This window comes from Ruegeria sp. AH7, assembly GCF_056541325.1.
Window position 1 is genome coordinate 55978 of record NZ_JBQFYF010000009.1, and the last position, 55228, is coordinate 111205.

Below are 55228 nucleotides of genomic sequence, written 5' to 3' on the forward strand. Positions count from 1 at the left end.
GGCGACGCAGAAGCCTTGAGCCACCGTGCCAACCTGCTTTACACCAGTGTGACCCCATGCCGGAGATCTCATGGATCAGATTGACCGCCGCATCATCGCGGCCCTTCAACACAACGCCCGTGACACAACCACGACCATCGCAGCAAAGCTGGGCTTAGCCCGCACCACAGTGCACGAGCGGATTAAACGCATGGAAGAACGCGGCGTGATTGCGGGCTATTCCGTTGTTCTGAACACTGCCGATGACGCGCCTCGGGTGCAGGTGATTGTACTGCTTGAGGTGCAGCAAAAGGAAACCACCCGTATCATCAAACGGCTGGAAACCTATCCTGAGGTCAAGCGCTGCCTATCCATCAATGGCGAGTTTGACTTGCTGCTCTCTGCCGAGGCCCCCCGGATCGAAGATCTAGATATTCTGGTTGATGATCTGGCCAAAATCCCCGGCGTATTGCGCACCAATACCAGCGTGGTGTTCGGTCGGCGCATCGACCGGAAATGAGCGCTCGATAACCGGCTGTAAACCAATGCTTGGCTAGCTTGGCCGGGACAGATCAGAATCCCGGACCGGCAGAATGCCAACGCGCTTGTTTTTGTTTTCCCTTCTATTCTCGCAGGTGCTGACCGCACAGGCGGGTTTTGCCCTGCCCGATGCGCGCACCGGCGATATCTGCGATCAGGCGGCACGTAGGGCGTCAGTGACTGAAGATGTGCCGCTGGAGGTGCTGCGCGCGATCACGCGAGTTGAAACCGGTCGCAGCTTTGGCGGCCACTACACCCCTTGGCCCTGGACCATCAATGTCGAGGGGCAAGGGGTTTGGTTCGACACTGAGATCGAAGCCAAATCTTATGTGTTTAGCGTATTCAAAGCGGGCACGCGCAGCTTTGACGTCGGGTGTTTCCAGCTCAATTATCGTTGGCACGGCACGGCTTTCCGCTCCATCGACGCGATGTTCAACCCGGATGAAAACGCCCTTTATGCCGCACGGTTTCTGAAGGACCTGTATGCCGAGCTGGGCTCCTGGCCCGCCGCTGCAGGGGCCTATCATTCGCGCACACCCGAACTGGCACGCGCCTACAAAGGCCGGTTCCAAACTGTGTTGGCCCAGTTGGATACTGCGGCAGCGGCACGAGCTACGGGGATGTCGCGTGATCCATTCACGGGCACTGCCACCCCGCTGATCCCGCTTCAACCCGCACAATCCGGGCAGGGCATGCTGGGATCACTGGTTCCCAGCGGCACATCCGCCACAGCCTTCATCGCCTTCAACTAGGAGTTCAGCTTGCCCAAGATCGACGCCCGATCCCTGTTCTCGCCCACCGTTTTGCTGGCGCTGGCGCTGATGACCATCATCGTGATGATGATCCTGCCCATGCCCGCCTGGGTGCTGGATGTGGGGCTGGCTGCCTCTTTCGCGCTGGCCATTCTGATCTTTACGCTGACCCTGTTCATTGAACGCCCGCTGGATTTTTCGTCCTTCCCGACGATCCTGCTAGCCTCATTGATGCTGCGACTGTCGTTGAACGTGTCCTCGACTAAGCTGATCATCGGTCAGGGCCATACCGGGCCCAACGCCGCCGGGGGCGTGATAGAAGGCTTTGCCAATTTCGTGATGGGCGGTAGCATCTTTCTGGGCCTCGTGGTGTTCGGCGTCCTGCTGATCGTGAATTTCATGGTCATCACCAAGGGCGCCGCCCGCATGGCCGAGGTTGGGGCCCGCTTTGCGCTGGATGGGATGCCCGGCAAACAGCTGGCCATCGACAGCGATATGTCCGCTGGGGCCATCGATCACCAGCAAGCCAAAGAAAGGCGTGAGCGCGAGCAGCAGGAAACCACCTTTTTCGGCTCGCTTGATGGGGCCTCAAAATTCGTCAAAGGGGATGCGGTTGCCGGGCTTCTGATCACGCTTCTGAACCTTGTCATGGGCCTGGTGATGGGCGTTATCGTGCATGGAATGCCAGTGACGTCCGCGTTCGAGACCTATGCCATCCTGACCGTTGGCGACGGGCTGGTCTCGCAAATCCCAGCCGTGATCATCTCAATCGCCTCTGCCCTTTTGTTAGCGCGCGGGGGCACCCAAGGTGCCACCGACAACGCGATTTTCTCACAACTGGGCAAGCATCCCGCAGCACTCGCTACCGTGGCAGTGCTGATGGTTCTGTTTGCCCTGGTGCCGGGCCTGCCGTTTTTGCCGTTTATCCTGGGCGCGGGCGTGCTGGGCTATACTGCGTATCATGTGCATCGCAGCCAGAAGGCAGCGGCACTTGTGCCAGAACCTCAATCAAACGAGGCAGACGCACCGGTATCGCAAGCCATCGGGGATATTCTGGACCTCGACGATGTCCATCTGGAATTTGCGCCCGATCTTGTCAGCATGGTGCTGAACCAAGGCACTGGGTTGGATGCACGGATCGCCAATATGCGAACCTATGTTGCCTCGACCTTTGGCTTGATCCTACCCGAAATTCGCCTGACCGACCGCGCCGAGTTGCCTAAGGGTACTTATGTGATCAAGGTGCAGGGCGTAGAACAGGCCCGTGGCGTGTTGAACCCCGATCTGGTTATGGCGCTGGTACAGGACGGGTTTGACCTGCTGCCCGACGGCAATGACGTGACCGAACCTGTCTATGGCGCACCTGCGCGTTGGATTCTGCCCAAAGATCAGGAGGACGCCGTGCTAAGTGGCGCCACCATCGTCTCACCGCCCGAGATTCTGGCGACCCATCTGCTGGAGATCATCAAACAGAACTTCTCGCGCCTGTTGACGCTGAAATCGCTGCGGCGCCTTCTCTCGGAAATGACCCGGCTGAGCGATCCGGTTCGGGCCGAGGCCAATAAGAAACTGCTGGACGAACTGATTCCGGACAAAGTGCCGATCGACACGCTGCACGCGGTGCTGCGCCTGTTGCTGGACGAGCGTGTCTCGATCCGCAACATGGCCCTGATCCTGGAAAGCGTGGCCGAGGCACGGCTGACCACCACCCAACCCGAGGGGATTTGCGAGATTGTCCGCCAGCGGCTTGGCTTCCAGCTGGTCGCCGAAATGAAGCGCGAAGACGGATCGATCCCCCTGATCCAGCTTGCGCCGGAGTGGGAGGATACGTTCGCCAGCTATCAGATCGACGCACCCAATGCCGCGCTAGACGTGGCGCTACCCCCCAATCTGTTCAACAAACTGGCCGATGGCGTGGTCAGCAGCGTAGCAAAATCCGCAGATAGCGGGCTGTTTCCGGCTGTCGTAACCTCGACCCGGCGCCGCCGGTTACTGCGCACGATCGTGCAGGCGCGGGGCATCGCAAACCCGGTTCTGTCGTTTGAAGAGATCGGGCTGGAGGCACGCCCGTCCCTGGTCGGAACCATTCCTGCATGATCGCCTTACCACCAGAGCTGTTAGGGCAGATCGGCCAAAATCTATGGCATTTGTTTGCAGTCTTTCTGCGGGTTTCTGCCTTTGTATCTCTGCTGCCCGCTTTCGGAGAACGCAGCATTCCAGTGCGTGTGAAGCTGGGCATTTCGATTGCCTTCACACTGATCATCTTACCCGCCGTTCAGCCACCAGACCTTGCACCCGGCTTTCTGCCCATGGTGCGCCTTGTGGGGACGGAGGTTCTAGTCGGAATGGTCCTTGGTATCGGGCTACGCCTGTTTGTTCTGGCCCTGCAAACCGCCGGAGCCATCGCCGCGCAATGCACATCGCTGTCGCAATTGCTGGGTGGCGCGGCTGCCGACCCGCTTCCAGCGATGGGGTACTTTCTGATGCTGGCCGGGCTGACACTGGCGGTCATTCTGGGGCTGCATGTCCGCGCTGCCCAGTTCTTGATCCAAAGCTACGCCATGTTCCCGATGGGCAGCCTTCCCGCCCCTTCGGACCTGTCGCGATGGGGGGTCGCTCAGATTTCGTCCAGTTTTAAACTCGCCTTTGCATTGGCGGCCCCGTTCGTGATCGCCTCGCTGATCTACAATCTTGCTCTGGGTGTCATCAACCGCGCGATGCCGCAGCTTATGGTCGCCTTTGTCGGTGCCCCTGCGATCACATTCGCAGGCCTGTTTCTGCTCTTTGCTGGTGCGCCGCTGATCTTGTCAGTCTGGTCTGACGCCCTGAACGGTTTTCTGATCAACCCAGCCGGGGGTACACCATGAGCGCATCGGATGATGACAGCGATAAGTCATTCGAACCCACCCCGCAGAAGCTTCAGAAAGCGCGTGAAAAAGGTGAGGTGGCAAAATCCAGCGACCTATCAGTGGTTGCCGGCTATACCGGCCTGATCATCGCGCTGCTGGCCGCCGGTCAGTATACGGCTCAGCATCTGGGCACGTTGTTTATGGTCATGATTGATCAATCGGACAAATTGGCTCAGTTGCTGACAACCGGACCCGCCACGGCTCCAGTTGCCGGATTGTTGCGAGGTGCCCTGATACCAGTATCTCTGCTTTTTGCGATCCCTGCGGCAGCGGTCCTGCTAAGCCTGATCGCCCAGCGCGCACTGATCTTTGCGCCAACCAAACTGAAACCCAAGTTATCGCGCATTTCAATCGTGTCGAATGCAAAGAACAAGTTCGGGCGCGGCGGGTTGTTCGAGTTTGCCAAGAGCTTTTCGAAACTGCTGATCTACGGCACCTGCTTGGCCTTGTTCCTGAAGGCGAACCTGACCGAGATTGTTTCAGCAAGCGCGGCCCCCTCGAAATCGTCGATCCTGTTGATGATGAACCTTCTGTTTCGGTTTCTATTCATCGTGATCACCATCGCGCTGGCCATCGGCGTCATCGATTACATCTGGCAATATGCCGAGCATATGCGCAAAAACCGTATGTCCCGGAAAGAGATACAGGATGAAACCAAAGACGCGGAGGGCGATCCGCATGTAAAACAGCAGAGACGCCAGCGCGCGCAGGATATCGCAACCAACCAGATGATGTCTGACGTACCCTCGGCGGATGTCATAATCGTCAACCCGACCCATTTTGCCGTAGCCCTCAAATGGTCGCGCGCACCGGGTTCCGCACCCGTTTGCGTGGCCAAAGGCGTGGATGAGGTTGCAGCCGCAATCAGATCCGCCGCCAGTGAGGCAGGCGTTCCCATCCATTCAGACCCACCGACAGCCCGTGCCCTGCATGCGACGGTGGAGATCGGCCAGGAAGTTCCAGAGGAACACTACCGCCCCGTCGCGGCTGCGATCCGATTTGCCGAAGCAATGCGCAAACGGGCGAAAGGTCAGATCCGATGAACCTGAAAAAACTCTCGGCCCTGCAAATGGCAACCGATGCGATGTTCCAGAAGCAACATCAGGCGCTGCGCCCGGTGATCGAAGCAGAAGCACTGGTGCAAAAGCAGTTGGTGCGGTTGGATCATCAGGTGACACTGGCACGACAGGACAGTGCAGGAGCCGAAGGCTACCGTGTATCGGGAACAGATATCCTTTGGAACGCCTGGGAATCTGCGACACGACGCCAGTTAAACATGGAGCTGGCCCGTGTGCGTGCACAGAAACTGGCCGCTATGGAACAGCTTCGAACTGCCTTTGGGCGCCAGCAGGCCATCGCATCTGTATCCAAGACCATGCGGTATGCGAAGCAAAAGACAAAAGACAAGACGCGCTCGAACCTTTGAAGGCCTGACTGCAACCGGTCAGGCCGGAGCGAGTTCAACCATCTTGCCGGTTCACGCTCATGATCAACACCTGAGAGACATCCGATCCCAAATCCTTGCGCGCGACCTCGAGCAGCGCTTTCCGCAAAACGGTCAGATTGTCTGACTCGGTGAATATCCCATCAAAGCCGCCGGTATTGGCATGATCAAAAAGCACCTGCAAAAACCTGTCCCTCAGCTTGGGCTCCATGGCATAAAATGTTTCGGTGATAGCCGGATCAGCCTCAATGCTGAGAGACATTGTTACCATCGCTGTGATCTGATCATCTTTGACCACAGGAACAACAAACTGTTTGGGTAGCTTTAGATACTCAAAACCACCCGGTTCATCGTCTTTCGATGGTTTTTTCGAAGCCTTTTTCTTATCATTTTTGTCTTTCTTGTCGCCTTTAACTGGCTTTTCCTTGGTCTCTTTATCCTCGGAAACCGCCTCGGGTGCTTTTTCAGGCATTAGGAACGCCCCGGCGCCGATTCCGGCGCCCAGACCCAGCACAAGAAACACGACTGGAAGCAAGATTTTCATCATCTGCAGTCCTCAGAAGGGCAAAAGCGAGTCGAGCACTTGCTGACCCAGGCGCGGTTGTTGAACATCGGTGATCTGGCCACGCCCACCGTAAGACACGCGCGCGGACGCGATTTTGTCATATGTGATCTCGTTCTTGCGCGAGATATCCTGAGGGCGCACATAGCCAGCAACCAAAAGCTCTCGCAATTCAAAGTTGACGCGCAATTCCTGCGATCCCGATATCGACAAAACACCGTTTGGCAACACATCCAGCACGGTCGCGGCGACCCGCAAGGTCAGCTTCTCGTTTCGCCGGACCGATCCGCGGCCGGAACTGGCGGAATCGGATTCAATCCCAACCGCGTCTTCCAACGTTACCCCTTCGGGCAAGTGGTCTTCTGCGCGCTGAGGCAGGCCGAACAGGTTAGGAACCTCAAGGGATTCCGAACCCGAACGCGAGCGGCTGGTATTGTTCGAGAATTCCGCCTCTTCGTCCAGCTCAATGACGACCGTCAGAATATCACCTTTCTTGATCGCCCTTTGATCACCCAGAAGGGATTGCTGACCACCACTCCAGAGCGACGACCTATCCACCGCGCGCTGGGTTTGAGTGTGCAAAGGCAATCCAGGCCACAGCATCGCCACCTGCTCGGGTGAGTCGTCTTTGGGTGTAAAGCTGGGCGGTTTGCCCAAGTGATCAAAACGGCTACAGGCCGAAAGCGCGAAAATCGTCAGCAGAAGGGGTTTAGACAGTCCAGACATTACTTCACCTCGATTTGACCATCGGGCCGGATCAGACCAGTGACCGTTGTGCGGGACGACAGGTTCATGACCCGGATACGCTCACCCACGGCGCCGCGCCCAAGGGCCCGCCCCTCAGTGCTGATCGACAGGGGTTGCCGATTAAAGACCAAGACCACCAGATCATTCCGATCCACGATGGCCGGTGGGCCGACATCTGCTGCGCGCACCGGTCGGCCCGGATACAGGGCGACCCGTGCTTCAAACCCGATCAGCTCCGCAGGGTCGCTTACAGCGCCGGGCATGTCAGTGTGTTTCAACTCCAGATCGGCGGCCGAGATGATCTCTTTCGCGCGTATTGTGCGGGTCGGAACCACGATATCCGCAAGTGCAGTTATCGGCGCCGCGATCAGGAAGATCAGACCAAGACCCCTCATCAGCGCACCTGTGTTGTGGCGCTCATCATCTGATCGACGGCGGTGATGACCTTGGCGTTCATCTCATACCCGCGTTGCGCTTCGATCAGTTCAGTGACCTCACGCACAGCATCGACCGAGCTGTCTTCCAGATAACCCTGTCGCAAGGTCCCAAGCCCATCCTCGCCAGGCACACCCTGGATTGGTGCGCCCGAGGCTTCGGTTTCCTTGAACAGGTTGCTTCCGATTGCCTCAAGACCTTTGGCATTGGAGAAACTGGCGAGTGAAAACTCGCCCAGCAGCTGCCCTTCGGGCGTGTCGTCGAAATAGGCGTAGACTTCACCAGATACGTTGATCGAGATCGACCGTGCGTCATCAGGAATCGTGATCTCAGGCGCCACGGCAAACCCGTCCGAGGTAACAATCAACCCTTCTGCGGATCGCTTCAGGCTGCCATCGCGCGTGAAAGCGGACTGCCCATTCGGCAAAGCCACCTCCAGATAACCGCGCCCTTCGATGGCGACGTCCAGATCGCTGCCTGTGGCCGAAATCGCACCTTGTGCCAATTGCACCGTGACGGCAGCAGGTCGGACGCCCAGACCCAACTGAATGCCAGTCGGCAGAACCGTTCCGTCCGAAGCATTGACCGCGCCGGCACGCGCCATCTGCTGATAGTGCAAATCGGCAAATTCTGCGCGGCGGGCGTTGTAACCGGTGGTGTTCATGTTGGCGAGGTTGTTCGAGATCGTTTCTACCCGCATCTGCTGCGCCGTCATGCCTGTGGCTGCGATTTTCAAAGCACGCATATCAATTTCTCCTTGTTCAGGTCAGCGCATCAGCGCGTCGAGGGCCCCGCGCACGCGCGCATCCTCGGTTTCCAGAAAGCTTTGGCCCAGCTCATAGGCGCGCTGAATCTCGATCATGCGCGTGACCTGTTCGATCGCATTCACGTTGGACCCTTCCAGAAAGCGATTCAGGACAACGGGCTCATCGACGGGGTCGACATCGCCCTGAGGCCGAAAACGCGTGTTGCCCTCACGAACCAAAGTCGTGGGATCGGCCACCCGATAGATACCGATCTGCCCCAGCAACTGCCCATTCACGCTGAGCGTTCCATCCGCGCCGACATCGATGGTCGCCGCATCCGGCGGGACGAAAACTGGTGATCCATTGCTGTCCAAAACGGCTGAACCATCCGCGGCCACCAGATCACCTTGGGCATTTGGTGTGAAACTGCCCGCCCGCGTCAGGCGATTGCCTTCAGGCGTTTCGAGCATGAAGAATCCCTCACCCTCGATGGCGAAATCAAACTGCCCTCCGGTTTCGGTCAACACCCCTTGCTGCAAGGAGGTATTGCGCGCCTCGGCCCGGCTCATGGACAGGGATGGCGCGTTGGGCATATCGCGGATGAATTCCGAGAACACCAGCCCCTGCTGGCGGTAGCCGGTGGTATTCGCATTGGCGATGTTGTTCGCCACCAACCGCATTTCATTCATCAGCCCGGATTGACGGGATAAGGTGACATAGGCGGTATCCATCAGCGACCTCCGGCGATCAGCGGCACCAGAGTGCCCGTAAAAAAGGTGACAAGTGTCTGGGTCATGAAGCCCATGGAAATCCAGAACACGACGACAATGGCGATCAGTTTGGGCACAAAGGTCAGGGTCATTTCCTGAACCGAGGTAAGCGCTTGGAACAGACCAATGACCAGACCCGACACCAGCGCCACGGCCAAAATGGGGATTGAGGTGATCACCGCGATCCACAACGCCTGACGCACGATGTCATAGAACAGACCTTCGCTTAGCATCGCTCAGACCGGCATCCGCAGGATTTCCTGATAGGCTTCAACCACCTTGTTGCGCACGATAACGGCGGTTTCGACGGCCAGTTCGGTTTGCGCCAGTGCCTGCACCAGCGCATGTGGGTCCGCTTGTCCTGTCATTGCGGCCTGAGACATCTGCTCACTATGTTTCAGCGTGGCCGCAAAGTCCTGAAAGGACGAGCGCATCCCCTGCGCCATCGCGCCGTGATCGGGGTCTGCCTGCGTGGCGGGGCGTGCAACGGCATAGTTCTGCGCGGCGGTCAGGGATCGGATATCCATTCTGGCGTTCCTTTATTTCCGGAGTAATTCCATTAGCGACGACGACATTTTGCGCGTCTGATCGAACATCTTGAGGTTGGCCTCATAGCTGCGCTGCGCTTCGCGCGCGTCAGCGATCTCGATCATCAGATCGACATTCGAGCCCAGATAATGACCGCTTTCATCCGCCATCGGATGGCTTGGGTCGTGCACACGTTGCAGATCTCGGCGATCCAGTTGCACGCGTCCGGCCTGCACCATGGCTTTGCCGTCCTGCTGTATGGTTTCAAACGGCACCGTCTTGCGCCGGTACCCAGGCGTATCCGCGTTCGAGATATTTTCGGAGACATGACGCAGTCGGGCCGCCTGTGCTCGTAAAGCACTGGCCGAGGCGGTGAGGGAGTGGGAAAAATCGCTCATCTCGCCCTCCGCTTACCCGCGGCCCAAACTGGTGCGCAGAATGTCCAACGAGGACTTATAGATTGCCAGCGCGCGATCGTGCTGCCGCTTGACGTCGACGGCTTTCAACATCTCTTCTTCCAGTGACACGCCGTTACCGTTCGGATCACCACTTGGGTCGGCTGCGAACTCGGCCCAGCTGTGTCCAGCCATGCCGCCGCCATTCAGATGCCCCTGCCGGGTGGCCATCATCTGAGTTTGCGGACCGGTCTTTTCGAAGGCTGTTTTGAAGGCCTCGATATCGCGGGGCTGGTATCCCGGCGTATCTGCATTGGCCATGTTGCGCGCAATGACAGCCTGCCGTTGCCCGGCATGGGTTGCCATAGCGTGCGCTGTCTTAAAGACGTTCAGGTCATAGAACATCGGGGCTTCTCCCTCGATCGATTTCAATCAAGGCTTAACCCCGATTCCTTTAGAAACAGTTTTCAGAACTCAGTTGGAGAACCCACGATGTCAGACCTCGACCCGATGCTTCTGAAATACGAATTCGACCGGATGACCACGGTACGTCATGTCGGACTGGTATCTGGTGTGGCGAAAGGCACCATAGAAATCAGTGGGTTGAACCATCAGGCCCGCATCGGAGACTTGCTGACCTTGCACCGCCGATCCGGGCCCGATTTGAGTGGCGAGGTACTGCACGTGGGCGCGGACCACATTCATATGCTGCCCGGTGGTGCAGCCGATGGGGTGAGCCTGGGGGACAGGGTGATTCTGAACCCATCGCCGAGTTTTGCGCCCGGGATGCATTGGCTGGGTCGTGTGATCGACCCGTTCGGTAAACCGCTGGATGGCAAACCGCTTTTGGGTGGTACGCAGGAACGCGACATCATGCACCCCCCGCCCCCCGCTGTTGACCGCAAGCCATTGGGGGAACGGATGGCGACCGGTCTTGCCGCGCTCAACACCATGCTGCCCATCGTGCGCGGGCAGCGCATTGGTCTGTTCGCGGGTTCAGGCGTCGGGAAATCGACCCTGCTGGCCACCTTGGCCCGGTCGATGCAAGCCGATGTGGTCGTGGTTGCTTTGGTGGGTGAGCGCGGGCGCGAGGTGAATGAGTTTGTCACCCATGCCCTTGGCCCTGAGGCGATGAAACGGTCGGTTGTAATTGCAGCTACGTCAGATCAATCTGCCTTGGCGCGGCGGCGGTGCGCCTGGTCGGCCATGTCGGTGGCCGAATATTTGCGCGATCAGGGGTTGAGCGTATTGTTGCTGGCCGATTCGGTCACTCGCTTTGCCGAGGCCCATCGTGAGATTGCCGTCGCGATGGGTGAAGCTCCTTCGCTGCGCGGTTTCCCTCCTTCGGTTACACCCCTGATCTCAAAACTCTGCGAACGCGCCGGGCCCGGCACGCCCGAGCAAGGCGACATCACCGCCGTTTTCAGCGTTCTAGTCGCCGGATCAGACATGGACGAACCCGTCGCCGACATTCTGCGCGGGGTGTTGGACGGACACATCGTGCTCAGTCGTGACATCGCTGAACGCGGCCGTTTTCCGGCGATTGATGTGAGTCGGTCGGTATCTCGATCCCTTCCAGCGGCGGCGTCTGTGGCTGAAAATCAGATGATCACCGAAACCCGCAAGCTGATCGGCAGCTACGAACAATCCGAAGTGATGATCAAAGCAGGGCTATATACCGAAGGCGCCGACCCAATACTGGATCAGGCCGTCAAAGTGCATCAGGAGTTGGATGACTTCCTGGGGAAAGCCGATCCTGAAGGGATCGAAAACAGCTTCAATCGCCTATCTCTGATTCTGCGCCGCGCCTCAACCAGCTTGCCGAAGTAAGGCGAAATCCAAACAGTTTTAAGTATTAAACGGGCATTAAGACCTGCGCTGCTAAGCCTTTATTCGGGTGATAAAAAAGGTGGTGGAGATGGGTGCGCAGACCAATGCGGCGCCAATCATCATCAAGAAGAAGCGTGTGTCGGGTGGCGATGGCCATCACGGTGGCGCGTGGAAGGTCGCGTATGCTGACTTCGTCACGGCCATGATGGCCTTCTTCATGTTGATGTGGCTGCTGAACGCAACGACCGAAACACAACGCAAGGGGCTGGCGGATTACTTTTCGCCTGCTATCCCGATCAGCCCCGATTCAGGCGGGGGTGACGGGGCGTTTGGCGGCAACAGTGTATTTTCAGAAGAAACTCTGGTGATGGATGGCAAAGGGGCCACCGCGCGGTTTCCGACCGATGCGCGCAAAGCCCGCGGGACCACCGGTTTGGACGCCGATGGCAAGGGGGCTAAACAGGATTTCTCGACGCTAGAGGCGCAGCTCTTGGGTCGCACGGGCGAAAGCGTGGTGTCGGACAAGCTGCTGAAACACATCGTCACGCGTGTGACGGATCAGGGCCTGATCGTCGAGCTGTTCGATACCGAAGATCAGCCCTTGTTCGAATCGGGTACCAACAAGCCCACACCGGTGATGCGGGCGCTGGCCTTGCTGATCGCACGCGCATCCGATCTGGTCACCAACCCCATTGCGGTAGAAGGCCACGTCAGCGCCTCTCCGGTGGTTCTGGCCCATGACCCAGCCTGGGATGTGTCGACATCGCGCGCCCAGTCCATGCGCCAAATGCTGCAGGATAAGGGCGTTTCGCCACCCCGGCTGGATCGGGTGACGGGCCATGCCGACCGCAAATTGCACAGCGATGACCCGATGGCCCCTCGTAACAACAGGATCGAGGTGATTTTTCTGCGTGACCCCTAAAGGATAGAACGCATTTTACCTGTTAGCGCGCTGTTAAGGGGCAGTGCATTAGCTGTTGCATCACTGATTGACGCAACAGAAGGGCGTGCCGATGACAATTTCCTCTTCGCTAAATGCCGGTGTCGCCGCGCTGAAGGCAAATGCCAACAGGCTGGCGACGATTTCCGACAACATCGCGAACTCGTCGACCTTCGGCTATAAACGGGTCGAGACGGATTTTCATTCCATGGTCACCTCGGGCCAGGGCGGCAGCTATTCCGCCGGCGGGGTCAGGACCACCAGCCAACGTATGATCGACCAGCGCGGTTCACTGGTAACAACGAACAACTCAACCGATTTGGCAGTACGTGGCCGTGGGATGTTGCCGGTACGCTCTAGCTCGCAAATCGTGGGCGGCTCGAATGAGATGCTGCTGACCACGACTGGCTCGTTTCGCACCAATGACCAAGGCTATCTGGTCACCGAATCCGGGCTGGTTCTGCTGGGGTGGCGCGCAAACTCCGACGGTACAATTCCCCCGGTTCCACGCGATACGCCCGCCGCGTTGGAACCCGTCCAGCTAAGCGTCAATCAACTATCAGGCGCACCGACAACGCAAATGAACCTTAGGATGAACCTGCCCGCCACAGCAACCGACGCTGGCGCCCCCGGCGACACGCAGCCTCTATCGGTCGAATACTTTGATAATCTGGGCAAATCCGAGAGTATTGATATCGAACTGGTCCCAACCGTCCCGGCAACAAGCTCCAGCAACGAATGGACAATGATCTTGCGCGACTCGGCATCGGGCGGCGCCGTGATCGGAGAATATACACTCACCTTTACCGACAGCCGCACCGCCGGTGGGACATTGGCAAGTGTGACTGCCGTTTCGGGTGGCGCTTACGATCCAGCCACCGGCAGTGTTGTCGTCAGCGTGGCGGGCGGCCCGATGGAGGTAAACATCGGTCTGATCGGCGACGCGGATGGCATCACGCAATTGTCCGACACCTTCGCCCCGGTTTCCATCACGCGCGATGGCGCTGCGGTTGGCACCATGACCAGCGTTCAAGTGGACGAAAACGGTTATGTATATGCACTCTATGATACCGGCGTCAGCCGCCGTATGTTCCAGATCCCGCTGGCGGATGTCCCCAATCCCAACGGCCTTACAGCACTGGACAGTCAGACCTACGCGCCCTCACGCGATAGCGGGACCTTCTTCCTGTGGAATGCGGGTGAGGGCCCAACTGGTTCGCTGATCTCATTCGCGCGCGAGGAATCAACAACCGATGTCGCGACCGAGCTGACATCGCTGATCCAAACCCAGCGCGCGTATTCCTCGAACGCGACGGTGATCCAGACCGTGGATGAGATGTTGCAGGAAACAACGAACCTCAAACGGTAAACCGAGTTTCGGACATAGATAAGGAGCAGCGCCATGAACATGTCGACAGCTTTACACAACGCCTTGGGCGGTCTGACAGCGGCCAGCCGCGGCGCTGCCGTCGTGTCCGGCAACGTCGCCAATGCGCTCACGCCTGGTTACGCGCGCCGGTCACTGGAACTGACTACCAGCCCGATCTCGGGCAATGGTGTGCGCACTGTCGGCGTGATCCGTCATCAAGACCCGGTCCTGGTTGCCAATCGGCGCGCCACCGACGCGGATCTGGCGCAGCAATCTTCCTTGGCAGCGTTTCAGTCGCAATTCGCAAACCTTGTCGGTCCCGCGGATGATGCAACGTCACTGGCCGCGCGACTTGCGGCCTTTGATGGCAGCCTGATCACTGCATCCAGCCTGCCGGATTCGGCCCAACGGCTCGATCAAGCAGCCCGCGCGGGCCGCGATCTGACCAATGAACTGAATGCAGCATCCGAAGGGGTCCGTCAGGCGCGCTCTGATGCAGATCGGCGGATCGGGGCACAGGTGGAAAGCCTAAACCAGACGCTGAAGGATATCGAAGACCTCAACGCAAAGATCCCCGCCATTCGCAATTCAGGCGGTGATATCGGCGCCTTACAGGATCAGCGTCAGATCCTGATTGATCAGGTGAACACGCTGATCCCGGTCAATGTAATCCCGCGCGACAACGATCAGGTTTCGCTCTATTCCGATGGCGGGCTGATCCTGCTCGAAGGCAAAGCATCAGAGTTTGCCTTCACCACCACCGGCGAAACAAAACCCCATATGACAGTCGGCAATGGGCTGTTGTCGGGCCTGGAAATGAACGGAGACCCTATTCGTACCGGCGGCGATACCGCACAAATACGGGGCGGGGCGTTAGCCGCTGAATTTACCATCCGGGATGAACTGGCGGTTGAAGCCCAGCTGCAATTGGATACCGTCGCGCGGGATCTCATCGAGCGCTTTGAAACGCCAGGTCTCGACCCAACGGCAGCCGCAACGGATCCGGGGCTGTTCACCGATGATGGCAGCCGGTTCGATCCTGCCATGGTCACCGGGCTGGCCGCACGCCTGTCGCTGAATACGATCGTTGACCCGGATGCCGGAGGCGACAGTTGGCGGCTACGCGCTGGACTTGGCGCAGCCACGCTGGGAGACCCAGGCGATTCAACACAGCTGCAAGCTTTTGGCGCAATCCTGAACGATGCAAGACCTGTTCCAGGTTCCCTGTTTGGCACCGGCAACCTGCGCGCAGCCGAAGTGACTGAGGCGTTGCTGTCTGACGCAGGCGCGCAGGCACACCGGGCCGAACAGCGCAAGACCTTCGCAACCGGTGCGCAGCAGCAGATGGCCCAGATCGAAGCTGAACAAGGCGTGGATACGGATCAGGAACTGCAGCGACTGATGCAGATCGAACAGGCCTATTCCGCCAATGCGCGGGTGATGACGGTTGTCGATGAACTTATGGAAACACTGCTGAGGTTGTAAGAATGACACTGACCGCAATTGGTGATCTGGCGCGCGGCATGACGTTGCGCACACGTGCCTCTGAGATCAAAGCCCAGATCGAAACACTGTCTTATGAGATGTCGAGCGGTAAGGTTCAGGATGTCTCGGGGCATCTTGGCGGCGATCTTTCGCATCTTCTGGATCTCGATCGCAATCTTGCCCGACTGGACGCCTACAAGATCGCAACGTCCGAGGCCGGATTGTTCACCGATGTGATGCAGCAAAGCCTGACCACAATTGACGAGTCTTTGGGTGAGATGTCGGCCAGTTTGCTGGCCTTCGGTACCGCAAACCAGACTTTGACGCACGAACAAGCCTCGGTTCAGGCCCGGAATGAGCTGGACACGATGATCGCGGCCCTGAACACACGGGTCGGCGGGCGCAGCCTGTATTCTGGCGTGGCAACCGATGTCTCTCCGTTGGCCTCGGCCGAAACCCTTTTGACGGCGCTTGAAACCGAGCTTGCTGGCCTAACCACGATGACCGACATCCGCACAGCAGCCGAGGATTGGTTCAACGATCCGACCGGTTTTGACGCGGTGATCTACCAAGGTTCAGATACACCTTTGGCGCCGATGCAGATTGCAGAAAATGAACGAATTTCCATCCCCATCACGGCAACCGATCCGGCATTCAAGGCGGCTTTGCGCGACACGGCCTTGGCCGCGTTAGCATCGGAAGACGCGCTGGCATGGTCCCCAACGCTGCGAACAAGCCTGTTCACGCAGCTGGGTGTCGATCTGGCCAACGCAAAAGATGAAACGGTCAAGTTAAGGGCCGAGGTGGGCGCGGCCGAGGCTCGAGTCGAACAAGCCGCTACCCGAAACGCGGCATCGCGCGTGGGCTTTGAGTACAGCCGGAATTCCCTGATCGCAGCCGACCCGTATCAAACGGCGGCACAGCTGCAAACCGTGCAGTTTCAACTGGAGAGCCTTTATTCGGTTACGGTCCGCAATGCCAACCTGTCGCTGGTGAATTTCCTGAGATGAGAGTTCTTGCTATCCTCTTGATCCTTCTTCTTCCCGGCCTTGCCTCAGCGGGGGCAATCCGGCTGAAAGACCTTGTGGATTTCGATGGTGTCCGTGGCAACGACCTGGTCGGATATGGTTTAGTCGTTGGCCTGAATGGTACGGGCGACGGCCTGCGCAATTCGCCGTTTACCGAAGAGATCATGTCAAACATCCTTGAACGTTTGGGTGTGAACGTTACTGGCGAAGACTTTCGGCCCAAGAACGTCGCGGCCGTTCTGGTGACAGCCAGCCTGCCCCCATTCGCGCGCGTTGGCGGCCAGATTGACGTAACCGTTTCTGCGATCGGCGATTCCGGCAGCCTGCTTGGTGGGACCCTTATTATGACCCCACTAAATGCGGCGGATGGTCAGATTTACGCTGTGGCGCAAGGCACGGTTTTGGCAGGTGGGGCGGTTGCCGAAGGCGATGCCGCCTCGGTCGTACAAGGAGTTCCAACCTCTGGCGTGATCCCCTCGGGCGCGCGGGTCGAACGAGAAATTGACTTCGACCTTTCGGCCCTTACGCAAATGCGTCTTGCCTTGCGTGAGCCGGACTTCACCACCGCCGGGCGGATCGAAACTGCGATCAATACAGAGTTCAACCGCGCGGTGGCCATAATGCGGGATTCCGGTACGGTCGAGCTGAATATTGCGGCCACGCAATCGGTATCAACCGCCCATGCGATTGGGCGGATTGAAAATATCCTTGTTGAACCGGAAACCAAAGCACGCGTGGTGGTTGATCAAAGATCGGGCACCATCGTAATGGGGCAGGAAGTCCGTATCTCACGGGTCGCGGTTTCACAAGGAAACCTAACATTGACCGTGGAAGAGGCGCCCATTGCCGTTCAACCCAACCCGTTTGCCCGAGGCGAGACCGTAGTGGTGCCTCGCACCGTCGCCGGGATCGAGGAAGAAGAAGGCACAGGCTTGGCTGAAATCCCCGAGGCCACGACCTTGTCCGAGGTTGTCGCCGGGCTGAATGCCCTTGGCGTGTCGCCCCGCGACATGATCGACATCCTGAAGACGATCAAAGCCGCCGGCGCGCTTCACGCAGAGTTCATTGTACGCTGAGGCAAGAAACGACGCTCACTTGGATTTCCAACTGTCCAGCCAGCGACGGAATCCATTTTGCCGTTCCTCAATCGCATCACCCGCCGCATAGATACTGTCCTCGACACTCTCAAGCATCGGATCGATGCGGCGCTGCCGGAACCTGCGCCAGCGCACCCAGATCGCCCAGACAATGGCAAAGAAAACGGTCAGGAAGATGATATTGAACCATGGGATCAGGCGCACATCCGGGCCATCTACATGTTTTAGAGAAACCGCATTGGGAAAAATCGACATAAATTCGTTGCGCCAGCCATAATGAGTCACCGCAACCCAGTCAGGGTCATCCTTATCCGAAATCGCATCATTGGCCTCTGTGTAAAGATTAGCAGTATCGAACTTAAAATAAGGCGGCCAACCCCAGCTAGTGTCTTCGTTTCTGTAAACGATCGGCTTGCCATTTGCGCGCACCGCCTGGATGAACTGAACATCGCGGTTCGACAGGCTGGTCGATTGATCATCCGGCTCGGACCAGAAGATCCGGGTCCAGTCGTTCAGATCTTGCCGCTCTTCGTAAGTGTTCACGATCCGCACGATATCGCGCTGTGGCAGGGAGTACTGCAGAACGACCGCAATCGTGCCCCAGAAGATGATGATCAATGCCCATTTCAAATAGGCCATGCCAGAACCCTCACATATAATTCACAATATATATCAACGCGCCAATCGCCACCCACGGCACGATATAGACACCCAAGATCAGTTTGCGTCGGAACGAGTTGTCATACACGTGCAGACCGCGTTCGACAAAGGCTTGCTTGTTGCCTTGCTTGCCCTTCTCATCCCACCAGGTTTCCAGCTTGCGGCGGCGTGCGCTGCGTGAGTAGAGCGACAGTGCAAAATAGGCAACCGTCTGGATCACCAGCAGGATCAGAAACAGGCGCATCGCTCCGAACATCTTACCCTTTCCTTATCGAGCCCCAAGGCCCTACCCGCGCTATCACATCCTCACTGACCCGATCCTCACCGGACATATCCGGCTCATGCCCGAACAAGGCTGCGCGCGCGCCGGCTTTGTCCACCTGATACTCACGCTCAAGGAAATCAGCAACATAGGCTTTCTTGGGTTCCGACCAGCCTTTGTAGGTTTTGTAGAACAGCTCTTTATGACAAATAAACATCTGGCGCGGGTCCAGCGGGGCCAGGTCGGCCAGTAGCATGTTGACCAGATCGCGCTGTGACGTATCCGCCGCGCGCAATGTGTAGAAATAGGCCGGATGGTCCGAGGTGATCCGCGGCCAAGGTCCTCCATCAGTTGCCCAGCGCAACAGCTGGGCCAGGCCGTGATAAGCCTCAGGCAAGCGATCAGCATGGGTGCGCGCCAGGCGCCGCATATCGCTGCGATCCAAACCCGTAAGGTCAACATCAGCATCGGCGGCTGCGGCAACGGTCAGAAAATCCATTTTTTGCTGAAGGATCGCCGCCGCATCCACCCCGCGCGCCTTAACGATGGGTTCGACCAGATCGTTATAGTTGAGGAATTTGGCAATCTGGTTCCGTTGAGACGAGTCAAACGTGTACTTGATTTTCAGATCGTCGGGCTTTTCGCCCATGCAAATCGCCGCCGGATGATCCATATCCGGGAACAGGTACAGCCCGCCGAAATGCGCTGTCCAGAAGTTGCGCTGCTCAAACGCCGTGTGACGCAAGCGGACCGGATTGCGGGTGACGTCGCCGGTTTCCTTGGCCGTTTCGATCATCGTGGCGATCAGCACGTCATCGAACCAGGCGTCTTCTTCGGTTTTGAAGCGTTCGACCATGCCCGCTAGCTGCTGGGCCTTGCGCAGGGTGCCGCCTGCGGTATCAGCCTCAATCTCGATCTTGCTTAAGTTCAACAGGTCGCGCGGAGTGGTGAGTTTGATGACCGAGTTCACAAGCTCTCCGGCCACCGCATCGGTGGCGGTCAGGGCGAACAGCTGCGCCTCGTTCATCTCGATGAATTCGCGCAGGATATCGCGTGAGGTCGAGAATTTGACGTTCAGCAACGGCGCGCGTTTCTGCTCGGTCGTCAGCAGGATGAACTGCCGGTTGACTCCGTTGGGGTTGAGGTAGAGCTCGTCCTCCAGCTCAATCCCCACCTCCGGCGAATAGCCCGAGATATCCACATGGAAGTCCGTCAGCGCCGTGGTCTTGCCTGCCAGATGTCGCAGCGCGCGGTTATACCGCTCGACTAGAGCCGGACTGGAGATGTGGACGAGGTTGCCGAACATCAGGCCTTTTTCGATGAGGCGGATCATGATCCTTCTGCGCCCCAGAACTCATCTCGACTATTTATGTCTCTTAAGGACGCATAAAACTCGTCTATTCGTAGCTCCGTGTATCTAATCTGTTGGGCGCGGGAAAGATCCATTTTTAGCAACACGATTGCTTCAAGTGTATCGAGCAAGTCTAACAATCTTTGCGGATATTCAGCCCTTTGAAAAAAGGTTCCTTCATACGAGATTTCATCAAGTATATGGTAGGTTTTTTTAACTTCGTTGGCGATGTATCTGATATCATCGTCGATTGATTGGCCTTTCGCTACAGACAGAATATCGCGCTGCCTTCGTAAGTTTGGGGCTGAAGGAAGTGTATACACCCACGAAAACCCGTCAATCGCGGCAGCTTTGGACTTGTTTAACAAAGACTTCAACAACTCCTCAAACTCATCTTTTTTTTGAAGAAAGACGCGCTGCTTTTGTTCATTGCGAAAAACATCTGCTTGGATACCTAAGGCATCCGCCATTTTTGCAGACTCCATTCGAGTCAAACGAAGTTCTTTGCGTTGCGCTGAAAGCTCTTTGCCTTGGAGTACTACCGTTACAATGAGCCAAAAGAAGGCTAATGAACCTGCGACACCTGCTAGTGTGTCGCCAACCTCGTTGGGTTTAGCGGACCAGAAGTATTCATATTTCGACCCTGCACAGTCTTCTTCTTGAGCACATCCTGAGGCAAATGAGAAAAGGAAAATCACTGTCAAGAAACTGACGGTTATCCAAATTGCAAACTTTATAGTTGCATCCAAATTTCTCCAAAGCCTTTGAGAGTAGCTAAACCGCTTTGCAAGAGACCATCTTTCAAAGCGCTTGGGCAAACAGAAAAAAGTAACTAAAGCTGCGATCACGCTACGCATTTTTCCCCTCCAAATACCGCCGCTTGGCCTCCTCCATCCGGCCCATCTCTCGCACTGCGTTCTCAATGGCGACCTCGTCGCTCTTGTCGGCATAGCGGAACTCGCTATCGGCTTGGTTACTCATTCTATGCGCCACCCGTTCTATCCCACCCTTTTAAGTCGACCGACGACCACAACCGCCAACACCAACAACGGCAATGCAAACGCCCGCCCTGTGATCTGCAAGTTGAACCCGATGTAAGACACCACGCTGCCCTCAAACAGGATCAGGGACTCTTCCCATGAAGTGCCTTCGAACCCGCTGCCCGCGTTGACACCGAACTGGGTCAGGAACAGCACCGCCACGGCGCCCAGAAATCCGATCACGCCCCAACGCAGCGGCAGGATCAGGCCCAACACAAGCGCCAGACCGGAAATCGCGTAGACGAGCATTATTCTTTACCCTCCAAATACCGCCGCTTGGCCTCTTCCATCCGGCCCATCTCGCGCACCGCGCTCTCGATAGCGACCTCGTCGCTCTTGTCGGCATAACGGAATTCGCTGTCGGCGTAGCGGTTGATTTCCTGCATCACCATCTCGACCGTGATCGGCTGGCGCAGGTCCTCGATCATCGCTTTCTTGGTGTCGTAGTCGCGGAACAGGAACAGGTCGGGGTTCTCCATCCACTCATCGGGCAGTTCAAAATCCATCGCGCGGACCTTGACCGCATCGGTGATGTTCTTGATCGCGCGGCCGGTGAAACGCTCATCCGCCTGCTGGATCGCCTTGAGGTAGGTGCCCAGCTTGGCGATCGTGTCCATCTGGCCGATCTCGCCCGACACCCGGTCATAGACTTGCAGCAAGGCGTCCTCATGCGGGCGGGCGTGGCTTTCGAAACTGGCGGCGACGGCCTTTTTGATCTCCTGCGCGGCATAGGCGTCGTGTTCGCCCAGCGGGATGTCGTGGTTGCGGCCCATCAGCAGATGCAGGATGTCGATATAGTCCTCGCGCGTTTGCGGCCCGTCCACCAAGAACCGCGCGCCTGCCCGCTGGCGCAGGGCGTCGTCCACATTCTCGGGGTAGTTCGAGAACATGCCAAAGGTGCAGTTGCCGCGCACGACGGTGTTGGCACCCGCAAAGCTCTCCATCAGAACGGCGGTGATTTCCAATTGCCCGGCCGAGGACTGACGGTCGCCGCGTTTGCCCGCCAGTTGGTCGATATCGTCGATGGTGCCAAAGCCGATGACCGAGGGGTCGATGATCGTGTTGATGAAGGCCTTGGCGTTCTGGCCGGATTTGCCCTGATAGCTGTCGATATTGTCGGTGCTCAGGTTCTGATAGCGGAACGGGTAGCCCGCGTTCTGGCAATAGTCGTTGATCAGCCCGGCCATCATCTGGATCAGTGTGGTTTTGCCGGTACCCGGTTTGCCGTCACCCATGAAGGTAAAAATGAACCCTCCGAGTTCTGCAAACGGGTTCAGTCGGCGGTCAAAGTCATAGGCCATCACCATCTTGGCCAGCTTCATTGCCTGGTACTTGGCGATATGGTTGCCGACCACCTCGTTCGGTTTCTTGAACGTCATCGTCAGGGTGGTGGATTTCGCCTTCGAGGCCGGCTCAAACCCCCGGATCTTGAGATCATCGGCCTCTATATGCCAGGCGGAGTTTTGGAACGAGGCAAGATGGCCAGCGGATTGCGCACGCAGGGCAACCTTGTCCATCAACTGCTCGGCATAGGCACTGATGGTGGCGATCAAATGCGCGTCGTCGGGGGCGTGTTTGGCCAGCACCTGATCCAGCTCCCACAAGGCACCGTGCAGGGCAAGCTGGCCATTGTCGGTCAGAACCTCTTCGATCTCACCAAGGTCAACCGTGTTTTCGCCCAGATGAGACGACATCAGATAAGCCAGCGCATTGCCCAGCACATGAGATGTGATCAAAGCCTCAGCCGTCAGCAATTCCGAAAACTCGGTCTTTCGCGCAACAGGCAATTCCCCCGCCAGATTGGCCCGCTTCAAATCGGCCAACGGAGTCTGCTCCGCATAAGCCTCGGCCACGGCCAGAGCGATGCAAATCGCGCGCCGAATGGCTTGCTGCGCTGTGGCCTGAGAGGGTGAGACCAGGGTATCGCCATCATCCGACGCCTCGATCCGCTCAACCAGATGCACCCCATCCGCCCGCGTGGTGCGGCGTGTTACCAGCCCGGGCGTTGTGGACCGAAACCGTCGCCCCGTCGACACGCCCGGGGACCGCTCAACCGCCACATCAACCGGCTTCGCAATCCGCGGCGCGTGTTCGAACCCGTTCAACAGGGCCGTCGCCGCCGGGTAGTGCTTGCGAATATCGTCTTCCCGCAATTCCATCTGATCTGACGTCAAACTCATCTCAAAAACCGCCCATTCTTCTTCTGTTCAAAAATACCTCCGCCGGAGGCAAAAATTCTAATAGCGCAACACCTGCCCGGCCTTGCTGACCACGAATTTGCGCACATCGGCAAAGCCCCGCGGGTTGCGCTCGGCCAGAACCTGAAACGGACGTTGAGGCAGAATGATCGAGCGCTGCATGCGCGTCGCTCCGGTCTCAGCCCCTTGCCCGCCAAACGGGTCCAGTGCAAACACTTCACGCTCGACGGTCGAGAACCACCCGGCGCGTTCCTCGATCACCTCTTCGCTTTCCAGCTCCTCAGTCGTCCAGGCCAGCGCCCAGTCCTGCCCCTGTGGCGACTGCGCGTCCTCTAGCACCTGCCGCAAGGGGCCAGATTGCTCGGTAAAAGCCGAGGAATACATCGGACCCACATGGATGCGGCGCAGGTTTTTGGGATGCAGGTCGTTAAAATCCTGATCGAAGCCCTTGGCGATGGTCACCAGTTTCAGCCCGCCTAACGATTGCGCCATCAGATGCGCCTGCACCTCGGGCCATCGACGCTGATCCTTGGGCAGGGCTGTCTTACCGCTATCCTCCAACTGCATCAGGTAGATGACCGGCAGATTGATCTGGCTGTCATAAACCGCCCAATGGATCATGAACTTGCGCCGTTCACCCTCATTCCCGATCCAGTGGCATTCAGGATCATTGCGCGCCCAAAACAGCTGACCTTTCAGCAATTCCTCATAATAGAGCCTTTGGGACAGCGCGAATTGCAGCTTGGTGGGGATTTCGCGGTCGCCAATGATCGTGCGGACCATGTCGGTTTTCAGATCATCGGTTGAGGGCATATTCGCCAGATGCACCTGCGCCTGCTGCGCGTCATTGGCCATGGTCAACAATTCAGCCGCCACCGGAAATCCACTGTCGCGCTTGTCCATGGCGAGGCTGCCAAAGAACCGCCCCGTATCGCGCCCGACCAGCAGGTACTTCATGCTGAGCGCGCGGAAGGTGTAGAGCAGCCCCGAGAGGTAGCGCGACACGACCCGTACCTCTTGCTTGCTGATCGCGCCCTCGGCCTCCATCGTCGCGGCGACGCGAAGAAGGTGGACGGTGATCACCTCGAATTTGCGGAAATATCGGCGCGAGGCGAATGTGTCGGTCAGACCGACATGGTCTTGGGTGGGGTTAGTCATTTCGCTTTATTAGACATGTTGTGCAACCATGGTCGGTATTTTTGGTCGATCTCGATCCCCTTTCTATGGAACCAAATGAACAACCAAAAACCATAGGCGATGAAAACCAAGCTGGCCGAGACTATGACGACTTTGGTAGTCAACGCGTCCGAACCAAAAGCTCTTATTGCGATAGCGCATGATCCCACACAAAACACCACTCCGATGGCGCTAAGTCCCAAGAACGAAGCCAAGAGTTTAACAATCGAGCCAATCCTTCCCGGACGAGCCATCAGGGTTTATCCCCCATACAAATTCTTATCATGCTTCTCGACAATCGAGGCAAACCGGCGGGCAAAGCGCTCATCCGCCTTGGCCTTTTTCTCCAGCACGTCGCGGGCAAAGACCATGTGATCCTCGTGTGCCTCAAGCATGTCGGCCATTTTCTGGTTGGTCGCGGTGCCGATGGCGGCCATGGCGGTTTGCGCCTCTTGATCGGTTTGCACGCCGATCTCGTTGATGCGGTGGGCCACGTCCTGCTGCTGCGCGGTTTTCAGCGATTTGGTCAGGGCGTCATACAGCACCACGCGCTGTTGCGTGTCTGTCTGCAGCTTGTTGATCAGCACCATCTGCGTCGCCGCCTGATTTTGCAGCGAGTCGACCCAGGTTTTGCCCTTTTCGATGTACCGCTCAAGCGTCTGCGACTTGGCCAGCTTGACCTGCTCTTCCTGAACCTTGGCGTTGTACTGCTTGTTCAGCTCGGCCAGTTCAGTTTCCAGCTGGGTCCGCGCGGCCGCGTCTTGTTCGACAGAGATTTTGTTTTCCAAGGTGATGATCGTCGGGTCCATGCCCTGAATCTCAGCCCGCAGCGCCTCAAGTTCCGCAACAGTCGCCTCGCGGTCGTCCAGCGTGACGGTCAGGTTGTCCTCGACCTTGACGCGCTGGTCTTCCAAGACGGACAGTTGCCCCTCCAGCAGTTTGACGATCACGTCGGATTTGGCGATCAGGTCCTGCAGCTTGTCATCGATATTGGCCGTGCGCATCCGCTCTTGCCGCATCGACTCGGATTTACCCTTCGAGAAGACACCGACAAACGACTCCCACCCGGTTTTCGAACGCATCTCGTCGAAATCCTTTGAGAACGCGCTGGTGACATCATCCAGACCCATGATCAGCTCGGCGATATTGGCGTTCATCACCTCGGTATGGGCATGCACGTCTTCAAGCGTGGCGTTTTCGATATCGATATCCGCCTCGGCCGTGCCGATCTTGGCGCGGGCGGCCTCAATCCGAGAGGTCAGGTTCTGGATCTGCGACTGACTTTCGCGCACTTTGCTTTGCGTTTCTTCAATCAGCGCTTCAAATTGCTGGTTCGACATCTCTGCTGTCCCTTTTTTATCTAATTACCCAATAAGATAGGGAATGTTACGAGTATTTACATCCCTTTGGGTCCAAATTTCCACCAGACTTTGGCAAACTCGCACCGAAAAAGATAGGTCCGAGGCCGCCGGGCAGCGACAGTAATTTGATCAAATCTGGATTGATCCGATGGCTATAGTGGACATAGACAATCCTAACCTCACCTGATTGAGTGCGCGCAACACTAGACCTGCCGGAGGCTGACCCATGCTGGACGCAACAACCGATCTGAAATCCATTCTGAAAAACCCTGACCTGTTGGTGACCAAGGCCTATATCGGCGGGCAATGGATCGATGGGGACGATGGCACCTTTGCCGTCACCAACCCTGCGCGCGGCGATGTGGTCGCTGAGGTTGCAGATGTTAGCCGCGCTCAGGTTGCCGGGGCGATTGCGCAGGCGGAGGCCGCGCAAAAGGAATGGGCCAAGCTGACCGGCAAGGAACGCGCCGTGATCCTGCGACGCTGGTTCGATCTGATGATGGCAAACGCCGAGGATCTGGGCAAGATCTTGACCGCCGAACAGGGCAAGCCGCTGGCTGAGGCCGTCGGTGAGATCGCATATGGCGCGACTTTCATCGAGTTTTTCGGCGAAGAAGCCAAGCGGGTCTATGGTGAGACCATTCCAGGCCATCAGCGCGACAAGCGGATCATGGTGCTGAAACAGCCCATTGGTGTGGCTGCGTCGATCACGCCTTGGAACTTCCCGAATGCAATGATCACCCGCAAGGCAGGCCCAGCTTTGGCTGCAGGTTGCGCATTTGTCGCGCGTCCGGCGGCGGAAACGCCCCTATCGGCGTTGGTTCTGGCATTGCTGGCCGAACAGGCCGGCATACCGGCAGGCGTGTTCAATGTCGTGCCATCCTCCAGCGCCAGCGAGGTCGGTAAGGAGTTCTGCGAAAACCCCGGCGTGCGCAAGCTGACCTTTACCGGCTCGACCGAAGTGGGGCGCATCCTGCTAAGGCAAGCGGCAGATCAGGTGATGAAATGCTCGATGGAACTGGGCGGTAATGCGCCGTTCATCGTGTTCGACGATGCCGATCTGGATGCCGCTGTCGAAGGCGCGATGATGTGCAAATTCCGTAACAATGGCCAGACCTGCGTTTGCGCCAACCGCATCTATGTGCAGGCCGGTGTTTACGACGAATTCGCAGCCAAGCTGAAAGCGGCTACCGAGGCGCTGAAAGTTGGCGACGGTCTGACCGAAGGCACCACAACCGGCCCGCTGATTAACGCCGAAGCCGTCGCCAAGGTCGAAGAGCATATCAAGGATGTCACCGACAAGGGCGGCGCAGTTTTGACCGGCGGTTTGCCCCATGATCTGGGTGGCACGTTCTTCCAGCCGACCATTGTGACCGGCGTGACTCAGGACATGATGGTGGCGCAGGACGAAACCTTTGGCCCACTGGCCCCGCTGTTCAAGTTCGAGGATGAAGATGACGTCATCGCAATGGCCAATGACACGATCTTTGGTCTGGCCTCGTATTTCTATGCCAAGGATCTGAGCCGCGTCTACAAAGTCGCAGAGGCTTTGGAATATGGCATCGTGGGCGTGAACACCGGCATCATCTCGACCGAGCTGGGGCCGTTCGGCGGCGTCAAACAATCCGGCTTGGGCCGCGAAGGCAGCCATCACGGCATGGAAGACTATCTGGAAATGAAATACGTCTGCCTGTCGGTCTGATCCGAGCTGGTTCTAGTGCGCCGCGCCGGGGCCGCATGGTTTGTCACAAAACTGCAAACAAACCGTCACATCCCTGCAATGACCTAAGGTCATCCCCTTTTCATCCAAGTGAGAGGGGATACCTACCGATGTCATTGCGCTTTGTCTGCCTGACATCTGCCCTTGCCCTGACCGCCGGTCAGGCCATGGCAGAAATGAACTTCAACCGAATTGCATCTTTCCCGGTCGTCAAGAATATGGCCGAAGGCGCGGATACCACCCGCGAAACCTCGCCCGAGATCATTGCGGCCACCAAAGATGGGATGACGCTGGTTTATACTGACAGCCCGCTAGGCGTGATCGGTATGGTCGATATCACCGACCCGGCAAAGCCCGCACCGCTGGGCGCGATGGAGGTGGGTGGCGAGCCGACCTCGGTTGGGATTGTTGGCACAACGGCCTTCGTGGGCGTGAACACATCGGAAAGCTACACTGCGCCGTCGGGAAAGCTGATCTCGGTCGATATCTCGGGCAAGGTGGAAACCGGCGCCTGTGATCTGGGCGGTCAACCCGACAGTGTCGCCATTTCGCCTGATGCCAGCTTTGTCGCCGTGGCAATCGAGAATGAGCGTGACGAAGACTTGAACGACGGTGTTATCCCGCAGCTGCCCGCCGGTTCACTGGCACTGGTGCCGCTGAAAGACGGCGCGTTGGACTGTTCGGGCATGAAAATGGCCTCACTGACCGGTCTGGCCGAGGTTGCTCCGACCGATCCCGAACCGGAATTCGTTGACATCAACGGCCTTGGTGAAACCGTTGTCACGCTGCAGGAAAACAACCACATCGCGGTTGTCGATAAAGATGGGAACCTAGTCAGCCATTTCTCGGCAGGCAGCGTGGATCTGGAAGGCATCGACGCCACCGACGAACGCGGCGCGCTGATCTTCACCGAAAGCCAGCCCGGTCGCCTGCGCGAACCCGACGCAGTGAAATGGATCGACGATAATCATTTCGCCACCGCCAACGAAGGCGACTACGAGGGCGGTTCGCGCGGCTGGACGATCTTCCACAAGGACGGCACCGTTGTTTATGAGAACGGCACCGATTTCGAGAAAGCCATCATCCAGATCGGCCACTACCCCGACAAACGCTCGGATAGCAAAGGTGTTGAGCCAGAAAGCGTGACAGCAGCGACCTTCGGCGGTACGCCGATGATCTTTGTGGGCGCTGAGCGCGCTTCGGTCGTGGGGGTTTATGACGCTACCGATCCGGCCAACCCGGTTCTGAAACAGTTGCTGCCCTCAGGCGTTGGGCCGGAAGGTTATGTGGCAATCCCCGATCGCAATCTGCTGGTGTCGGCCAATGAAAAAGACCTGATCGAAGATGGGGGCCCGCGCGCGCATGTCTCGATCTTTGAATACCAAGACGCCCCCGCCAACTATCCGCATTTGACCTCCGCCGGTGCAGATGAGCTGATTGGTTGGGGAGCTCTGTCCGGTCTGGTGGCGGATGAAGACGGCATGATCTATGCGGTCAACGACAGCTTCTACGGCTTCCAGCCGTCGATCTTCAAGATCGACCCCAGCCAGACCCCGGCGCGCATTGTCGATGTGATCCGCATCCACCGTCAGGATGGCAACCCGGCGCAGAAACTGGACCTGGAAGGCATCACTCTGGATGGCAAGGGCGGTTTCTATGTCGCCTCCGAAGGGCGCACCGACCGCGTCATCCCGCATGCGATCTACCATGTCTCGGCAGACGGGCTGATCAAAGACCGCAAGGGTGAAATCGGTCTGCCGCCGGAACTGATGGCCGTCGAAAAGCGCTTTGGCTTTGAGGGCATCACAAAGGTGGGCGACACCCTGTGGATGGCGGTTCAGCGCGAATGGAAAGACGACCCGGAGAACCACGTGAAGCTGGTTGCCTTTAATCTGGACACCAAGAAATGGGGTGCTGTGCACTATCCAAAGGCAGATCCAGAAACAGGCTGGGTTGGTCTGTCCGAAATCGTGGCCTTCGGTGACCACGTCTATGTCATCGAACGCGACAACCAGCATGACCACCGCGCCGTGACCAAAAAGGTCTATCGCATCCCGCTGTCGGAAATGACCCCAGCCCCGCTGAGCGGTGAACTGCCTGTTGTCAGCAAGCAAGAGGTTCGCGACCTGCTGCCCGACCTGACATCAACCGGGGGCTATGTTCTCGATAAAATCGAAGGTCTGGCTATCCTGCCCTCGGGCGAAGTGTTCGTGATGACCGACAATGACGGCGTCGACGATGCCTCGGGCGAGACGATGTTCTGGTCGATCGGGTCGGTTTCGGCTGGGAATTGACTTGCTTTCAAAACATTGAATGACCCCGCACCAAACTGTGCGGGGTCAGTTTATTCATGGCGTCGGCTTAGTGCGTAGAACAGCTGATGAACGAAACGATACTGGGGTGCCGATAGCGTAGCCTACTAAGTGGCAAGACTTACCCAGCTCGTGTTTCGCTGATTTGACTCGACGCACGCGTCGATAAATCGAAGACCATGTATTCCGTCGTCTATTCCGGGTAACGAAACGTCGAGTTTTCCTCCCCGGATAAGCTTTGCTGCATCGCCATAAATGTTTGCAAAACCTTCCAAATATCCTTCCGGATGCCCGGGCGGTGTCCGGGTCTCGTTCGCCGAACGCTGGGCAACGCCAGTGCGGCTTGATCCTGGTCGTGCGCGGCGATTTATCGCTTTTTGGGTCTCTCTCTCAAATAACCTTAGATAGCTGGGTCAACCAATGACCCAGCCACCTTGGATTTGGACATCTAATTGCGTTGGACTGCGTTGTTTAGGCGCCTTGGAGGTTCGAAAGAGATAGAGCGCTTTGTCGCTATGACCTATCCCAGTTCGAGCAGCTTAAAACGTTGCTGCATCGGCAGTATTACGACCGATTGGGGGTTTGGTGGGATTATCTTGCCATTGCTTGAATTTAAGTACGCCCCCTACGGCTTTTCCAAACGCATCAATGTACTGACCTCCAGACATGTCTTGAACCTTTTGTTCAGCGTTCTGTTCGATGGATCCATCCACAGTCCCAACACGCGCGTTGGCATCAATAGGTCCGGTATCATTAGCCGTGTGAGCAGATTGAAAATGTGCTTCACCACCCAGGTAATAGTCACCGCTGGCCTTCTGTGACACAGACGATTTCTCAACCTTGTCGAAAACTGGACCTTCCGAACTCTGCGTGGCCTCAGGCTGAGAAAGATCAGTGTTCGGAGCGACACCTTTGCCGGGAACAGCCTGGAACTCCTGCCGGGTGCCCATATCTTGCGTCGCATCTAACGGAGAGAGATTGGCAATGAGGTTCACGACTTTCCCAACGACAGTTGTAGTCGTATCCGCGCCTTGGCCTGCCGTGTCCCGGGCCGCTTCCGACTGGCTGATCTGAGCGCCATGATGAACATGACCACCAGAGTGATGACCCGGTCTCGCCATGGCAGATCCTGCGGTCAGAGCGATTACCAATGCTGGCGCGACAATGAGTTTCTTAATTGCGTTGAAGTGTTCCATTTTTTCCTCCTTACCTTGCGGTTACATCTCCAACCTAAGAACAAGACAGCTTTTGTTATTGTGAGGGGAGCTCAGTTTTTTGGTAATTTCCGTCAAATTGCCAAGCTGTTGTTCAACTGCGTGACGCGGTGCTTCAATTTTCTGTCTCTGACAGCAAGTAAACGATTGCCTGGCATGGCCTTTGCGCATCGCTTATTATTGTATTCAATAGAAAAAGGCCCGGCTTGGTCCTGTTCCTGGGTTTCAGACGGCATACCAACATGAAAGAAAACAACATGACGCCTGATAGTCAGACTTGGAGTGTTCCCGGTTTTGGCGTGCATCACATAGCCAAACTGCTAGACAATCGTGGTTCAGATATCGCTGCGCTTCTGAGATCGGCCAATCTTCCCGTAGATGCGCATGAAACTCCTCCGAATTCTGTTGATGTGCGGAATGAGCTGCGTCTGTTGGAACTTGCCATCGAAGAATGCAGCGACCCCATGTTTGCAATCTCTGCGGGGATGACGTTCAACCCGCGAAAAACAACACTTCTCAGCTATGTCGTTCTGAATTCCCCAACCGTTGGTGAGGCAATCGAGAAGGCGGCAAACTACGCCCGTTTGGCGCGGAGCTTCGCCAAACTGTCATTCTATGAAGAAGAGCTTGGCATGTTCTTGCAGATAGATTCCGAAGCACAGCTTATGCATGCAGATGGGGCGCACAATGAATTTCGAATTTCCGCCCTGCTAACCAGTCTTCAGATTGCCGCCGAGACACCGCTACCAGTGCTCGAGTTACGTTTTCCGCACGAATTGACCGCAGAAAAGAAAACTCAGATCTCCGACGCACTCTCTGTCAATGTCAAACATAATCAAAGGGTTCCAGGTATACTATTTGATAAGGCAGTCATAGACATTCCGATCAAGGACACAGATCCTGCGTTGCTTTTGCATCTTGAAACACATGTACAAAGCCTGATGAAGGATTTGCCGCCAGCCATCGGAGAAACAAGCTAGTTGGTTCAGGGTGAAATTACGTCGCGACTGTCATTTAGCGCGCCAACACAAGATGAAATCGCCAAGACGCTTGGGATGAGTGTCAGCACACTTGGGCGCAAACTTGCCAAAGAAGACACGACCTACAAGCAGCTTCTCAAGGATATTCGCAAAAGACTGGCCGAACAGTATCTTGATGATCCCAAGCTGAGTATTTCTGAAATTGCATTTGCGCTCGGCTACTCTGATCAGGCTGCGTTTACCAATGCCTATAAGGCTTGGACTGGCCAATCTCCGGGCAGCGTTCGAGCGGGCTAGAGTGCCTGTCAAGGTCCAGCCGGGCGCCCGCTGTTAACGCTTCGGCACATCTATGACCAGGCATCAGTGCACGAGTCGCAATCATCCGCGTGCGAATACTCTGAGTTCACAAAAAAGCCAGAGCCATCCAATTCACTGGTTTGGTGGCCATTGCCGCTCAATGGGCTCGCCACAGATATTCCCGCACTTACAAAAAAGCGCGAACACGGTGGCGGATGTAATCATTACCTTTTTCATCTCTTAGCTCCTTTCGGTAAAGCGAATTTGATACGCTCTGCATGCATTCAATATGGCGATCCTCTGTGCAGAGTTATTGCGCTGACACGTCAAGGTTTTGTGAGAAAACATCATGCTGCCTGGTATTTTTGACCAGCGCATCTGATCGCAGCTGGGTTGCTTTCAGCGTTGCGGTCATCGGAGCAAGCGCAGCAACGAAGCCGCCAGCTGGAGTTTTTCGACGTCGGCACATAGAACCCCCCGGCATCCTTCGATCCGCAATCACAGAGGACAACAACAACCGCTTTGCGAAAATCTCGATCCGGAAAAACAACGCCCCGCGTCTGGAGGAACGCGGGGCGTGTGTTGCGACAGTCTGGGAGGAGGCGACTGTCGCAGAACTTTCAGGTGTTAGTTGACCGCCTTGGCGTCAACCACGTCTTTTTCGATTGCCTTGGACGATGAAATCTCGATCCGGCGCGGTTTCAGCGCCTCGGGCACTTCGCGTTTCAGATCGATGTTCAGCATGCCGTTTTCATGGCTCGCGCCGGTGACGCGGACATGGTCGGCCAACGCAAAGCGACGCTCAAACGCGCGGGTGGCGATGCCGCGGTGCAGGTAGCTGCGCTCTTTGTCCTCGGCGGCTTTCTTCCCTGCCACGACAAGTGAATTTTCCTTCACTTCGACAGACAGATCATCCTCGGAAAACCCAGCTACAGCAACGGAAATCCGGTAGGTGTCGGCATCGGTTTTTTCGATGTTGTATGGGGGGTAGCTGGGCTGTGCGACGTCATTGGTCAGAACGCGGTCCATCATGTCTGCGATCTGGTCAAACCCAATAGTGGCGCGGTGCAGCGGTGCAAAATCAAAAGTACGCATGTGTCGTATCCTCATCCTTGAGCGATTTACGAATTCAGCCCTCCAATTGGACGGGCGATTAGAGATACCGAACCCCATCTGTGGCGATCCGGTACAATTCACATGGGTAGCAATTTGACTGAGTTCAACCCCCGCCCGAGCTGATGAATTTCGCGCCCGAGCTGGATTTGTCAGACCCCACCTGCAAACGACGGATCGAGGCTTTGGGTTTGGGCGCATTGCTGCGCATGATCGCCTTTAACTCAGAGACGACATTTTTTAGTTCCATCCCAAACCCTATCTTCTCGCCACCGCGCACGCTGACTGCCGATACGACCGACAGAATCTGCCAACGCGCGCCGTTCTTTGCCAGGATCGCCGAACCGGACGAACCAAAAGTGATATCGCAGTTGAAGGTGATTAGCCCCAGACGCCGTTGCAGAATGCTGCAGGACCGTTCGCGTGTGATCGCCTCGGCCCGTCCGCGGCCATAGGATGCAATGCTGATTTCCCCATTTGGAACACGCCCGTCATGCAGGGCAAATGGGTCAGCAACCGAATAGGGGATCGGTTCTTCCAGCCGCATCAGCGCAACATCATCCCGAATATTCTCTACGGACAAAGCTGCGCCCGCGTCATAGCCAGGATGTGGTACGATTTGCACCACTTTGCGTTCAGCCAGCGCAGTGCCATTGCTCAGCCCAGCGCGAAACGTGACTTCACCGGGCACATATGGCTTGCCGGTTGCCCTGTCCAAAGCACAATGCGCCGCTGTCAAAACCAGATCCTGCGCGATCAATGTCCCGGTGCAAAACGACTGCGTGCCAACGTCAAGCCGGCCGATCGCCTCCCACCCGTACAGGTCTTCACGATCCGTCAGTTTGCGCTTGTTGGCCTGCGCCTCGGCTGTTGTTGTCAAAAGGGCGAGACCGAAAAGAGCCGTAAGTATCGTTTTGATCATGGCTTGATAAACCTCGCTCCGACATTTTTGCCGCCACTGCCGCTCAAAGCGGATGAATCGATACCACGTCCGGCCTCAAGTTCAGCCTGTAACAATTCGAACGCCTTCTCGACAGTCGTACCGATTGCCACACTTTCCCCATTCATGCTGGCCTTTGCAGAGATAACCGAGACAACCTGCGGTTCTGGTTCAGAAAACAGAAACACCGGCGCCCCCGATGATCCGAAATTCACATCGCAGGACATCACCACAACATCCGATTGCCGGTTCACGACCGAGCACACCTGTTGCAGCGAAGGAGCCTCGGCCCGGTTTTGCGCATATGAGACCACACCTACCTTTTGGCCCCGCTTTGGCGCAGCACCGATCTCAAAAGGAGATACTGATATGTTTCTGATAGGCTGCCACAGCTCAACCAAGGCAACATCACAACCGAAGCTATTTTGGGATATCTTTGCTTGGAAACTATAATCGGGATGAATCGCCACGCGGCGCACATCGCGATAGGCCAGCGCTCTACCTAAGCGCCAGCCAGCGAGAAATTCCATATCCGCCGGATCGATAAGTTGGCCCGTGGATTTGTTGTACATGCAATGTGCGGCAGTCAGCACGAGATCTGGTGCAACCAGAGTGCCGGTGCAAAACCCAACACCTTTGATGTCCAGACGCCCGACAGCCATCCAATCCCGCCCGGAATCCGATGTATCAAGGCTTTTCAGCCCGCTATCCTGCGCGGTGGCCGCTATAGGCAGCACACAGAGCGCGATTGCTTTTATCCAGTTTCGCACGCGGTACTCCGCCCGATTCCCCCGGCCAACTGTCGTACGGGGCGGGTACGGCGAAAATAGGGCGGTCAGGGAATTTGCCGGTCGTGATGCGGCGGTGCATCACGCCGGTTCAGCGCAAGACTGGCACATCGGACGCCATATACCCAGTGCTCAACGCCCGTGGTTTCGGCCCGCCTGTGACCCAATCCAACAATTCGACGGTGTGCACAATCGGCACCTCGGTAGCCGAGCCAATCTGCATCATACACCCGATATTCCCTGCAGCGATGATATCAGGTTTTTTGGCTTCCAATGTTCTGACCTTGCGGTCTTTCAGCTTGGCAGAGATTTCGGGCTGCATCAGGTTATACGTCCCGGCACTGCCGCAGCACAGATGGCTGTCCGATGGTTCGACCACCTTGAAACCCGCGCGTTTCAACAGGTCCTTGGGGTAGGTCTTGATCTTTTGCCCATGCTGCAAAGAACACGCCGCGTGATACGCAACCGTCAGGCCTTGATCACCCTGTTCGGGCATATCCAGCTGCATCAGCAACTCGCTGATATCCATAGTCATGCCTGAGACTCGCGCTGCATCCTCTGCCAGATCCTCATTGCGGAACATATGCCCGTAATCTTTGACGGTCGTGCCGCAGCCGGAGGTGTTGATCACAATCGCATCCAGGCCATCCCCATTCATCTCCTGCGTCCAGGCGCGGATGTTTGCGGCGGCGGCGGCGTGGCTGTCGCGGCTTTTACCCATGTGGTGGGTCAGAGCGCCACAGCACCCCGCGCCTTCGGCCACGACAACCTCGCATCCCAATCGGGTCAACAGCCGGATTGTGGCATCATTGATATCGGTGTTCAGCGCCTTTTGCGCACAGCCTGTCATCAACGCGACGCGTTTCTTGCGCAGCGCTTTGGGTGCAAAGCTTTGAGGATCATCATTCCGACTGACCGGAGGAATGTACTTGGGTGCCATATCCAACATTGCCCGCAATCGCGCATCCGGCATCAGCCAACGAAATGGCCGCCCCAGCTTGGCCCCGATCAGCGCCCAGCGAAACCGCATCGGATAGGGCAGAATCTGCGCCAGAACCCAGCGCAAGATACGATCAGAGAGGGGGCGTTTGTAGTTGTTTTCGATGTATTCCCGCGCGTGATCGACCAGATGCATATAGTGCACGCCTGACGGACAAGTCGTCATACAGGCCAGACACGACAGGCACCGATCAATATGTTTCACCGTCTTTTCATCCGGCACACGCTCGTTCTCGAGCATATCCTTGATCAGATAAATCCGGCCTCGCGGGCTATCCAGCTCATCCCCCAGAACCTGATAGGTTGGGCACGTTGCTGTGCAAAACCCGCAATGAACACAGTTGCGCAGAATCTCATTCGCGCGCCGGGTTCCCGGGTCTTTCAGCTGGTCTTCGGTGAATGTCGTTTGCATCGGATTACCCCATAAGCCCCTGATTAAAAAGGCCTTTCGGATCGAACTTCCGCCGCAAGTCCCGTGTTAAGCCTGCCAGCGGTTCGGACTCGGGCTGAAACCGACCAAGTGTTTGAATTGTTTCTGGCGCTGCGCGAACAAGCGTGGCGTGGCCATCGAATTCACCCAGTCGCGCGCGAATATCTGTTCCCGCATCCACAAGCGCCCAAACAAGCCCGCCACCCCAATCCAGCAGCAGGTTTTTGGCTTCCAACCGCGCCGCAACTTCTGCCGCATCCGAGGGTTTTATGGAAATGCGCCAAACATCACCTTCTTTGTCGGCAAACCTGCCCACATCCCGGATCGCGCGCCATGTTTCCTCTGGCCCTTCGATCTGGGCAGCCTCGCCATACACGGAAAGCTCACGTTGCAACTGATCGATCCGATACGCGACCGAGTCGGCAAACCCTTCGATCCGCAACAGAGCCTGACCCAATTCGGGATCATAAGCGGCACCGCTCACCTCAAACGGGGATTTCAACGCGGCCGACAGCATCTGAACTGCGGCGGACACCTGCGTGACTGGCATGCCCAATACTGCCACAGCCTCTGGCTTTGGCAGCACTTTCAGAGACACCTCGCTCAGCACTCCCAACGTGCCCCATGACCCGGCCATCAGCTTGACCAAATCATAGCCGGTGACATTCTTCATCACTCGCCCGCCGTTTTTGATGACTTGCCCCCGCCCGTCGACATACCGCACACCCAGCAGAAAATCCCGGCACGCCCCGGCCTGTATCCGCCGCGGGCCCGAGATATTGGCAGCCACAACGCCACCAATCGTCGGCTCGCCCGCACTGCCCAGCAATGCACGATAGTCCGCAGGCTCAAACGCCAGTTGCTGTCCTTCTGCCGCAAGTGCTGCTTCGACCTCTGCCACCGGTGTCCCGGCCTGCGCCACCAAAGTCAGCGCGCCCGGCTCATAGAGCGAAATTCCATTCAACCCCGCCGTACTCAAAACCGGTTCAGGCCCAAACACGCCGCGCGTTCCTCCGCCCTGAATACGCACCGGCTCGTTCAACCCGGCCACGATATCGGCCAGTTCCATCTCTGTCTCAGGTCTCATGTCACTTCTTCTGTTCAAAAATACCTCGGGCGAGGCGCGCAGAGCGCGACGGGGGCAGAGCGTCCTATTCCGCCGCCATCTGCGCCGCTCGGCGAGCTTCGGACACATCCAGCGGAAACACCTTGGCCGGATTCAGCAGCCATTGCGGATCAAACACGTCCTTCACCGCCATCTGCGCCTCAAGGTCTGCAGGCGTATATTGATGCGACATCAGATCCCGCTTTTCGATACCCACCCCATGTTCTCCGGTAAGGCAGCCGCCGACATCGACACACAGCTTCAGGATATCCGCACCAAAGGCCTCGCATTTCTCCAGATCACCGGGTTTGTTGGCGTCAAACAGGATCAGAGGGTGCATGTTCCCGTCGCCCGCGTGGAACACATTTCCGACTGACAGACCGTAGTCCTTGCTCAACTCACCAATGCGCCGCAGCACTTCGGGCAGAGACGACACCGGAATCGTACCATCGAGGCACATGTAATCGTTTAGTTGCCCGATCGCGCCAAAGGCCGACTTCCGACCCAACCAGATCTTGGCGCTTTCTTCGGGTGACTGGCTTTCACGCAACTCGACAGGGTTGTGGCGGTTGGCAATCTCGATGATTTTTGCCAGTTGGTCGTCAATCTCCTTTTGTGAGCCTTCAACCTCGACAATCAGCAAAGCTTCGCAATCGGGATATCCAGCATTGGCAAAGTTCTCGCAGGTCTGAATACACAGGCGGTCCATGAACTCTATCGCCACCGGCAGGATGCCCGATTTTATGATGTCCGAAACGCACTGACCGGCCACCTCATTGTCATCGAACCCCATCAGCACAGGCCGCGCGCCTTCGGGCTTGCGCAGGATACGCAGCGTCGCCTCAGTCACCACGCCCAACTGCCCTTCCGAGCCGCAGATAACCCCCAACAAGTCCAGCCCGCCGGAATCCAGATGCGCGCCGCCGATCTCGACCACGCGTCCATCCATCATCACCATCTTGACACCCAGCAGGTTGTTCGTGGTCACGCCGTATTTCAGACAATGCGCCCCACCCGAATTCATCGCGATGTTCCCCGCAATTGCACAAGCCAACTGCGACGAAGGGTCCGGTGCATAAAAGAAATCTTCTTCCTCAACCGCTCCGGTTACGCTCAGATTGGTGCGGCCGGTCTGAACGCGGATAAAGCGGTTGTCATAATCGGTCTCCAGCACGTCGTTCATGCGCGCCACACCCAGAATCACGCAATCCGCCGTCGGCAGCGCACCACCCGCTAGCGACGTTCCCGCGCCGCGCGGAACCACCGGCACGTCCTCCTCGTGGCAGATACGCAAAACATCCGAAACCTCTTGTGTCGTCGACGGCAGCACCGCCAGCATCGGCGGGCAGCGATACGCAGTCAGCGCGTCACATTCATAGGCGCGTGTTTCTGCCGGGTCGTGGATCACCGCATCATCGGGTAGAACTTGCTGCAGTCGCGCCAAAACGCGGTGCTTTCGCGCAAGCACATCGGGATTTGGCTGGGGCATTTCCATGGCTGATCCTCCAATTTGGTAAAATAATATTACCAATTTCCGCATCTGGCAAGTTTCGATCTTCCGACTTAGTGTCGCAGTCATGTCCTGGATCGCTCAATCCCTTCCTTTTTCCCTGCTCGACTATGCCGCTTTGCTGCTGTTGCTGGGGTCCTGGCTTTGGATCGGTTGGCGGGTTGAAAACGCCTCCGCTCAGAAGCCCTCGGTCAGTCGTATCATGGATGGCTATCGCCGGGATTGGATGAAGGAAATGGTCACCCGACAGCCGCGCATGTTCGATGCGCAAGTGGTTGGCACGATGCGGCAGGGAAGCACGTTTTTTGCCTCGACTACTATGATCGCTATCGGCGGAGGGCTCGCCTTGTTGGGCAATCCTCAACGTTTGGCCGGGCTGGCCGAGGATTTGGCACTGGGTACAGCACCTGCATTGGTGTGGGAGGTCAAGATATTGATCATCCTTCTGTTTCTGGCCAATGCATTCCTGAAATACGTCTGGGCACATCGCCTGTTCGGTTATTGCGCGGTGCTGATGGCCGCAGTCCCGAATGAGCCTGACGACCCCACAGCTTACGCACGCGCCGCACAGGCAGCCGAGATCTGTGTCACCGCGGCGCGCAGTTTCAACCGCGCGCTACGTGCTACCTATTTTGCCCTGGCCGCCGCGGCTTGGATATTGGGACCAATCCCGTTGATTCTGGGCACGATGATCACGATGGCCATGCTCTATCGGCGGGAATTTGCATCGCAATCGCGCACGATTTTGCTCGACACCGGATCGTGATCGTCATGGTGGGCAAGACAAGGTAAGATCACCACATGAGATACCTTATTCTTTGCACCTTGCTGGCCACCCCCGCCTTTGCCGATGCTCCGGTGATCCAAAACGTCACCGCCCAGCGCAGTGGTGAAACCTGGCGATTCGACGTCACAATCCGCCACCCGGACACAGGTTGGGACGACTACGCAGATGGCTGGCGTGTTCTGGACATGGACGGGACCGAATTGGGTATGCGCGTGTTGCACCACCCGCATGTTGATGAACAGCCCTTCACCCGATCCCTTGGCGGAGTTGCCATTCCCGAAGGCATCACGCGGGTCCAGATCCAAGCGCGTGACAATGTCGGCGGTTGGAGCGACAATACCACGGTGATCGACCTGAACTGAGGGTCAGAACACCCCGAGGCTTAGACCCGCTGCCATCGCCGCGCCAATTTCACGGCATTTGTCCAATTGATTTTGGGGGATGACCTTCTCGGCGAGTATCGCGTCGGGCGATTGAGCATGAGTGCAAATGATCAAAGGCGGCTGCACTTCTTTCAACCGCCAGCCGGTGGCGATGCGGGCGGTTTGGCGTGCGGCATTCTCTCCGTCGGACCCGGCGCAGATCATCTGGGCGTAGGGGCGACCTTCGATCCGGCCCAGAACGGGATAGTAACTGCGATCAAAGAACTCTTTCATAAGGCCCGAAATTGCGGCGAGGTTTTCGGGGGCGCAGAAAATGTAGCCGTCGGCGGCCAGCAAGTCTTCGGGCCCAGCCTGATCAGCGGTTTTCAAGACGATACCTGCCTCATCCCCACCCGCCTCAGCTGCCGCCTCAGCCATTTGCCGGGCACCGCCAGTGCGTGAATGATAGACAATCAGAAGCTGCGCCATGTCAGACTCGTTTTAAACCCGGTGATAGGGGCCGCCCGACAAGATGGTTGCGGCCCGATACAGTTGCTCGGCCAGCATCACACGGACCAGCATATGGGGCCAGACCATGGACCCGAATGAGATGGAAAAATCCGCCTCGGACCGTAGCGAGGGGTCTATACCGTCCGCTCCGCCGATGATCAGCGCCAGATCCTGCCGCCCGGCGTCGCGCCAACTCCCCAGCTTTTGGGCAAAATCGGGTGAGGACATCAGCCGCCCGCGCTCATCCAGCGCACAGATCACCGCCCCTTTGGGCAGCGCCTTGCGTAGCAACGCAGCTTCGGCTGCCATCCCTGCGTTTTTCTTGTCTTCAACCTCGATCACCTGCGCAGGGCCAAGGCCCAGGCCACGGCCGGTGCGGTCGAAACGGGTCAGGTAATCGTCAAGCAGGGACTTCTCGGGTCCGGCACGCAATCGCCCGACCGCAACTATGCTGATACGCATATTTCTCTAGCCTCCGGCCTTTCAATACAGGCCAGGATGGCGCCTCAGTTAGCTGAGGCGCTGCCGCCCGCAGGCTGCCACATCTTTTCCAGCTGGTAGAATTCACGCACTTCGGGGCGGAAGATATGAACGATAACGTCGCCCGTATCGATCAACACCCAGTCCCCGGCATCCTTGCCTTCGACTTTCGATGTGAAACCAAACTCCTGCTTGATGCGATCCGTCAGCTTTTCCGCCATGGCCGCGACCTGACGGGTCGACCGACCCGAGGCAATCACCATGTGATCCGCAACCGAGGACTTACCACGCAGATTGATCTGCACGACATCTTCGGCCTTGTCATCGGAAAGTGAGGAAAGGATGCGTTCAAGCAGCTTGTCGCTGATTGACTGAGAGTGGGCCATCACTGCGGCCCCGTCTTCGGCAGGCAAACCCGCCTGGGTATGTAGAGACAGGACATAGTCCTCCTTTGCTATACGCCGCCAAATCCCCGGCGCCGGGATAGTCATAAAGTAACAAACGCCCCGTGACATTTCAATGAAGGCCCGAATGCAATCTTTGTTCAAATCGAATCTGGTGCATCGATGCATAATTTGTTGGCCAAAAAAGCAGGGGCATAGCACCAATAAGAGCCTAAAATTTCATTCTTTCGAATCATTCTTTATTGTTATACAATAAATTATTGCTTGAAAGAGATAAGCTCATGCGACACCGCGTTACACATATGGCGAAATGGCTTAACCGACTAACCAATGGCGCGATCTTCGTGATCCCGGCTTTGGCGATCTACGCAGCCGTCAGCGGTGAAATTCCTTCTTTATCCAAGGCATGGTCCGATGCGTATTTCGTTCGTTTCATCGCGTTGGCGGTGATCGCAGCGATTGGGTTGGCATTGTTGATCCGAATGCTTTGGATCCTGCGCTCAATCCTAAAAGACTGCGCACGCGGCGCTGTTCTCGTGCCTGAGACTGCGGAAAACGTGCAGCGTTTAGGACGGGCGATACTGGCGCTCGCTGTGTTCCAGTCCTTTGACAACACTTTGATCAGCCTTGCTGAAAGCATCGGAAAAGCCAGCGGAGATCGTAGCCTAGTGGTGAGTTTTAGCTCGTCAGACCTTCTCATGCTGCTATGCGCGGGGCTTGTCTATCTGATTGGATGGATCTTTGCCGAAGCCGTATCGATCGATCGCGAGAATCGGGAATTCGTTTGATGCAGATAATCGTGCGGCTTGATGTCATGATGGCCAAACGCAAGATCAAGGGGCGTGACCTTGCATTGGCGATCGGCATCACAGAGCAGAATTTAAGTCTTTTGAAATCCGGCAAAGTCAAAGGTGTGCGGTTCGAAACACTTGCCAAGTTGTGCCAGGTCTTAGACTGCCAACCGGGCGACTTGCTGGAAGCCATGATAGACGACCCGTCCATTTCCCTTGAACCAATCTCAAGCGGATAGTATCTGGTGCCCATGAGACTCAATGTGGCCCAAGAACAAAATCTAGAAGATCGCGCGCGCCTGCGCGAGCGGTTCTATGGGGCTGCCCGCACGGTTCTGGCCCGCCTATCCGCGGCCTAAGCCACCTCGCCAGCTATTTCTCATTACATACGGGGAGAGGACAGATGTCCCCCAAAACACTCTATGACAAGATCTGGGATGCCCATGTCGCGCATGAAGCCGATGATGGCACCTGCCTGCTTTATATCGACCGCCATCTGGTGCACGAAGTCACCAGCCCACAGGCGTTCGAGGGCCTGCGTATGGCGGGACGTCAGGTACGCGCACCGGAAAAGACAATTGCCGTGCCCGACCATAATGTGCCCACCACGCCGGATCGTGTGAACGGAATTGAGAACCCGGAATCGCGCATTCAGGTTGAAGCGCTGGATAAGAACGCCAAGGATTTTGGTATTCACTACTACCCAGTGAATGACGTGCGTCAGGGTATCGTTCACATCGTCGGCCCGGAACAGGGCTGGACCCTGCCCGGCATGACCGTTGTTTGCGGCGACAGCCACACCGCCACCCATGGCGCGTTTGGTGCACTGGCCCACGGCATCGGGACGTCTGAGGTCGAACACGTTCTGGCCACCCAGACTCTGATTCAGAAGAAATCCAAGAACATGAAGGTCGAGATCACCGGCAAATTGCAGCCGGGTGTGACCGCCAAGGATATCACTCTGGCCGTGATCGGTGAGACCGGCACCGCTGGCGGCACCGGCTATGTTATCGAATATTGCGGCGAAGCGATCCGCGATCTGTCGATGGAAGGCCGCATGACCGTCTGCAACATGGCCATCGAAGGCGGCGCCCGCGCTGGCCTGATTGCGCCGGATGAGACCACGTTCGAATATGTCAAAGGCCGCCCGCATGCGCCCAAAGGGGCCCAGTGGGAAGCCGCGATGGACTGGTGGAAAACGCTCTACACCGATGAAGGCGCGCATTTCGACAAGGTCATCACCCTGCGGGGCGAAGACATCGCACCTGTCGTCACATGGGGCACCAGCCCCGAGGACGTTCTGCCGATCACCGCATCGGTCCCTCACCCCGAGGATTTCGAAGGCGGCAAGGTCGACGCGGCCCGCCGGTCTATCGAGTATATGGGTCTGGAAGCCGGTCAGAAACTCAGCGATGTGGAAATCGACACCGTCTTTATCGGGTCCTGCACCAATGGCCGGATCGAAGACCTGCGTGCCGCGGCCGAGATCCTGAAAGGCAAAAAGATCAAAGACGGCATGCGGGCCATGGTCGTGCCGGGGTCGGGCCTTGTTCGCGCTCAGGCCGAAGAAGAAGGTCTGGCCGAGATATTCAAGGACGCTGGTTTCGAATGGCGTTTGGCCGGATGCTCAATGTGTTTGGCGATGAACCCTGACCAGTTGCAACCGGGCGAGCGTTGTGCCGCGACCTCGAACCGCAATTTCGAAGGTCGTCAGGGCCGCGGAGGGCGGACCCACTTGCTGAGCCCGGCCATGGCCGCCGCAGCTGCCATCACAGGACGTCTTACAGACGTCCGAGAGTTGATGTAAGCTGCCCTCATAAATCAACTTTTGAGGGAATTCACAGATGAGTGATTGGGTCAAATGGCTGTTGCTGGGACTGCTATCCATCGCGTTCGGTATCTTCGTACTGGGCGCGCCGGTTGTGGCGTCGATTGCGGTGACGGTGGTCACCGGTGTGTTGCTGCTGGTCACCGGCGCACTGCAGGTTGTCGGCGGGTTCACCGTCGAAGGCACCGGTAACAAAATCCTGTCACTCATCATGGGTGCGGTCATGCTGTTCCTTGGCTGGTCCTTTCTGGATCACCCGCTGCAGGGCACACTGACCTTGGCGACCGTGATGCTGATCCTGTTCATGGCAGGTGGCATCGCGCGGATCATCCTGTCCTTCCAGATGCGCGGAACTCAGTTCTTCTGGCCAACGCTGATCTCGGGCATCTTGTCGATCGTGCTGGCCGGTATCATCTGGAGCTATGTCGGGCAGGAACCGCAGGCGCTGCTGAGCATTCTGGGGATCTTCCTAGGCATCGAGATGCTGTTCAACGGGTTCGGATTGGTCTTCATGGCGTTCTTCGTCAAGAACGCACCCAAAGACGAAACAACAGAAGCGAAAGAAGCTTAAACGCGGGATATGGGCGCGGCCCTCTCTCGCAGGAGTGTAGAACATGGAAAAGTTTGAAAAAGTCCACGGGGTGGCCGCCCCAATGCCGCTGATCAATATCGACACCGATATGATCATCCCTAAAGTGCACCTGAAAACCATTAAACGGTCGGGTCTTGGCGTCGTTCTGTTTGATGAGATGCGCTATCATGATCATGGCGGCGAGAACGAAGAGTTTGTTCTGAACAAACCCGCTTATCGCAACACCGAGATTCTGGTGGCTGGTGACAATTTCGGCTGTGGCTCGTCGCGGGAACATGCGCCCTGGGCGATCAAGGATTTCGGGATCAAGGTTGTGATCTCGACCAGCTTTGCCGACATCTTCTTCAACAACTGCTTCAAGAACGGCATCCTGCCCATCGTGGTTGAAGAAGAGCATCATGCAGTTCTGATGGACGATGCGCACAAGGGCGAAAATGCCCGTATGACCGTGCATCTGGAAGATCAGCAGATCACCACATCGGACGGAGTGGTGATCGAGTTTGACATTGATCCCCACCGCAAGCACTGCTTGTTGAATGGTCTGGACGACATCGGCCTGACAATGGAAAAAAACCACCACATCGACAAGTTCGAGGATCACGCGAGTCAGGCCCGCCCCTGGGTATGATTCTGTGGATGATTCTGTGGGCACTCAACCCTATGGGGTCGCAGTCGCGACCTCATTCGCATTTTAGGGGTTGAAAATCGCAAAACCACAACATCTAGGTATCAAATTGAGATACACGTCGGATTTGCGTCGAAAATGATGCAATCCCGCACCAGTTGCGCCATCTTTTTGCCCGAAATCACGTGTTATCTGCACCCTGGCTTGAGCGGAATGCCGCTTATCGTCCAAGGTGTCGGAAACGAGGCATCCGTCACTTTAACAAACGGGCGGGCACAAGTTGGAACCAAGTTGGCAAAGACCGGCTGGTCCAGTTTGAAAAAGGGTTCGGATAGTGATTGCGCGCACATCAGGGGCGGCGATACGTGGAATATTGGTCGCGCTTATGGTGCTGACCCCCGCGTTGTACCTGCCAGTAACATCGACGAACGGGACCGAAATAGTGGTCTTTCTCGCGATACTCGCGTTTATTCTGACATTTGCCGAATATAACTCTGCCTTTCCAAGCTTTATCGAATTTCGCGACGCCCCACCGGTGAATCGGTTGCGGTTTGTTGGACTGTTCTCGATGGTCACGTTCCTGACGTTGATCTGTAAGAATGGCTACGCTCCGACACAGCTGACCACATTCTCGTATTCTGTGGGTCTGGCAGTCGCAAATGTGGTCGATTTCCCGTATTCGCCGGTGCGCCTGATCGTGCTGATGCTGCCGGCTGATGCCAGCGCGCCGCTGGTAGAGCTGGTGCGCATAACCGCCAGCATCGCCTATGTTGCGGCGCTGGTGACGATTGCAAGCTTTGCCTATGCGGTGAAACTGAGGGGCTGGCCAACCGGAAATGGGGCATTCAATGTCTGGACCAACCTGCCACTGTTTGACCCCACCAAAGGCGGAGACGTCGTCAATCGCCTTCAGCGCGATGGCCGTCTGAATATCTGTATCGGCATTCTGTTACCTTTCCTGATCCCTGCTGTGATCAAGCTGCTGACCAACTTCGCCAATCCGATCTCGCTGAGCAATCCGCAGACCCTGATCTGGACCATGAGCGCCTGGGCCTTCCTGCCCGCCAGCATGATCATGCGAGGCATGGCGACCATGCGCATTGCCGGGCTGATCGTCGAAAAGCGCCGCGCCTATTCAACATCCGAGACCGCTCAGGCCGCATGATCCGCGCCCTGATCCTGCTGTTGCTGCCCGTCGTGGCGCAAGCAGACGTTGTGCGTATTGCAACCTACAATACCGAGCTCAGCCGCAAGGGTCCTGGACTGCTGTTGCGCGACATCCAGAGGCGTGAGCCGCAGGTTCAGGCCGTTGTCGAAGTGCTGGCATCCGCGCGCCCAGATATCGTCGCGCTTCAGGGTATCGATTGGGACATGGACGCCCTTGCGCTGACCGCGCTGGCCGGCGCGTTGCGCGAGGCCGGGTTGGACTATCCCTATCTCTTCACAGCTCAGCCAAATTCCGGGCTGGAAACGGACCTTGATCTGGACGGGGATGGCAAAACACACGGCCCCGGAGACGCGCAGGGTTGGGGGTTCTTCACCGGCCATGGCGGGATGGCAGTGTTGTCACGGTACGAAATCCTGAAAGACGACGCGCAGATGTTCGAAACGCTGTTGTGGAAGCAATTGCCTGGGTCAGAGTTACCCGTGTCCGATGGCAAACCCTACCCGTCCAAACAAGCTCAGGACGCGCAGCGCCTGTCCTCGACCGGTCACTGGATCGTACCAATCGACACGTCCCTGGGTCGTCTGAACCTGATGACGTTCCACGCATCCCCTCCGGTATTTGACGGCACCGAAGATCGCAACGGATTGCGCAACCGCGATGAAATCCGGTTCTGGTCGGTGCTGATGGACGGTGGTCTTGGCCCCGCACCAAGCGCCCCCTTTGTCATCGCAGGTGACGCCAATCTCGACCCGAAGCACAGCGATGGCCGGACCGAGGCTATCGCTGCACTGCTCTCCGATCCGCGCCTACAGGACCCGCAACCCAAGTCTCCTTTGGGCGAGATCGCAACCGTCCATTGGAAAGCGGTTGGCGCGCTTCGTGTAGACTATGTGTTACCGTCCGCCGATCTGCAGGTTGTGGATACGGGCATATTCTGGCCGCATCCCGACGATGAGCAAAGAGACAGCGCCGAGCGAGCCAGCCGTCATCGGCTGGTTTGGGTGGACGTTACGGCGCGATGAGACTTCGCGGTACTCAAAGACCCGATCCTGCTCTTGTGCGCGATGGCCGACCGTAGCGCCTGATCCAAATCGGTATGCGGTACATCCTCGATCAGTTCTGACAGGAAGGCGCCATCCAACTGGTGTGGAAGGTCCCACAAGTATCGCATCTCAAGCAGGTGCGGGGCCATACGCCAGAACGGGCGTACCAGTTGTATGGGCCACCACTCCATCTTGGCAATCGCAACCTCCTGCCCGGTAACACGGGACAGCGATTGCGCGATCTCGGTGCCGGTCAGCGTGTAGCCGGGAAATGGGACGTCGCAGAATCTAGGAAGCTCATGCCGCATCTCGGCCAGCATCACTGCGGTGCGGGTCAAATCAGGCAGATAGGCCCAAGCATGCGGGATATCTGGGTTGCCGGGATATGTCAGACGACCCTTGGACAAACCTTTGATCATGATCTGATCGAACCAATTGCCCGAAGCGCAAGTGTCGATGAAATCGCCAGCGCGCAGGATGATCGTCCGGACGGATGAGCTTCGGTAAGCTTCCTCCATCTCGATCCTGATCCGGCCCAGCGGGTTTTGCGCGCGATGCGGGCTGCCTCCGTACCAGGGACCCGGGGTCTCTGCGCCAAAGACATAGACATTGCCGGGTACGATCACGGTTGCCCCTGCCTGCGCCGCCACATCGATCACCTGACGATGCAAGTCAGGCACCAATCGCGCCCAATCGGTATAAGGCGGGTTCCAGGCGTTGACGATCACGTCAACCCCTTGCGCGGCCTGTTCCAGCCTGTCCGCTTTGCGATTGAATGTGCGAACCGACCAACCGGCCTCTTGAAACGCAAGTCTAGCGTTGCGGCCAAATCGGCCATTGGCCCCCAGAATAAGCACAGATTGCTGCATGACACGCTCCTTTCCGGATCAATCTAGCCATACAAATACTTAATGGAATTGCCGAAAACCGCAGAACGTGTATTCATTTTTGAATGGACAGATCTATCACCCATTCCGACTGGTCCTTGATCCAAAGCTTTCTGGCCGTGGCCGAAACCGGATCTTTATCTGCTGCCGCGCGGCGTTTGGACCGCAGCCAGCCGACGCTGGGGCGTCAGATCCACGCACTTGAGGATGAGCTGGGCGTCTCCCTATTCGACCGCCACGCGCGCGGGCTGAAGTTGAGCGAGGTAGGCACGCAGTTGCTGCCAATGGCGCAGCAAATGCACTCAGCTATGAGCACCTTTAGCCTGACGGCAGCCGGGCAGTCGCAACAGCTGGAAGGTTCGGTCCGCATCACAGCATCGGTCTTTGCCTCACATCACCTGCTGCCTCCTATTCTGGCGCAAATCCGCGCCCAGGAACCTGCCATTCAGCTGGAACTGGTCGCCACGGATGCAACCGAAAACCTGTTGTATCGCGAGGCCGACATAGCCGTGCGCATGTACCGGCCCGAGCAGATGGATATCGTCTCGCGGTATCTCGGGGATGTTCCCTTGTGTTTCTGTGCCGCCACCTCGTATCTGGACCGTGCAGGGCGGCCGGAAAAACCCGAGGATCTGTTCGATCATGATCTTGTTGGCTTCGATGCCAATGAACAGATCATCACCAAGATGCGCCAAAAGGGTTGGCCCGCCAACAAAGGAAGCTTTGCCACTCGCTGTGATCTGCAAAGCGCGTATTGGGAGCTGATCCGCGCCGGATGTGGTATCGGGTTTAGCCAGGTTCAGGTGGCCGAGGCTGACCCGCTTGTCGAAGTTCTTCCGCTGGATGTTGATATCCCGGTGCTTCCTGTCTGGTTGGCCGCGCCACAAGCGATGCGACAAACACCGCGAATCCGCCGTGTCTGGGACTTACTGACCGAGGGGTTGAAGGCCTCTCTCTGACCGGTTTCCAGCGCGGATGACCCAGAAACTCGATTTCCCGCATAGAACCTACATTTAAGCCCGCTCGTCTCATTGACCCGATGCGGCACAGACGCTAGGGCCTTTGCTGTCAAACGCAAGGAGATCCTTCATGTCCAACCCCTCGCTCCTCATCCTGCCCGGAGACGGAATTGGCCCCGAAGTCATGGCCGAAGTACGCCGCATCATCGACTGGTTCGGCACCAATCGCGGCCTGGAATTCGACGTGAGCGAGGATCTGGTCGGCGGTGCGGCCTATGACACCCATGGCAAGCCATTGTCAGACGAGACCATGGCCAAAGCGCAAGAGGTCGACGCGGTTCTGCTTGGCGCTGTCGGTGGTCCTAAATATGACGATCTGGATTTCAGCCTTAAGCCCGAGCGTGGTCTGCTGCGCCTGCGCAAGGAAATGGACCTGTATTCCAATCTGCGTCCGGCGCAGTGCTTTGACGCGCTGGCTGATTTCTCATCGCTGAAGAAAGACATCGTCGCAGGTCTGGACATCATGATCGTGCGCGAGCTGACATCGGGCGTCTACTTTGGCGAGCCGCGCGGCATTTTCGAGGAAGGCAACGAGCGTGTGGGTATCAACACTCAGCGCTATACCGAATCCGAAATCGAGCGCGCCGCGCGTTCGGCCTTTGAACTCGCGATGCGCCGGAACAAGAAGCTGTGCTCGATGGAAAAGGCCAATGTGATGGAGTCGGGAATTCTGTGGCGCGAAGTGGTCGAGCGCGTGAGCGCCGATTACCCCGAAGTCGTACTGTCACATATGTATGCCGACAACGGCGCCATGCAGCTGGTCCGCGCGCCCAAACAGTTCGACGTGATCCTGACCGACAACCTGTTTGGCGACATCCTGTCGGATTGCGCCGCGATGCTGACCGGTAGCTTGGGCATGCTGCCCTCGGCCAGCTTGGGTGCACCGATGGCCAATGGGCGCCCCAAGGCGATGTACGAGCCGGTGCATGGTTCGGCCCCCGACATCGCCGGCGAGGGCAAAGCCAACCCGATCGCCTGTATCCTCAGCTTTGCCATGGCGCTGCGCTACAGCTTTGATCAAGGCGCCGAGGCTGGCCGCCTGGAAGCTGCGATCGAAAAGGTTCTGGCCGATGGCGTGCGCACCGGTGATCTGTTGGCGGATGAAGGTGTTCAGCCGGTTTCAACCTCGGAAATGGGCGATGCCATTTTGGCGGCACTGGACGCAAGCGTCTAAGTCCTGCCACAGCTGAAATTCAAAAGGCGGTGCCCAGCGCACCGCCTTTTTTAGTTGCCGCCAAAGATACCCTTGAGCAGGTTGTTGATGTCTTCGGCAAACCCACCCTGTCTGCGGCGAGGCTGCGGCTGCGCCACCTGAACCGGCGGTTCTGGCACGATCATCGGCAAGGGTGTTGGCGTCATCCCTTCGGTCACGCGCACCATCGTCTCTTTCCAAATCTCGGCAGGCAGGCCGCCACCAGTGACACCGGACAAGGGCGTGTTGTCGTCATAGCCCATCCACACACCGGCCACATAGTCTGCCGTGAACCCGATGAACCACGCATCGCGCGCCGCCTGCGTTGTCCCTGTTTTGCCCGCAACCTGCCAGCCGGGCAATTTCGCCCGCCCGCCAGTGCCTTCGGACACAACACGTTCCATCATCCAGGTCAGCTGTTTCGCGGCGCTGTCATTGATCACACGCTCGCCGATGCCGGTGGTTGTCACCATAACAGGTTCGGTCTCGCCCAGCAGCTTCAACTCGGTCAGGCCATAGGGCTCAACCGAGGATCCGCCGTTCAGGATGCCTGCATAGGCGCCGGTCATCTCGATCAGCGTGCTTTCAGACGCGCCCAGCGCCAGCGCCGGACCCTGTGCCAGATCGCTGGCAATCCCGAAACCGCTAGCGACGGTCCGCACATTGTCCAGCCCTGCAACCTCGGCCACTTTCACAGCCGGAATGTTCAGAGAATTCTTCAACGCATCCGCCAGCGTGACACGACCATAGAACCTATTCGTGTAGTTCTTTGGGCACCATTCACCCGATCCCGGAATGCTGACGCAATAGGGCTCGTCCATCACGGTGGCATAAGGTGAATAGCCCAGCTCCAGCGCTGTGGCATAAACAAAGGGCTTGAATGAGGACCCGGTCTGGCGCAGTGCCTGAGTGGCCCGGTTAAACGCGCCCGAGACCCGGGTTTTACGTCCGCCGACCATGGCGCGCACCGCCCCATCCGCTGACATCACGACAATCGCCGCCTGCGCCTTGGACCCTTCGCGCACCTTTTCCTGAAAGATGTATTGCAGCGCCTCTTCGGCAGATTTCTGGATACGCTGATCCAATGTGGTGCGGATCACCACATCTTCGGTGGTGTTGCGGGTGAAAAACTCCGGCCCGCTGGCCATAACCCAATCGGCGAAATAGCCGCCCGCCCGCGCAGCGGCAGCGGCGGACAGTTCTGCCGGACGCGCACGTGCCTCGCTGGCCTGTGCGCCTGATAGATACCCCTGATCCTCCATTAGACCGACCACAAGCCGGGCGCGATCTTGTGATCGTTGCAAGCTGTTGGTGGGGGCATAGCGCGTGGGTGCGACCAGCAGTCCGGCCAGCATGGCCGCTTCGGCCGGAGAGACCTCGGCTGCCGATTTACCGAAGTACCGTTGGCTGGCAGCTTCGAACCCACGTGCACCGGCCCCCAGAAACGCACGGTTCAGATAGATCGTCAGGATTTCGTCCTTGGAGTATTTAACCTCCATCGCCAGCGCATAGATCGCTTCTTTGCCCTTGCGCCACAGCGAGCCCTGACGGCAATCCGCTTCATACGCAGCCTCGGACTCCCATTCGGTTGGGTCATAAGGCACACCCAGACACAGCAGCTTGGCTGTCTGTTGAGTGATGGTCGACCCGCCATGGCCCGACAGCGGCCCACGCCCTTCGCTCAGGTTGATACGCACCGCGCTGGCAACGCCGCGCGGGCTGACGCCGAAATGGCGATAGAACCGCTTATCCTCGGTCGCGATGACCGCGTTTTTCAGATGGGGTGAGACCGTATCTGCCGTGATCACCCCGCCAAACTGATCACCGCGCCAGGCAAAAACCTTGCCATCCCGATCCAGCAGGGTCACCGATCCGCGCGCGCGCCCGTCCAGCAGGGCATCCGCATCGGGCAACGAGGTATAGACAACGCCAACTGCCAAAGCGATCAGCATCGCGACAACAGCGCCCACGCGCCATGTGACACCCCAGATCAGTCGCCAGACCCAACGGAACAAACGGCGGAAAAACCCCCCGCCATTGCCACCCGAACGCTTGCGGGTCTTCTTTCGAGCCGTCTTGCGCGTTGCCGTCTTTCGGGCGGTGGATTTCTTACCCGCCGGTTTCGCAGCCCGCTTGGTCGTCGAAGGCTTGCGCCCCTTCGACGGGTATCGTTTATCCGCGACCAATCTTGGCTTGCGGCGCTTGGACTCAGTCATGCTCAAACTCTGCCCGGTTATTCTTTTGGCACACCATACCCCGGCGACATAGCTATGTAGAGGTCCGATTTTCCGGAATTATCCCTCTCATATTCGCCTAATTTTTAGCCGTTCGGCAAGTTTTGTGCAAAAATTGTGCAACTTTGCGTCATTTTCGAACCGTTTAACGACGGGGAATCGTTCCTAAACGCCCCTCCTCAGGCTCTTTTTCTGCAGGTGCAAACAAGCCGGTGTGACCGGAGAAGCAGAGGGGACTGACGTGAAACTCATCATTGCGACAATCAAGCCGTTCAAGCTCGAGGAGGTGCGCGAGGCACTGACCCAGGCTGGCGTGCGCGGCATGATGGTGACCGAAATCAAGGGCTTCGGCTCACAATCCGGTCACACAGAAATCTATCGCGGCGCAGAATACGCTGTGAACTTCGTACCCAAGATCAAACTGGAAATCGTGGTGCCAGCCACGATGGCCGACCAGATCGTTGAGACCATCACCAACACCGCCAAAACCGGCAAAATCGGTGACGGCAAGATTTTCGTCCTTGATGTCGAGCAGGCCATGCGCGTGCGGACCGGGGAAACAAACGAAGAGGCGCTCTGAGCGCCGACACTCACATAAATTCGAGGACTGACAATGAACCTGATGAAATCTCTCATCCCTGCCGCCGCGCTTGTCGTGCTGCCGCAGATGGGTCTGGCGCAAGAGGCTGCCACCGGCGAAGCCGCGCTGCACACCCAGTATATCTTTACCACCCTGCTGTTCCTGATGGCGGGCTTCCTGGTCTTCTTCATGGCGGCAGGCTTTGCCATGCTGGAAGGCGGTTTGGTGCGTTCCAAGAACGTCGCCATGCAGATGACCAAAAACGTGGCGCTGTTTTCCATTGCCGCGATCATGTACTGGCTGATTGGCTTCAACACGATGTATCCCGGCGACTTCAATGGTTTCTTTGCCATTGGCGGCCCAACCGTGCTCGATCCGGTTGGTGTTGACCCGGCCGAGGCTGCTTTGGACTATGCCTCAATCGGTTCGGACTTCTTCTTCCAGCTGGTCTTTGTGGCTGCAACCGCCTCGATCGTGTCCGGCGCCGTGGCCGAACGGATCAAACTGTGGCCGTTCCTGATCTTCGTGGTCGTTCTGACCGGCATCATGTACCCGATCTCTGGCTCCTGGCAGTGGGGCGGCGGCTGGCTGTCCGAAGCTGGCTTCTCGGATTTCGCTGGTTCTACAGTTGTGCACTCTGTCGGTGGCTGGGCAGCTCTGGCTGGCTGTCTGATCCTTGGCCCGCGTATCGGCAAGTATAAAGACGGCAAGGTTCACCCGATGCCCGGTTCGAACCTGGCGCTGGCCACCTTGGGTACCTTCATCCTGTGGCTGGGTTGGTTCGGCTTCAACGGCGGCTCACAGCTGGCTATGGGCACCGTGGGTGATGTAACCGACGTGTCGCGCATCTTCGCCAACACCAACATGGCTGCCGCATCTGGCGCTGTTGCTGCCCTGATCCTGACCCAGGTTATGTACAAGAAGCCTGACCTGACCATGGTGCTGAACGGCGCGCTAGCCGGTCTGGTCTCGATCACCGCTGAGCCTCTGGCTCCGACCCTGTTCGGCTCGCTATGGATCGGTGCAGTTGGCGGCATCATCGTGGTCTTCGCGGTTCCGATGCTGGACAAGTTCAAGATCGACGACGTTGTTGGTGCCATTCCTGTTCACCTGTTCGCAGGCATCTGGGGCACCATCGCTGTGATCTTCTACGGCGAGGCCAGCTTGGTTACTCAGCTGACCGGTATCGTCGCGTACGGTGTGTTCACCTTCGTCGGCGCTCTGATCGTGTGGTCCATCCTGAAAGCTGTAATGGGCATCCGCGTAAGCGAAGAGGACGAGATCAACGGCCTCGACATGGCAGAACTGGGTATGGAAGCCTATCCGGAATTCTCCAAAGGCTAGGACCTGAGATATACACTGCAAAACCGGGCGTTCGCGCCCGGTTTTTTTGTTCTGGGTACACTACGATTTCTTGACGAGATCATCCGATGGCGGCACTTCAGATAGGATCAAGCGGCGTAAGTTTCGGAGCATATCGTGAAAACAATCGGCATTCTCGGGGGCATGTCCGCCGCTTCGACGCGGATTTACTACCGTATCCTATGCGACTTGACCCGAGATCGTCTTGGGGGTCTGCACTCACCCCAGTTGCTCATCCGCTCACTGGATTTTGCGGAAATCGAAACCCTGCAGGTCCGGGGGGATTGGGACTCTGCCGGGCACATTTTAAACCAAGAGGCATTGGCTTTGGAACGCGGCGGGGCTGATTTCA

General features: G+C 57.4%; 62 protein-coding genes (2 of these 62 running past the window's edge). 32 read left to right on the top strand and 30 right to left on the bottom strand.

Translation table 11 applies throughout. The features are described from left to right. The 7 genes from ACR0JX_RS18255 to ACR0JX_RS18285 form a co-directional block, all read left to right on the top strand. Positions 1-19 carry the end of an MFS transporter gene (locus ACR0JX_RS18255; protein WP_480545192.1) on the top strand. It extends 1202 nt beyond the left edge of the window, so the window shows 19 of its 1221 coding nt (coding positions 1203-1221); its start codon lies beyond the left edge, outside the window; the stop codon is at positions 17-19. Positions 20-70: 51 nt separating this feature from the next. After that, complete coding sequence (locus ACR0JX_RS18260) at positions 71-499, top strand: Lrp/AsnC family transcriptional regulator (protein WP_480545193.1); 429 nt, start codon at positions 71-73, stop codon at positions 497-499. Between the two features lie 73 nt (positions 500-572). Next, positions 573-1271, top strand: coding sequence for a transglycosylase SLT domain-containing protein (locus ACR0JX_RS18265; RefSeq protein WP_480545194.1), 699 nt, complete (start codon positions 573-575; stop codon positions 1269-1271). Between the two features lie 69 nt (positions 1272-1340). Continuing rightward, positions 1341-3368 (top strand): flagellar biosynthesis protein FlhA, encoded by a 2028-nt coding sequence (gene flhA / locus ACR0JX_RS18270; RefSeq protein ID WP_480545257.1) that lies wholly within the window; start codon positions 1341-1343, stop codon positions 3366-3368. Next, entirely contained in the window at positions 3365-4138 is a 774-nt protein-coding gene (locus ACR0JX_RS18275) for a flagellar biosynthetic protein FliR (RefSeq protein ID WP_480545195.1), read from the top strand. The genes flhA and ACR0JX_RS18275 overlap by 4 nt, the downstream gene beginning before the upstream one ends. Next, positions 4135-5223 carry a flagellar type III secretion system protein FlhB gene (flhB, locus tag ACR0JX_RS18280; protein WP_480545196.1) on the top strand — a complete coding sequence of 363 codons (1089 nt, stop codon included), beginning with the start codon at positions 4135-4137 and terminating at the stop codon, positions 5221-5223. The genes ACR0JX_RS18275 and flhB overlap by 4 nt, the downstream gene beginning before the upstream one ends. Beyond that, complete coding sequence (locus ACR0JX_RS18285) at positions 5220-5606, top strand: hypothetical protein (RefSeq protein WP_480545197.1); 387 nt, start codon at positions 5220-5222, stop codon at positions 5604-5606. Before flhB ends, ACR0JX_RS18285 begins: the two co-directional genes overlap by 4 nt. 34 nt (positions 5607-5640) lie before the next feature. Here the strand turns inward: ACR0JX_RS18285 and ACR0JX_RS18290 are convergent, their stop codons facing one another. From ACR0JX_RS18290 to ACR0JX_RS18330, 9 genes are read right to left on the bottom strand one after another with little or no spacing between them, the layout of a single operon-like run. Continuing rightward, positions 5641-6171, bottom strand: a complete 531-nt coding sequence (locus ACR0JX_RS18290) for a flagellar basal body-associated protein FliL (RefSeq protein WP_480545198.1) — start codon at positions 6169-6171, stop codon at positions 5641-5643. Between the two features lie 9 nt (positions 6172-6180). Next, positions 6181-6912, bottom strand: a complete 732-nt coding sequence (gene flgH / locus ACR0JX_RS18295) for a flagellar basal body L-ring protein FlgH (protein ID WP_480545199.1) — start codon at positions 6910-6912, stop codon at positions 6181-6183. Further along, positions 6912-7328, bottom strand: coding sequence for a flagellar basal body P-ring formation chaperone FlgA (gene flgA / locus ACR0JX_RS18300; protein ID WP_480545200.1), 417 nt, complete (start codon positions 7326-7328; stop codon positions 6912-6914). Before flgA ends, flgH begins: the two co-directional genes overlap by 1 nt. Then, positions 7328-8113 carry a flagellar basal-body rod protein FlgG gene (gene flgG / locus ACR0JX_RS18305; protein WP_480545201.1) on the bottom strand — a complete coding sequence of 262 codons (786 nt, stop codon included), beginning with the start codon at positions 8111-8113 and terminating at the stop codon, positions 7328-7330. Before flgG ends, flgA begins: the two co-directional genes overlap by 1 nt. A 21-nt stretch (positions 8114-8134) precedes the next feature. Beyond that, positions 8135-8845, bottom strand: coding sequence for a flagellar hook-basal body complex protein (locus tag ACR0JX_RS18310; RefSeq protein WP_480545202.1), 711 nt, complete (start codon positions 8843-8845; stop codon positions 8135-8137). Further along, positions 8845-9117, bottom strand: coding sequence for a flagellar biosynthetic protein FliQ (locus tag ACR0JX_RS18315; protein ID WP_480545203.1), 273 nt, complete (start codon positions 9115-9117; stop codon positions 8845-8847). The genes ACR0JX_RS18310 and ACR0JX_RS18315 overlap by 1 nt, the downstream gene beginning before the upstream one ends. 3 nt (positions 9118-9120) lie before the next feature. Then, positions 9121-9411, bottom strand: coding sequence for a flagellar hook-basal body complex protein FliE (gene fliE / locus ACR0JX_RS18320; RefSeq protein ID WP_480545204.1), 291 nt, complete (start codon positions 9409-9411; stop codon positions 9121-9123). Positions 9412-9423: 12 nt separating this feature from the next. Continuing rightward, the gene (flgC, locus tag ACR0JX_RS18325) at positions 9424-9810 is read right to left on the bottom strand and encodes a flagellar basal body rod protein FlgC (RefSeq protein WP_480545205.1); all 387 of its coding nucleotides are present in this window, start codon (positions 9808-9810) and stop codon (positions 9424-9426) included. Between the two features lie 12 nt (positions 9811-9822). Beyond that, positions 9823-10212: a FlgB family protein gene (locus ACR0JX_RS18330; protein ID WP_480545206.1), complete on the bottom strand. Its 390-nt coding sequence runs from the start codon at positions 10210-10212 to the stop codon at positions 9823-9825. Between the two features lie 105 nt (positions 10213-10317). Between ACR0JX_RS18330 and ACR0JX_RS18335 the strand changes: the two genes are divergently transcribed. From ACR0JX_RS18335 to ACR0JX_RS18360, 6 genes are all read left to right on the top strand, one after another. Then, complete coding sequence (locus tag ACR0JX_RS18335) at positions 10318-11637, top strand: FliI/YscN family ATPase (RefSeq protein WP_480545258.1); 1320 nt, start codon at positions 10318-10320, stop codon at positions 11635-11637. 88 nt (positions 11638-11725) lie between these two features. Beyond that, a complete protein-coding gene (locus ACR0JX_RS18340) occupies positions 11726-12559 on the top strand; it encodes a flagellar motor protein MotB (protein WP_353012684.1) in 834 nt (277 codons plus the stop codon). 91 nt (positions 12560-12650) lie between these two features. Next, positions 12651-13946 carry a flagellar hook protein FlgE gene (locus tag ACR0JX_RS18345; protein WP_480545207.1) on the top strand — a complete coding sequence of 432 codons (1296 nt, stop codon included), beginning with the start codon at positions 12651-12653 and terminating at the stop codon, positions 13944-13946. A gap of 33 nt (positions 13947-13979) precedes the next feature. Beyond that, the gene (flgK, locus tag ACR0JX_RS18350; protein ID WP_480545208.1) at positions 13980-15431 is read left to right on the top strand and encodes a flagellar hook-associated protein FlgK; all 1452 of its coding nucleotides are present in this window, start codon (positions 13980-13982) and stop codon (positions 15429-15431) included. 2 nt (positions 15432-15433) lie between these two features. Then, complete coding sequence (locus ACR0JX_RS18355) at positions 15434-16441, top strand: flagellin (protein WP_480545209.1); 1008 nt, start codon at positions 15434-15436, stop codon at positions 16439-16441. After that, complete coding sequence (locus tag ACR0JX_RS18360) at positions 16438-17535, top strand: flagellar basal body P-ring protein FlgI (RefSeq protein WP_480545210.1); 1098 nt, start codon at positions 16438-16440, stop codon at positions 17533-17535. The genes ACR0JX_RS18355 and ACR0JX_RS18360 overlap by 4 nt, the downstream gene beginning before the upstream one ends. A 15-nt stretch (positions 17536-17550) precedes the next feature. On the opposite strand, the gene ACR0JX_RS18365 is transcribed toward ACR0JX_RS18360, so the two are convergent. The 9 genes from ACR0JX_RS18365 to ACR0JX_RS18405 all read right to left on the bottom strand — a co-directional run bounded on the left by ACR0JX_RS18365 (position 17551) and on the right by ACR0JX_RS18405 (position 25583). Continuing rightward, positions 17551-18195 (bottom strand): DUF1523 family protein, encoded by a 645-nt coding sequence (locus tag ACR0JX_RS18365; protein WP_480545211.1) that lies wholly within the window; start codon positions 18193-18195, stop codon positions 17551-17553. Between the two features lie 10 nt (positions 18196-18205). Beyond that, positions 18206-18472: a hypothetical protein gene (locus ACR0JX_RS18370; protein WP_480545212.1), complete on the bottom strand. Its 267-nt coding sequence runs from the start codon at positions 18470-18472 to the stop codon at positions 18206-18208. Position 18473: 1 nt separating this feature from the next. After that, positions 18474-19811 (bottom strand): DUF6638 family protein, encoded by a 1338-nt coding sequence (locus ACR0JX_RS18375; protein ID WP_480545213.1) that lies wholly within the window; start codon positions 19809-19811, stop codon positions 18474-18476. Continuing rightward, positions 19808-20686 carry a hypothetical protein gene (locus tag ACR0JX_RS18380; RefSeq protein WP_480545214.1) on the bottom strand — a complete coding sequence of 293 codons (879 nt, stop codon included), beginning with the start codon at positions 20684-20686 and terminating at the stop codon, positions 19808-19810. Before ACR0JX_RS18380 ends, ACR0JX_RS18375 begins: the two co-directional genes overlap by 4 nt. Beyond that, positions 20679-20810 (bottom strand): hypothetical protein, encoded by a 132-nt coding sequence (locus ACR0JX_RS18385; protein ID WP_480545261.1) that lies wholly within the window; start codon positions 20808-20810, stop codon positions 20679-20681. The genes ACR0JX_RS18380 and ACR0JX_RS18385 overlap by 8 nt, the downstream gene beginning before the upstream one ends. 17 nt (positions 20811-20827) lie before the next feature. After that, positions 20828-21118 carry a hypothetical protein gene (locus ACR0JX_RS18390; protein WP_480545215.1) on the bottom strand — a complete coding sequence of 97 codons (291 nt, stop codon included), beginning with the start codon at positions 21116-21118 and terminating at the stop codon, positions 20828-20830. Beyond that, positions 21118-23049: an AAA family ATPase gene (locus ACR0JX_RS18395; protein ID WP_480545216.1), complete on the bottom strand. Its 1932-nt coding sequence runs from the start codon at positions 23047-23049 to the stop codon at positions 21118-21120. The genes ACR0JX_RS18390 and ACR0JX_RS18395 overlap by 1 nt, the downstream gene beginning before the upstream one ends. A gap of 57 nt (positions 23050-23106) precedes the next feature. Then, positions 23107-24225, bottom strand: a complete 1119-nt coding sequence (locus ACR0JX_RS18400; protein WP_480545217.1) for a hypothetical protein — start codon at positions 24223-24225, stop codon at positions 23107-23109. Between the two features lie 278 nt (positions 24226-24503). Further along, entirely contained in the window at positions 24504-25583 is a 1080-nt protein-coding gene (locus tag ACR0JX_RS18405; RefSeq protein ID WP_480545218.1) for a hypothetical protein, read from the bottom strand. A 247-nt stretch (positions 25584-25830) separates the two neighbouring features. Here ACR0JX_RS18405 and ACR0JX_RS18410 point away from each other — a divergent pair, with 247 nt between their 5' ends. Together ACR0JX_RS18410 and ACR0JX_RS18415 are read left to right on the top strand one after the other, a co-directional pair. Then, a complete protein-coding gene (locus tag ACR0JX_RS18410) occupies positions 25831-27306 on the top strand; it encodes an NAD-dependent succinate-semialdehyde dehydrogenase (RefSeq protein ID WP_480545219.1) in 1476 nt (491 codons plus the stop codon). A 128-nt stretch (positions 27307-27434) separates the two neighbouring features. Continuing rightward, entirely contained in the window at positions 27435-29618 is a 2184-nt protein-coding gene (locus tag ACR0JX_RS18415) for an esterase-like activity of phytase family protein (protein WP_480545220.1), read from the top strand. A gap of 557 nt (positions 29619-30175) precedes the next feature. Here the strand turns inward: ACR0JX_RS18415 and ACR0JX_RS18420 are convergent. Then, a complete protein-coding gene (locus ACR0JX_RS18420; RefSeq protein WP_480545221.1) occupies positions 30176-30832 on the bottom strand; it encodes a hypothetical protein in 657 nt (218 codons plus the stop codon). A gap of 260 nt (positions 30833-31092) precedes the next feature. Between ACR0JX_RS18420 and ACR0JX_RS18425 the strand changes: the two genes are divergently transcribed. Together ACR0JX_RS18425 and ACR0JX_RS18430 are read left to right on the top strand one after the other, a co-directional pair. After that, the gene (locus ACR0JX_RS18425; protein ID WP_480545222.1) at positions 31093-31830 is read left to right on the top strand and encodes an AraC family transcriptional regulator ligand-binding domain-containing protein; all 738 of its coding nucleotides are present in this window, start codon (positions 31093-31095) and stop codon (positions 31828-31830) included. Further along, on the top strand, positions 31831-32127 hold the full coding sequence (locus ACR0JX_RS18430) for a helix-turn-helix domain-containing protein (RefSeq protein ID WP_480545223.1): 297 nt from the start codon (positions 31831-31833) through the stop codon (positions 32125-32127). 627 nt (positions 32128-32754) lie between these two features. Here the strand turns inward: ACR0JX_RS18430 and ACR0JX_RS18435 are convergent. The 6 genes from ACR0JX_RS18435 to ACR0JX_RS18460 all read right to left on the bottom strand — a co-directional run bounded on the left by ACR0JX_RS18435 (position 32755) and on the right by ACR0JX_RS18460 (position 38997). Beyond that, positions 32755-33222 carry an Hsp20 family protein gene (locus tag ACR0JX_RS18435; protein ID WP_480545224.1) on the bottom strand — a complete coding sequence of 156 codons (468 nt, stop codon included), beginning with the start codon at positions 33220-33222 and terminating at the stop codon, positions 32755-32757. A gap of 124 nt (positions 33223-33346) precedes the next feature. Then, positions 33347-34162 carry a trypsin-like serine peptidase gene (locus ACR0JX_RS18440; protein ID WP_480545225.1) on the bottom strand — a complete coding sequence of 272 codons (816 nt, stop codon included), beginning with the start codon at positions 34160-34162 and terminating at the stop codon, positions 33347-33349. After that, positions 34159-34950 (bottom strand): trypsin-like serine peptidase, encoded by a 792-nt coding sequence (locus ACR0JX_RS18445; protein ID WP_480545226.1) that lies wholly within the window; start codon positions 34948-34950, stop codon positions 34159-34161. Before ACR0JX_RS18445 ends, ACR0JX_RS18440 begins: the two co-directional genes overlap by 4 nt. Positions 34951-35059: 109 nt before the next feature. Beyond that, on the bottom strand, positions 35060-36379 hold the full coding sequence (glcF, locus tag ACR0JX_RS18450) for a glycolate oxidase subunit GlcF (protein WP_480545227.1): 1320 nt from the start codon (positions 36377-36379) through the stop codon (positions 35060-35062). A 4-nt stretch (positions 36380-36383) separates the two neighbouring features. Then, the gene (locus ACR0JX_RS18455) at positions 36384-37484 is read right to left on the bottom strand and encodes an FAD-binding protein (protein WP_480545228.1); all 1101 of its coding nucleotides are present in this window, start codon (positions 37482-37484) and stop codon (positions 36384-36386) included. A gap of 64 nt (positions 37485-37548) precedes the next feature. Next, on the bottom strand, positions 37549-38997 hold the full coding sequence (locus tag ACR0JX_RS18460) for an FAD-linked oxidase C-terminal domain-containing protein (RefSeq protein WP_480545229.1): 1449 nt from the start codon (positions 38995-38997) through the stop codon (positions 37549-37551). A gap of 82 nt (positions 38998-39079) precedes the next feature. Here ACR0JX_RS18460 and ACR0JX_RS18465 point away from each other — a divergent pair, with 82 nt between their 5' ends. After that, on the top strand, positions 39080-39778 hold the full coding sequence (locus tag ACR0JX_RS18465) for a DUF599 domain-containing protein (protein WP_480545230.1): 699 nt from the start codon (positions 39080-39082) through the stop codon (positions 39776-39778). Between the two features lie 35 nt (positions 39779-39813). Next, positions 39814-40161, top strand: a complete 348-nt coding sequence (locus tag ACR0JX_RS18470; protein WP_480545231.1) for a hypothetical protein — start codon at positions 39814-39816, stop codon at positions 40159-40161. Positions 40162-40164: 3 nt separating this feature from the next. On the opposite strand, the gene ACR0JX_RS18475 is transcribed toward ACR0JX_RS18470, so the two are convergent. Genes ACR0JX_RS18475 through rsfS form a run of 3 tightly spaced genes read right to left on the bottom strand, consistent with a single transcriptional unit; the run spans position 40165 to position 41540 of the window. Then, complete coding sequence (locus tag ACR0JX_RS18475; RefSeq protein ID WP_480545232.1) at positions 40165-40650, bottom strand: flavodoxin family protein; 486 nt, start codon at positions 40648-40650, stop codon at positions 40165-40167. A gap of 12 nt (positions 40651-40662) precedes the next feature. Then, positions 40663-41133, bottom strand: a complete 471-nt coding sequence (rlmH, locus tag ACR0JX_RS18480; protein WP_480545233.1) for a 23S rRNA (pseudouridine(1915)-N(3))-methyltransferase RlmH — start codon at positions 41131-41133, stop codon at positions 40663-40665. 44 nt (positions 41134-41177) lie between these two features. After that, positions 41178-41540: a ribosome silencing factor gene (gene rsfS / locus ACR0JX_RS18485; RefSeq protein ID WP_480545259.1), complete on the bottom strand. Its 363-nt coding sequence runs from the start codon at positions 41538-41540 to the stop codon at positions 41178-41180. 296 nt (positions 41541-41836) lie between these two features. On the opposite strand from rsfS, the gene ACR0JX_RS18490 reads away from it, so the two are divergent. The 8 genes from ACR0JX_RS18490 (at position 41837) to ACR0JX_RS18525 (ending at position 47581) form a co-directional block, all read left to right on the top strand. Continuing rightward, positions 41837-42343 carry a DUF2975 domain-containing protein gene (locus ACR0JX_RS18490; RefSeq protein ID WP_480545234.1) on the top strand — a complete coding sequence of 169 codons (507 nt, stop codon included), beginning with the start codon at positions 41837-41839 and terminating at the stop codon, positions 42341-42343. After that, on the top strand, positions 42343-42585 hold the full coding sequence (locus tag ACR0JX_RS18495; protein WP_170537245.1) for a helix-turn-helix domain-containing protein: 243 nt from the start codon (positions 42343-42345) through the stop codon (positions 42583-42585). The genes ACR0JX_RS18490 and ACR0JX_RS18495 overlap by 1 nt, the downstream gene beginning before the upstream one ends. A gap of 24 nt (positions 42586-42609) precedes the next feature. After that, entirely contained in the window at positions 42610-42705 is a 96-nt protein-coding gene (locus ACR0JX_RS18500) for an isopropylmalate isomerase (RefSeq protein ID WP_353012752.1), read from the top strand. 44 nt (positions 42706-42749) lie between these two features. Next, the gene (gene leuC, locus ACR0JX_RS18505; RefSeq protein WP_480545235.1) at positions 42750-44153 is read left to right on the top strand and encodes a 3-isopropylmalate dehydratase large subunit; all 1404 of its coding nucleotides are present in this window, start codon (positions 42750-42752) and stop codon (positions 44151-44153) included. 37 nt (positions 44154-44190) lie between these two features. Beyond that, positions 44191-44745, top strand: coding sequence for an HdeD family acid-resistance protein (locus tag ACR0JX_RS18510; protein ID WP_480545236.1), 555 nt, complete (start codon positions 44191-44193; stop codon positions 44743-44745). A 43-nt stretch (positions 44746-44788) separates the two neighbouring features. Beyond that, positions 44789-45394: a 3-isopropylmalate dehydratase small subunit gene (gene leuD / locus ACR0JX_RS18515; protein WP_480545237.1), complete on the top strand. Its 606-nt coding sequence runs from the start codon at positions 44789-44791 to the stop codon at positions 45392-45394. 331 nt (positions 45395-45725) lie between these two features. Continuing rightward, entirely contained in the window at positions 45726-46556 is an 831-nt protein-coding gene (locus tag ACR0JX_RS18520; protein WP_480545238.1) for a hypothetical protein, read from the top strand. Then, positions 46553-47581: an endonuclease/exonuclease/phosphatase family protein gene (locus ACR0JX_RS18525; RefSeq protein ID WP_480545239.1), complete on the top strand. Its 1029-nt coding sequence runs from the start codon at positions 46553-46555 to the stop codon at positions 47579-47581. The genes ACR0JX_RS18520 and ACR0JX_RS18525 overlap by 4 nt, the downstream gene beginning before the upstream one ends. Here ACR0JX_RS18525 and ACR0JX_RS18530 read toward each other — a convergent pair. Beyond that, the gene (locus ACR0JX_RS18530; RefSeq protein WP_480545240.1) at positions 47545-48471 is read right to left on the bottom strand and encodes a Rossmann-fold NAD(P)-binding domain-containing protein; all 927 of its coding nucleotides are present in this window, start codon (positions 48469-48471) and stop codon (positions 47545-47547) included. The genes ACR0JX_RS18525 and ACR0JX_RS18530 overlap by 37 nt on opposite strands. An 83-nt stretch (positions 48472-48554) precedes the next feature. On the opposite strand from ACR0JX_RS18530, the gene ACR0JX_RS18535 reads away from it, so the two are divergent. Together ACR0JX_RS18535 and leuB are read left to right on the top strand one after the other, a co-directional pair. Then, entirely contained in the window at positions 48555-49448 is an 894-nt protein-coding gene (locus tag ACR0JX_RS18535; RefSeq protein ID WP_480545241.1) for a LysR family transcriptional regulator, read from the top strand. A 130-nt stretch (positions 49449-49578) separates the two neighbouring features. Further along, complete coding sequence (leuB, locus tag ACR0JX_RS18540) at positions 49579-50682, top strand: 3-isopropylmalate dehydrogenase (protein WP_480545242.1); 1104 nt, start codon at positions 49579-49581, stop codon at positions 50680-50682. 50 nt (positions 50683-50732) lie between these two features. Here the strand turns inward: leuB and ACR0JX_RS18545 are convergent, their stop codons facing one another. After that, positions 50733-52916 (bottom strand): transglycosylase domain-containing protein, encoded by a 2184-nt coding sequence (locus ACR0JX_RS18545; protein ID WP_480545243.1) that lies wholly within the window; start codon positions 52914-52916, stop codon positions 50733-50735. Positions 52917-53175: 259 nt separating this feature from the next. On the opposite strand from ACR0JX_RS18545, the gene ACR0JX_RS18550 reads away from it, so the two are divergent. The 3 genes from ACR0JX_RS18550 to ACR0JX_RS18560 all read left to right on the top strand — a co-directional run. Further along, positions 53176-53514, top strand: coding sequence for a P-II family nitrogen regulator (locus ACR0JX_RS18550; protein WP_480500528.1), 339 nt, complete (start codon positions 53176-53178; stop codon positions 53512-53514). A gap of 33 nt (positions 53515-53547) precedes the next feature. Next, complete coding sequence (locus ACR0JX_RS18555) at positions 53548-54858, top strand: ammonium transporter (protein WP_480545244.1); 1311 nt, start codon at positions 53548-53550, stop codon at positions 54856-54858. A gap of 135 nt (positions 54859-54993) precedes the next feature. Continuing rightward, a protein-coding gene (locus tag ACR0JX_RS18560) for an aspartate/glutamate racemase family protein (protein WP_480545245.1) crosses the window boundary here: on the top strand, positions 54994-55228 show its beginning. It continues 455 nt past the right edge of the window; only the first 235 of its 690 coding nucleotides appear in the window; it begins with the start codon at positions 54994-54996; the stop codon falls past the right edge of the window.

Excerpts from the sequence above, each read along its gene's own strand:
- ACR0JX_RS18260 (WP_480545193.1), top strand. The coding sequence starts at position 71 with ATGGATCAGATTGACCGCCGCATCATCGCGGCCCTTCAACACAACGCC.
- ACR0JX_RS18265 (WP_480545194.1), top strand. The coding sequence starts at position 573 with ATGCCAACGCGCTTGTTTTTGTTTTCCCTTCTATTCTCGCAGGTGCTG.
- flhA (WP_480545257.1), top strand. The coding sequence starts at position 1,341 with ATGACCATCATCGTGATGATGATCCTGCCCATGCCCGCCTGGGTGCTG.
- ACR0JX_RS18275 (WP_480545195.1), top strand. The coding sequence starts at position 3,365 with ATGATCGCCTTACCACCAGAGCTGTTAGGGCAGATCGGCCAAAATCTA.
- flhB (WP_480545196.1), top strand. The coding sequence starts at position 4,135 with ATGAGCGCATCGGATGATGACAGCGATAAGTCATTCGAACCCACCCCG.
- ACR0JX_RS18285 (WP_480545197.1), top strand. The coding sequence starts at position 5,220 with ATGAACCTGAAAAAACTCTCGGCCCTGCAAATGGCAACCGATGCGATG.
- ACR0JX_RS18290 (WP_480545198.1), bottom strand. The coding sequence starts at position 6,171 with ATGATGAAAATCTTGCTTCCAGTCGTGTTTCTTGTGCTGGGTCTGGGC.
- flgH (WP_480545199.1), bottom strand. The coding sequence starts at position 6,912 with ATGTCTGGACTGTCTAAACCCCTTCTGCTGACGATTTTCGCGCTTTCG.
- flgA (WP_480545200.1), bottom strand. The coding sequence starts at position 7,328 with ATGAGGGGTCTTGGTCTGATCTTCCTGATCGCGGCGCCGATAACTGCA.
- flgG (WP_480545201.1), bottom strand. The coding sequence starts at position 8,113 with ATGCGTGCTTTGAAAATCGCAGCCACAGGCATGACGGCGCAGCAGATG.
- ACR0JX_RS18310 (WP_480545202.1), bottom strand. The coding sequence starts at position 8,845 with ATGGATACCGCCTATGTCACCTTATCCCGTCAATCCGGGCTGATGAAT.
- ACR0JX_RS18315 (WP_480545203.1), bottom strand. The coding sequence starts at position 9,117 with ATGCTAAGCGAAGGTCTGTTCTATGACATCGTGCGTCAGGCGTTGTGG.
- fliE (WP_480545204.1), bottom strand. The coding sequence starts at position 9,411 with ATGGATATCCGATCCCTGACCGCCGCGCAGAACTATGCCGTTGCACGC.
- flgC (WP_480545205.1), bottom strand. The coding sequence starts at position 9,810 with ATGAGCGATTTTTCCCACTCCCTCACCGCCTCGGCCAGTGCTTTACGA.
- ACR0JX_RS18330 (WP_480545206.1), bottom strand. The coding sequence starts at position 10,212 with ATGTTCTATGACCTGAACGTCTTTAAGACAGCGCACGCTATGGCAACC.
- ACR0JX_RS18335 (WP_480545258.1), top strand. The coding sequence starts at position 10,318 with ATGCTTCTGAAATACGAATTCGACCGGATGACCACGGTACGTCATGTC.
- ACR0JX_RS18340 (WP_353012684.1), top strand. The coding sequence starts at position 11,726 with ATGGGTGCGCAGACCAATGCGGCGCCAATCATCATCAAGAAGAAGCGT.
- ACR0JX_RS18345 (WP_480545207.1), top strand. The coding sequence starts at position 12,651 with ATGACAATTTCCTCTTCGCTAAATGCCGGTGTCGCCGCGCTGAAGGCA.
- flgK (WP_480545208.1), top strand. The coding sequence starts at position 13,980 with ATGAACATGTCGACAGCTTTACACAACGCCTTGGGCGGTCTGACAGCG.
- ACR0JX_RS18355 (WP_480545209.1), top strand. The coding sequence starts at position 15,434 with ATGACACTGACCGCAATTGGTGATCTGGCGCGCGGCATGACGTTGCGC.
- ACR0JX_RS18360 (WP_480545210.1), top strand. The coding sequence starts at position 16,438 with ATGAGAGTTCTTGCTATCCTCTTGATCCTTCTTCTTCCCGGCCTTGCC.
- ACR0JX_RS18365 (WP_480545211.1), bottom strand. The coding sequence starts at position 18,195 with ATGGCCTATTTGAAATGGGCATTGATCATCATCTTCTGGGGCACGATT.
- ACR0JX_RS18370 (WP_480545212.1), bottom strand. The coding sequence starts at position 18,472 with ATGTTCGGAGCGATGCGCCTGTTTCTGATCCTGCTGGTGATCCAGACG.
- ACR0JX_RS18375 (WP_480545213.1), bottom strand. The coding sequence starts at position 19,811 with ATGATCCGCCTCATCGAAAAAGGCCTGATGTTCGGCAACCTCGTCCAC.
- ACR0JX_RS18380 (WP_480545214.1), bottom strand. The coding sequence starts at position 20,686 with ATGCGTAGCGTGATCGCAGCTTTAGTTACTTTTTTCTGTTTGCCCAAG.
- ACR0JX_RS18385 (WP_480545261.1), bottom strand. The coding sequence starts at position 20,810 with ATGAGTAACCAAGCCGATAGCGAGTTCCGCTATGCCGACAAGAGCGAC.
- ACR0JX_RS18390 (WP_480545215.1), bottom strand. The coding sequence starts at position 21,118 with ATGCTCGTCTACGCGATTTCCGGTCTGGCGCTTGTGTTGGGCCTGATC.
- ACR0JX_RS18395 (WP_480545216.1), bottom strand. The coding sequence starts at position 23,049 with ATGAGTTTGACGTCAGATCAGATGGAATTGCGGGAAGACGATATTCGC.
- ACR0JX_RS18400 (WP_480545217.1), bottom strand. The coding sequence starts at position 24,225 with ATGACTAACCCCACCCAAGACCATGTCGGTCTGACCGACACATTCGCC.
- ACR0JX_RS18405 (WP_480545218.1), bottom strand. The coding sequence starts at position 25,583 with ATGTCGAACCAGCAATTTGAAGCGCTGATTGAAGAAACGCAAAGCAAA.
- ACR0JX_RS18410 (WP_480545219.1), top strand. The coding sequence starts at position 25,831 with ATGCTGGACGCAACAACCGATCTGAAATCCATTCTGAAAAACCCTGAC.
- ACR0JX_RS18415 (WP_480545220.1), top strand. The coding sequence starts at position 27,435 with ATGTCATTGCGCTTTGTCTGCCTGACATCTGCCCTTGCCCTGACCGCC.
- ACR0JX_RS18420 (WP_480545221.1), bottom strand. The coding sequence starts at position 30,832 with ATGGAACACTTCAACGCAATTAAGAAACTCATTGTCGCGCCAGCATTG.
- ACR0JX_RS18425 (WP_480545222.1), top strand. The coding sequence starts at position 31,093 with ATGAAAGAAAACAACATGACGCCTGATAGTCAGACTTGGAGTGTTCCC.
- ACR0JX_RS18435 (WP_480545224.1), bottom strand. The coding sequence starts at position 33,222 with ATGCGTACTTTTGATTTTGCACCGCTGCACCGCGCCACTATTGGGTTT.
- ACR0JX_RS18440 (WP_480545225.1), bottom strand. The coding sequence starts at position 34,162 with ATGATCAAAACGATACTTACGGCTCTTTTCGGTCTCGCCCTTTTGACA.
- glcF (WP_480545227.1), bottom strand. The coding sequence starts at position 36,379 with ATGCAAACGACATTCACCGAAGACCAGCTGAAAGACCCGGGAACCCGG.
- ACR0JX_RS18455 (WP_480545228.1), bottom strand. The coding sequence starts at position 37,484 with ATGAGACCTGAGACAGAGATGGAACTGGCCGATATCGTGGCCGGGTTG.
- ACR0JX_RS18460 (WP_480545229.1), bottom strand. The coding sequence starts at position 38,997 with ATGGAAATGCCCCAGCCAAATCCCGATGTGCTTGCGCGAAAGCACCGC.
- ACR0JX_RS18465 (WP_480545230.1), top strand. The coding sequence starts at position 39,080 with ATGTCCTGGATCGCTCAATCCCTTCCTTTTTCCCTGCTCGACTATGCC.
- ACR0JX_RS18470 (WP_480545231.1), top strand. The coding sequence starts at position 39,814 with ATGAGATACCTTATTCTTTGCACCTTGCTGGCCACCCCCGCCTTTGCC.
- ACR0JX_RS18475 (WP_480545232.1), bottom strand. The coding sequence starts at position 40,650 with ATGGCGCAGCTTCTGATTGTCTATCATTCACGCACTGGCGGTGCCCGG.
- rlmH (WP_480545233.1), bottom strand. The coding sequence starts at position 41,133 with ATGCGTATCAGCATAGTTGCGGTCGGGCGATTGCGTGCCGGACCCGAG.
- ACR0JX_RS18490 (WP_480545234.1), top strand. The coding sequence starts at position 41,837 with ATGCGACACCGCGTTACACATATGGCGAAATGGCTTAACCGACTAACC.
- ACR0JX_RS18495 (WP_170537245.1), top strand. The coding sequence starts at position 42,343 with ATGCAGATAATCGTGCGGCTTGATGTCATGATGGCCAAACGCAAGATC.
- leuC (WP_480545235.1), top strand. The coding sequence starts at position 42,750 with ATGTCCCCCAAAACACTCTATGACAAGATCTGGGATGCCCATGTCGCG.
- ACR0JX_RS18510 (WP_480545236.1), top strand. The coding sequence starts at position 44,191 with ATGAGTGATTGGGTCAAATGGCTGTTGCTGGGACTGCTATCCATCGCG.
- leuD (WP_480545237.1), top strand. The coding sequence starts at position 44,789 with ATGGAAAAGTTTGAAAAAGTCCACGGGGTGGCCGCCCCAATGCCGCTG.
- ACR0JX_RS18525 (WP_480545239.1), top strand. The coding sequence starts at position 46,553 with ATGATCCGCGCCCTGATCCTGCTGTTGCTGCCCGTCGTGGCGCAAGCA.
- ACR0JX_RS18530 (WP_480545240.1), bottom strand. The coding sequence starts at position 48,471 with ATGCAGCAATCTGTGCTTATTCTGGGGGCCAATGGCCGATTTGGCCGC.
- ACR0JX_RS18535 (WP_480545241.1), top strand. The coding sequence starts at position 48,555 with ATGGACAGATCTATCACCCATTCCGACTGGTCCTTGATCCAAAGCTTT.
- leuB (WP_480545242.1), top strand. The coding sequence starts at position 49,579 with ATGTCCAACCCCTCGCTCCTCATCCTGCCCGGAGACGGAATTGGCCCC.
- ACR0JX_RS18545 (WP_480545243.1), bottom strand. The coding sequence starts at position 52,916 with ATGACTGAGTCCAAGCGCCGCAAGCCAAGATTGGTCGCGGATAAACGA.
- ACR0JX_RS18555 (WP_480545244.1), top strand. The coding sequence starts at position 53,548 with ATGAACCTGATGAAATCTCTCATCCCTGCCGCCGCGCTTGTCGTGCTG.